Annotated in this window: 47 protein-coding genes (1 of these 47 running past the window's edge); 31 read left to right on the top strand and 16 right to left on the bottom strand. The window is 73.5% G+C overall.

The window, feature by feature from the left end; genetic code table 11:
• Together ACL03H_RS20600 and ACL03H_RS20595 are read right to left on the bottom strand one after the other, a co-directional pair.
• Positions 1–423 carry the 5' portion of a hemolysin family protein gene (locus ACL03H_RS20600; protein WP_412812921.1) on the bottom strand. 621 nt of this gene lie to the left of the window's left edge, so the window shows 423 of its 1,044 coding nt (coding positions 1–423); it begins with the start codon at positions 421–423; the stop codon falls past the left edge of the window.
• Positions 420–1,772, bottom strand: coding sequence for a hemolysin family protein (locus ACL03H_RS20595; RefSeq protein ID WP_412812920.1), 1,353 nt, complete (start codon positions 1,770–1,772; stop codon positions 420–422). Before ACL03H_RS20595 ends, ACL03H_RS20600 begins: the two co-directional genes overlap by 4 nt.
• 491 nt (positions 1,773–2,263) lie before the next feature.
• On the opposite strand from ACL03H_RS20595, the gene ACL03H_RS20590 reads away from it, so the two are divergent.
• A complete protein-coding gene (locus tag ACL03H_RS20590) occupies positions 2,264–3,742 on the top strand; it encodes a peptide MFS transporter (protein WP_412812919.1) in 1,479 nt (492 codons plus the stop codon).
• A gap of 66 nt (positions 3,743–3,808) precedes the next feature.
• On the opposite strand, the gene ACL03H_RS20585 is transcribed toward ACL03H_RS20590, so the two are convergent.
• Entirely contained in the window at positions 3,809–5,947 is a 2,139-nt protein-coding gene (locus ACL03H_RS20585) for an FUSC family protein (RefSeq protein WP_412812918.1), read from the bottom strand.
• Between the two features lie 98 nt (positions 5,948–6,045).
• On the bottom strand, positions 6,046–6,639 hold the full coding sequence (locus tag ACL03H_RS20580; protein WP_412812917.1) for a TetR/AcrR family transcriptional regulator: 594 nt from the start codon (positions 6,637–6,639) through the stop codon (positions 6,046–6,048).
• A gap of 240 nt (positions 6,640–6,879) precedes the next feature.
• Here ACL03H_RS20580 and egtA point away from each other — a divergent pair, with 240 nt between their 5' ends.
• The 5 genes from egtA (at position 6,880) to ACL03H_RS20555 (ending at position 11,819) form a co-directional block, all read left to right on the top strand.
• Positions 6,880–8,118: an ergothioneine biosynthesis glutamate--cysteine ligase EgtA gene (egtA, locus tag ACL03H_RS20575; RefSeq protein WP_412812916.1), complete on the top strand. Its 1,239-nt coding sequence runs from the start codon at positions 6,880–6,882 to the stop codon at positions 8,116–8,118.
• A gap of 154 nt (positions 8,119–8,272) precedes the next feature.
• Positions 8,273–9,571, top strand: coding sequence for an ergothioneine biosynthesis protein EgtB (gene egtB, locus ACL03H_RS20570; RefSeq protein WP_412812935.1), 1,299 nt, complete (start codon positions 8,273–8,275; stop codon positions 9,569–9,571).
• 7 nt (positions 9,572–9,578) lie between these two features.
• Complete coding sequence (gene egtC / locus ACL03H_RS20565; protein ID WP_412812915.1) at positions 9,579–10,334, top strand: ergothioneine biosynthesis protein EgtC; 756 nt, start codon at positions 9,579–9,581, stop codon at positions 10,332–10,334.
• Positions 10,331–11,302 carry an L-histidine N(alpha)-methyltransferase gene (egtD, locus tag ACL03H_RS20560; RefSeq protein WP_412812914.1) on the top strand — a complete coding sequence of 324 codons (972 nt, stop codon included), beginning with the start codon at positions 10,331–10,333 and terminating at the stop codon, positions 11,300–11,302. Before egtC ends, egtD begins: the two co-directional genes overlap by 4 nt.
• 43 nt (positions 11,303–11,345) lie before the next feature.
• Positions 11,346–11,819: a nitroreductase/quinone reductase family protein gene (locus ACL03H_RS20555; RefSeq protein WP_412812913.1), complete on the top strand. Its 474-nt coding sequence runs from the start codon at positions 11,346–11,348 to the stop codon at positions 11,817–11,819.
• On the opposite strand, the gene ACL03H_RS20550 is transcribed toward ACL03H_RS20555, so the two are convergent.
• Positions 11,806–12,534, bottom strand: coding sequence for an SAM-dependent methyltransferase (locus ACL03H_RS20550; RefSeq protein WP_412812912.1), 729 nt, complete (start codon positions 12,532–12,534; stop codon positions 11,806–11,808). The two genes, ACL03H_RS20555 and ACL03H_RS20550, sit on opposite strands and share 14 nt — an antisense overlap.
• A 344-nt stretch (positions 12,535–12,878) precedes the next feature.
• Positions 12,879–13,004: a hypothetical protein gene (locus ACL03H_RS20545; RefSeq protein ID WP_412812911.1), complete on the bottom strand. Its 126-nt coding sequence runs from the start codon at positions 13,002–13,004 to the stop codon at positions 12,879–12,881.
• Between the two features lie 439 nt (positions 13,005–13,443).
• On the opposite strand from ACL03H_RS20545, the gene ACL03H_RS20540 reads away from it, so the two are divergent.
• Positions 13,444–14,871 carry an LCP family protein gene (locus ACL03H_RS20540; protein WP_412812910.1) on the top strand — a complete coding sequence of 476 codons (1,428 nt, stop codon included), beginning with the start codon at positions 13,444–13,446 and terminating at the stop codon, positions 14,869–14,871.
• An 82-nt stretch (positions 14,872–14,953) separates the two neighbouring features.
• Here the strand turns inward: ACL03H_RS20540 and ACL03H_RS20535 are convergent, their stop codons facing one another.
• Complete coding sequence (locus ACL03H_RS20535) at positions 14,954–17,776, bottom strand: aconitate hydratase (RefSeq protein WP_412812909.1); 2,823 nt, start codon at positions 17,774–17,776, stop codon at positions 14,954–14,956.
• Between the two features lie 348 nt (positions 17,777–18,124).
• On the opposite strand from ACL03H_RS20535, the gene ACL03H_RS20530 reads away from it, so the two are divergent.
• Together ACL03H_RS20530 and ACL03H_RS20525 are read left to right on the top strand one after the other, a co-directional pair.
• The gene (locus tag ACL03H_RS20530; protein ID WP_412812908.1) at positions 18,125–19,015 is read left to right on the top strand and encodes an MIP/aquaporin family protein; all 891 of its coding nucleotides are present in this window, start codon (positions 18,125–18,127) and stop codon (positions 19,013–19,015) included.
• A 107-nt stretch (positions 19,016–19,122) separates the two neighbouring features.
• Entirely contained in the window at positions 19,123–20,049 is a 927-nt protein-coding gene (locus ACL03H_RS20525; RefSeq protein ID WP_412812907.1) for an EamA family transporter, read from the top strand.
• A 248-nt stretch (positions 20,050–20,297) separates the two neighbouring features.
• Here ACL03H_RS20525 and ACL03H_RS20520 read toward each other — a convergent pair whose 3' ends face one another.
• Together ACL03H_RS20520 and ACL03H_RS20515 are read right to left on the bottom strand one after the other, a co-directional pair.
• Entirely contained in the window at positions 20,298–24,827 is a 4,530-nt protein-coding gene (locus tag ACL03H_RS20520; protein ID WP_412812906.1) for a cation-translocating P-type ATPase, read from the bottom strand.
• Between the two features lie 130 nt (positions 24,828–24,957).
• Entirely contained in the window at positions 24,958–25,188 is a 231-nt protein-coding gene (locus ACL03H_RS20515; protein ID WP_412812905.1) for a hypothetical protein, read from the bottom strand.
• Here ACL03H_RS20515 and ACL03H_RS20510 point away from each other — a divergent pair.
• The 8 genes from ACL03H_RS20510 to ACL03H_RS20475 all read left to right on the top strand — a co-directional run bounded on the left by ACL03H_RS20510 (position 25,169) and on the right by ACL03H_RS20475 (position 33,236).
• Entirely contained in the window at positions 25,169–25,576 is a 408-nt protein-coding gene (locus ACL03H_RS20510; protein ID WP_412812904.1) for a hypothetical protein, read from the top strand. The two genes, ACL03H_RS20515 and ACL03H_RS20510, sit on opposite strands and share 20 nt — an antisense overlap.
• A 313-nt stretch (positions 25,577–25,889) precedes the next feature.
• Entirely contained in the window at positions 25,890–26,720 is an 831-nt protein-coding gene (locus tag ACL03H_RS20505; protein ID WP_412812903.1) for an SIR2 family NAD-dependent protein deacylase, read from the top strand.
• A 210-nt stretch (positions 26,721–26,930) separates the two neighbouring features.
• On the top strand, positions 26,931–28,235 hold the full coding sequence (locus ACL03H_RS20500; RefSeq protein WP_412812902.1) for an NlpC/P60 family protein: 1,305 nt from the start codon (positions 26,931–26,933) through the stop codon (positions 28,233–28,235).
• Between the two features lie 95 nt (positions 28,236–28,330).
• Complete coding sequence (gene mobA, locus ACL03H_RS20495) at positions 28,331–28,879, top strand: molybdenum cofactor guanylyltransferase (protein WP_412812901.1); 549 nt, start codon at positions 28,331–28,333, stop codon at positions 28,877–28,879.
• 323 nt (positions 28,880–29,202) lie between these two features.
• Complete coding sequence (locus tag ACL03H_RS20490; protein WP_412812900.1) at positions 29,203–30,285, top strand: AAA family ATPase; 1,083 nt, start codon at positions 29,203–29,205, stop codon at positions 30,283–30,285.
• Between the two features lie 53 nt (positions 30,286–30,338).
• On the top strand, positions 30,339–31,298 hold the full coding sequence (locus ACL03H_RS20485; RefSeq protein WP_412812934.1) for a DUF58 domain-containing protein: 960 nt from the start codon (positions 30,339–30,341) through the stop codon (positions 31,296–31,298).
• Between the two features lie 2 nt (positions 31,299–31,300).
• A complete protein-coding gene (locus tag ACL03H_RS20480) occupies positions 31,301–32,281 on the top strand; it encodes a VWA domain-containing protein (protein ID WP_412812933.1) in 981 nt (326 codons plus the stop codon).
• A gap of 232 nt (positions 32,282–32,513) precedes the next feature.
• Positions 32,514–33,236 (top strand): MgtC/SapB family protein, encoded by a 723-nt coding sequence (locus ACL03H_RS20475; RefSeq protein WP_412812899.1) that lies wholly within the window; start codon positions 32,514–32,516, stop codon positions 33,234–33,236.
• Between the two features lie 43 nt (positions 33,237–33,279).
• On the opposite strand, the gene ACL03H_RS20470 is transcribed toward ACL03H_RS20475, so the two are convergent.
• Positions 33,280–36,180 carry an FAD-binding and (Fe-S)-binding domain-containing protein gene (locus tag ACL03H_RS20470; RefSeq protein WP_412812898.1) on the bottom strand — a complete coding sequence of 967 codons (2,901 nt, stop codon included), beginning with the start codon at positions 36,178–36,180 and terminating at the stop codon, positions 33,280–33,282.
• Positions 36,181–36,438: 258 nt separating this feature from the next.
• Between ACL03H_RS20470 and fabG the strand changes: the two genes are divergently transcribed.
• The 3 genes from fabG (at position 36,439) to ACL03H_RS20455 (ending at position 39,091) form a co-directional block, all read left to right on the top strand.
• Positions 36,439–37,143, top strand: coding sequence for a 3-oxoacyl-ACP reductase FabG (gene fabG, locus ACL03H_RS20465; RefSeq protein WP_412812897.1), 705 nt, complete (start codon positions 36,439–36,441; stop codon positions 37,141–37,143).
• Between the two features lie 73 nt (positions 37,144–37,216).
• Positions 37,217–37,984 carry an enoyl-ACP reductase FabI gene (gene fabI / locus ACL03H_RS20460; RefSeq protein WP_412812896.1) on the top strand — a complete coding sequence of 256 codons (768 nt, stop codon included), beginning with the start codon at positions 37,217–37,219 and terminating at the stop codon, positions 37,982–37,984.
• An 81-nt stretch (positions 37,985–38,065) separates the two neighbouring features.
• Positions 38,066–39,091 carry a ferrochelatase gene (locus ACL03H_RS20455; RefSeq protein ID WP_412812895.1) on the top strand — a complete coding sequence of 342 codons (1,026 nt, stop codon included), beginning with the start codon at positions 38,066–38,068 and terminating at the stop codon, positions 39,089–39,091.
• 361 nt (positions 39,092–39,452) lie between these two features.
• Here ACL03H_RS20455 and ACL03H_RS20450 read toward each other — a convergent pair whose 3' ends face one another.
• Entirely contained in the window at positions 39,453–40,226 is a 774-nt protein-coding gene (locus ACL03H_RS20450; protein ID WP_412812894.1) for a hypothetical protein, read from the bottom strand.
• Positions 40,227–40,373: 147 nt separating this feature from the next.
• Here ACL03H_RS20450 and ACL03H_RS20445 point away from each other — a divergent pair, with 147 nt between their 5' ends.
• The 3 genes from ACL03H_RS20445 to ACL03H_RS20435 all read left to right on the top strand — a co-directional run bounded on the left by ACL03H_RS20445 (position 40,374) and on the right by ACL03H_RS20435 (position 42,921).
• On the top strand, positions 40,374–41,180 hold the full coding sequence (locus ACL03H_RS20445; protein WP_412812893.1) for a DUF3097 domain-containing protein: 807 nt from the start codon (positions 40,374–40,376) through the stop codon (positions 41,178–41,180).
• Between the two features lie 85 nt (positions 41,181–41,265).
• Positions 41,266–41,694, top strand: a complete 429-nt coding sequence (locus tag ACL03H_RS20440; protein WP_412812892.1) for an NfeD family protein — start codon at positions 41,266–41,268, stop codon at positions 41,692–41,694.
• Between the two features lie 15 nt (positions 41,695–41,709).
• Positions 41,710–42,921 (top strand): SPFH domain-containing protein, encoded by a 1,212-nt coding sequence (locus ACL03H_RS20435; RefSeq protein ID WP_412812891.1) that lies wholly within the window; start codon positions 41,710–41,712, stop codon positions 42,919–42,921.
• 155 nt (positions 42,922–43,076) lie between these two features.
• Here ACL03H_RS20435 and ACL03H_RS20430 read toward each other — a convergent pair whose 3' ends face one another.
• Complete coding sequence (locus ACL03H_RS20430) at positions 43,077–43,787, bottom strand: GntR family transcriptional regulator (RefSeq protein ID WP_412812890.1); 711 nt, start codon at positions 43,785–43,787, stop codon at positions 43,077–43,079.
• 35 nt (positions 43,788–43,822) lie between these two features.
• Between ACL03H_RS20430 and ACL03H_RS20425 the strand changes: the two genes are divergently transcribed.
• Both ACL03H_RS20425 and ACL03H_RS20420 read left to right on the top strand, forming a co-directional pair.
• Positions 43,823–45,130: an MFS transporter gene (locus ACL03H_RS20425; protein WP_412812889.1), complete on the top strand. Its 1,308-nt coding sequence runs from the start codon at positions 43,823–43,825 to the stop codon at positions 45,128–45,130.
• Between the two features lie 70 nt (positions 45,131–45,200).
• Complete coding sequence (locus tag ACL03H_RS20420; RefSeq protein ID WP_412812888.1) at positions 45,201–46,634, top strand: aldehyde dehydrogenase family protein; 1,434 nt, start codon at positions 45,201–45,203, stop codon at positions 46,632–46,634.
• Positions 46,635–46,724: 90 nt separating this feature from the next.
• On the opposite strand, the gene ACL03H_RS20415 is transcribed toward ACL03H_RS20420, so the two are convergent.
• Both ACL03H_RS20415 and ACL03H_RS20410 read right to left on the bottom strand, forming a co-directional pair.
• Positions 46,725–48,140 carry an amidase gene (locus ACL03H_RS20415; protein WP_412812887.1) on the bottom strand — a complete coding sequence of 472 codons (1,416 nt, stop codon included), beginning with the start codon at positions 48,138–48,140 and terminating at the stop codon, positions 46,725–46,727.
• Positions 48,137–49,120, bottom strand: coding sequence for a D-2-hydroxyacid dehydrogenase (locus ACL03H_RS20410; protein ID WP_412812886.1), 984 nt, complete (start codon positions 49,118–49,120; stop codon positions 48,137–48,139). Before ACL03H_RS20410 ends, ACL03H_RS20415 begins: the two co-directional genes overlap by 4 nt.
• 296 nt (positions 49,121–49,416) lie before the next feature.
• Here ACL03H_RS20410 and ACL03H_RS20405 point away from each other — a divergent pair, with 296 nt between their 5' ends.
• From ACL03H_RS20405 to ACL03H_RS20390, 4 genes are all read left to right on the top strand, one after another.
• Positions 49,417–49,911 carry a DUF3830 family protein gene (locus ACL03H_RS20405; RefSeq protein WP_412812885.1) on the top strand — a complete coding sequence of 165 codons (495 nt, stop codon included), beginning with the start codon at positions 49,417–49,419 and terminating at the stop codon, positions 49,909–49,911.
• Positions 49,912–49,920: 9 nt separating this feature from the next.
• Complete coding sequence (locus tag ACL03H_RS20400; protein ID WP_459561780.1) at positions 49,921–50,682, top strand: maleate cis-trans isomerase family protein; 762 nt, start codon at positions 49,921–49,923, stop codon at positions 50,680–50,682.
• 187 nt (positions 50,683–50,869) lie between these two features.
• Positions 50,870–51,625, top strand: a complete 756-nt coding sequence (locus ACL03H_RS20395; protein WP_412812884.1) for a maleate cis-trans isomerase family protein — start codon at positions 50,870–50,872, stop codon at positions 51,623–51,625.
• A gap of 12 nt (positions 51,626–51,637) precedes the next feature.
• On the top strand, positions 51,638–52,354 hold the full coding sequence (locus ACL03H_RS20390; protein WP_412812883.1) for a GntR family transcriptional regulator: 717 nt from the start codon (positions 51,638–51,640) through the stop codon (positions 52,352–52,354).
• A gap of 3 nt (positions 52,355–52,357) precedes the next feature.
• Here ACL03H_RS20390 and ACL03H_RS20385 read toward each other — a convergent pair whose 3' ends face one another.
• Together ACL03H_RS20385 and ACL03H_RS20380 are read right to left on the bottom strand one after the other, a co-directional pair.
• Entirely contained in the window at positions 52,358–53,077 is a 720-nt protein-coding gene (locus tag ACL03H_RS20385; protein ID WP_412812882.1) for a DUF3632 domain-containing protein, read from the bottom strand.
• Between the two features lie 84 nt (positions 53,078–53,161).
• Positions 53,162–54,655 carry an NAD-dependent succinate-semialdehyde dehydrogenase gene (locus ACL03H_RS20380; protein ID WP_412812881.1) on the bottom strand — a complete coding sequence of 498 codons (1,494 nt, stop codon included), beginning with the start codon at positions 54,653–54,655 and terminating at the stop codon, positions 53,162–53,164.
• A 113-nt stretch (positions 54,656–54,768) separates the two neighbouring features.
• Here ACL03H_RS20380 and ACL03H_RS20375 point away from each other — a divergent pair, with 113 nt between their 5' ends.
• Complete coding sequence (locus ACL03H_RS20375; protein WP_412812880.1) at positions 54,769–56,025, top strand: aspartate aminotransferase family protein; 1,257 nt, start codon at positions 54,769–54,771, stop codon at positions 56,023–56,025.
• 232 nt (positions 56,026–56,257) lie between these two features.
• On the top strand, positions 56,258–57,361 hold the full coding sequence (locus ACL03H_RS20370) for an LCP family protein (protein ID WP_412812879.1): 1,104 nt from the start codon (positions 56,258–56,260) through the stop codon (positions 57,359–57,361).
• Positions 57,362–57,455: the final 94 nt, after the last annotated feature.

Below are 57,455 nucleotides of genomic sequence, written 5' to 3'. Positions count from 1 at the left end.
GGGCACCAGCCACACCGCCAGGCGCTCCGGATCGGCCAGCGCCAGGTTCTTCGGCACCATCTCGCCGACCAGCACGTGCAGCACCACCACGATCGCCAGGGCGATGGTGAAGCCGAGCGCGTGCACCACGGGAGCGGGCACCGAGAACGGCTGGATGAGCAGCTCCAGCCGGTGCGCCACGGCGGGTTCGCCGAGGCGGCCCAGGCCCAGCGAGCACAGCGTGATGCCGAGCTGGGCGCTGGTGAGCATCAGCGAGCCCTCCTGGCTCGCCTTGATCACGGTGCGGGCCCGGGTCACCCCGTGGTCCAGCAGCGCCTCCAGCCGGTCGCGGCGGGAGGACAGCAGCGAGAACTCCGCGCCCACGAAGAAGGCGTTGAGCAGCAGCAGCAGAACTCCGAGCAGGATCGCCACGGTGTCGCTCATCGGGTCCCCCCAGAGGTGCCGGTGGAATCGGCCTGAGCCGGGCGGTGCATCCGGCTCAGCCGCAGTTCGGCGATGCGGTGCCGGTCCATGCTGCTGACGGTGAGACGCCACTCGTCGACGTCGACCTGGTCACCGCGGGTGGGGATCCGGCCGAGCCGGGCCATCACCAGGCCCGCCACGGTCTCGTACTCGCCTTCGGGCATCTCGAAGCCGGTGGCCTCCTCGATCTCATCGGCCCGCAGCAGACCGGAGACGATCCAGGTGCCCTTGGCCAGCGGGCGCACGGCGGCGGTCTCGCGCCGGTCGTGCTCGTCGCGGACGTCGCCGATGATCTCCTCGACCACGTCTTCGAGGCTGACGATGCCCGCGGTGCCGCCGTACTCGTCGACGACCACGGCCAGCTGCAGGCCCGAGCCGCGCAGCCGGTTCAGCAGCGAGTCGCCGTCCAGCGTTTCCGGCACGGTCGGCACCGGGCGGGCCAGCGAGCCCACCCTGGTGCTCTCGCGCTGATCGCCCGCGACGCCGAAGGCCTGCTTGACGTGCACGACGCCGTGCACGTTGTCCAAGTCGCCGTCGTGCACCGGGAAGCGGGAGTGCCCGGTGCTGCGGGCCAGGTCCAGCAGGTCACGCACCGAGGCGTCCGAGGGCAGCGAGTCCACCTTCACGCGCGGCGTCATCAGCTCGTCGGCGGAGCGGTCCCCGAAGCGCAGCGAGCGGTCCATCAGCGCGGCGGTGGCCTCGTCGAGCGTGCCGTGCTCGGCGCTGGAGCGGACGATCGAGCCGAGCTCGTCGGGGGAGCGGGCCGAGCGCAGCTCCTCCTGCGGCTCGATGCCGAAGCGGCGCACCACCCAGTTCGCGCTGTTGTTCATGCCGTCGATCAGCCAGCGGAAGATCCGCGAGAACCGCGAGTGGTATCCGGAGACCGCGCGGGCGGTCGGCAGCGGCCGGGCGATGGCGAGGTTCTTCGGCACCATCTCGCCGAAGACCATCGAGAGCGTGGTGGCCAGCAAGATCGCCAGCGTGAGGGAGATCGGCGCGGCCGCGCCGTTGGGGATGCCCGTGGCCAGCAGGGCCGGGCGCAGCAGCTCGCCGATCAGCGGCTCGGCCACGTAGCCGGTGATCAACGTGGTGAGGGTGATGGCGACCTGGGCGCCGGAGAGCTGGAACGACAGCGTGCGGTGCGCCCGCTGCACGGACTTAGCGCGCCGGTCACCGACCTTGTTGACGTGCGCGTCGACCGTGCTGCGTTCCAGCGAGGTGAGCGAGAACTCCGCTGCCACGGCGAGCGCGGTGCCCAGGGTGAGCAGGGCCACGAACAGCAGCCCGAGGACGGAGAGCGCGATGGCCATCAGCGATCACCTCGCCGCGGGCCGGGTGCCTTGAACGGGAAGCCGGGTCGTGAGCCCGGCTCAGTACTTCCTTCGGGGGACTGCTGTGCCGTGGGCACCGAACGTGTCACTCCTCGTGGAAAAACGGAAATATGCGACCGGAGTATATCCCGAATGGAGCACCCGGACCGCAGACCGTGATCTCCTCGACGTGCCGTCACCGCCGTCCCGGAGGGGGTCGGCGGATGGGGGCGAGGCGCTGGTCCCGATGAGCGGCCGACCATTCCGGTCTCGCCCGCCCGGTGCGGAGATCGTGCGCGCTCCCAGCCGGTAGCGGGGAGTGGTGCGCACGTCGCGGTGGGAATGCGGGGATGGCCCGGGGGATCGAGGTCGAATCGTGATTTTTCACCGTATTTCCGGGTTGTGGTTCACACCATTGGGGAGAGGCGTAGCCTCTGCGCAGTTCCGGACGCGGCCATCCCGCCGCCACCAGCACCAGAGAGGTCGTGATCGTGAGCAACCCCACGGTTGCGGACGCGCCCCAGCGGGGTTTCTTCGGACACCCGCGGGCATTGTCCACGCTGTTCTTCACCGAGATGTGGGAGCGATTCTCCTACTACGCGATGCGCGGCATCCTGGCGCTCTACCTCTACACCGCGGTGGTCGATGGCGGTCTCGGGCTACCGGAGACCACCGCCACCTCGCTGGTCTCCGCCTACGGCGCCTCGGTCTACCTCACCGGCGTCGCGGGCGGCTGGCTGGCCGACCGGCTCTTCGGGGCCCGGCGGGCGGTGTTCTGGGGCGGCGTCCTGATCATGTTCGGGCACATCGCGATGGCGGTGCCCGGCGGCCTGGCCACCACCGGGATCGGCCTCGTCCTGATCATCGCCGGTACCGGTCTGCTCAAGCCGAACGTGTCCAAGATGGTCGGCGACCTCTACACCGAGCAGGACCAGCGGCGTGACTCCGGCTTCTCGATCTTCTACATGGGCATCAACCTCGGCGGGTTCGCCGGGCCGCTGATCGCCGGGCTGCTGCAGTCGGAGATCGGCTTCCACTGGGGCTTCGGCGCCGCCGCGGTCGGCATGGCGCTCGGCCTGGTGCAGTACGTGCTCGGCAAGGGCAACCTCTCCAGCCTCAGCGAGGTGCCGGCCAACCCGCTGCCCGCTGAGCACAAGAGCGGTGTGCTGGGTCGCGCGGGCGGTATCGCCGCGGTGTTCGTCATCGGCGTCATCGCCCTGCTGGGCACCGGCGTGATCGGTCTCGGCGGCCTGGTCAACCTGGTCAGCGTGATCTCCGCGGTGCTGCCGATCGTCTACTTCGCCGTGATGCTCAGCAGCAAGCAGATCACCCGGGTGGAGCGCGACCGCCTGGTCGCCTACATCCCGCTGTTCCTGGCCACCGCGCTGTTCTTCCTGCTGTTCGAGCAGCAGGCGAGCACGCTGGTGATCGTCACCGACATGCAGACCAGCAACCAGATCTTCGGCTGGGAGTTCCCGGTGAGCTGGTTCCAGTCGGTGAACTCCTTCACGATCATCGTGCTCGCGCCGGTGTTCGCCGCGCTGTGGCTGAAGCTCGGAGACCGGCAGCCGAGCACGGCGATGAAGTTCGTCGGCGGGCTCGTGATCGTGGGCCTCGGCTTCCTGTGGGTGGTGCTGTCCGGCTTCGTCACCAACTCCGAGGGCAAGCAGTTCGCGCTGATGGTGGCGTTGGTCTTCGTCATCCTCACGATCGGTGAGCTGATGCTCTCTCCGGTGGGGCTGTCGGTCACCACCAAGCTGGCGCCAGCGGTGTTCGCCTCGCAGACCATGGGCCTGTACTTCCTCGCCCCGGCGATGGGCCAGGGCATCGGAGCCCAGGTGGTCAAGCTCTACGACCAGGACAACCAGACGCTGTACTTCGGCGTCATCGGCCTGGCGACCATCGTCTGCGGCGGGCTGCTCGCGCTGTCCAGCTCGAAGATCAAGAAGTTGATGCACGGCGTGCCGTGATCGGACGCCCAGCGTGAGCTGAGCTCGACGCGGCGGGCGGGTCCCTCGCGGGATCCGCCCGCCGCGTCACGTCGCGGCCTGCCGGTCCGGCACGCCGAGCTCCTCGGCGACGTCCGCCAGCAGCGAGCGCAGCCGGGTGAGCGCGCCCAGCGCCCGGTGCAGCGAGGTCGGGTCCTGCGGCAGCGATTCGGCGAGGTCGTGCAGGTCCTCGGCCCACCGCTGCGCGGAGTCCAGCGCGGGTCGGTAGCCCTGGGTGGCCTCGGCGGTCATCGACGCCGCGGTCTCGGCCAGCGCCCACAGCAGCTCGGCCAGCCGATCCCTGGTGTCCGCGTCGATCATCTCCACCGCGGGCGGGACGACCCGGGCCAGGTTGCGCGCCGCGTACGCGCAGCCGGTGAACACCGTCAGCGCCCGCTCCAGCGCGCTGCGCCGGGAGGGCGGCCGGTAGGTCACCAGCGGCCGGGCGCTGGAGAGCATCCGGTGCAGCGCCTCGTCCACCTCCCGCACGCCCTCGCGCAGCCCGTCGCCGGGGTCGCCCCGGCTCACCGCCGTACCGGCGGAGCGCAGCAGGTCGCGCAGCCGCAGCAGGAAGTCCTCGGTGTTGTCCCGCAGCACCCGCCGGGTGCGCGTGGGCAGCACCAGCGTCGCGGCCAGCACCCCGGCGACCGCGCCGACGGCCGTCTCGGCCAGCCGCAGGCCCAGCACCGCGACGTCGAACGTTCCGAGCACCCCGTAGAGACCCCCGAGCATCGTGGTGATGAAGAAGGTCATTCCCGCGTAGGACACCCCGGCCAGGTAGAACGCCGCGAACACGCAGCACAGGATCAGCACCAGCTCGGCCGTCGCGTCGCCGGTGATGCGGGAGGCCACCAGCACCCCGGCCACCACGCCCAGCACGGTCCCGGCGGTGCGCTGCCACGCGCGCACCAGCAGCTCGCCCCTGCTGTTGGCGCTGATGAACACCACGAACGCCGTGATCACCGCCCAGTACCAGCGGTTCGGGGAGATCAGCTGGCCGAGCACGATCGCGAGCGCCGCCGCGCAGGTGACCTGGACGGCGGCCCGCACCTCCGGCCGGCGCAGCCCGGTGTTCTGGTCGGCGCGGTCGGGGGCGTCCCCGTCGGTGGCGTCGTCGCCCTCCTGCTCCCGCTCCGGATCCGGGCTCGGCCCGACCCGGCCGAGGTGCTGGTTCGCCTCGGTGAGTTCGGCCAGCGCCGCGCCGAGCCTGCGGATCGCCATCGCCAGCTCCGCCGACCCGTCCCGCCGCGGCGCGCCGTCCTCGGGGCGCAACCCGTCGCGCTCGATGCGGTCGGCCAGGCCGCGCGCCGCGGCCCGGACCTCCGAGGCATCGCTGCGCACCACCGCGAGCAGCCCGGCCACGGCCTGCGGGACCGAGGTGCCACCGCGCGGGTGGTCGAGCACCCGCATCAGCGGGCCGAGCAGGTTCTCGGCGGTGAGCTCGACGTCCAGGATCCGCCGGCGCAGCACCTCCCGGCCCGCCTCGTCCAGGCCGGGAAGCTCGGCGACCGCGTTCTCCAGCATCCGGGCGGTCTCGTTCAGCCGCACCGAGCGGTGCCGCAGCCGTGCGCGGTGCCGGGGCGCGCCGGGGTGCTCGGCGACGTCGCGGACGTCGTGCAACAGCCACTGCACCTGGGCGCGCAGGCTGCGGCGACCCCGGTCGAACACGCGGCGCGGGTCGTCGCGCAGCACCACGAATCGCAGCAGGTAGGCGCTCAGCGATCCGCACACCACCGCCAGCAGCAGGTCGGGGAGCTGGGGGAGCCGCGGGCTCAGGAACATCGCGAAGAAGTACCCCATGAACGCGACCATGCCGAAGGCGAAGTAGCGGGAGCCGAACCGCCGGATGTAGGTCGCGACGAACACGACCGGGAGGAACAGCGCCACGTGCAGCACCGGCAGGCCCGCGGTCGCGGTGGCCAGGGCGAGGGCGGCCGCGGCGGGCAGCGGCATCAGCAGCGTCGTGCGGCGGCGCGCCCGCTCGGTGTCGTCGTTGATCGTGGTGGAGGAGTTGATCGCCACCACGGCGGCGATGATCCCGCTGCTCACCGGCCTCCCGAGCAGTGCGAGCAATCCGAGGGCGACTCCGAGCGCCAGCGCCGTCGCCAGCGTCACCCGGGTCGCGTTGCGCAGCCGCCGCAACGCCGGGTCGGAGGCGAGGAAGCGGTTCCACCACTCGCTGACCATGGAGTGCGCCCGCTCCTCTCCGGCGTCGGCTTCGGCCGCCGCCGCGACCCTACGCCGCGCGGCGCCCCTCCGACCCGCTCGGCGCGCCGCGCGGGCGGTCAGCTGCCCCGGTGGCGGCGGACGCTCTCCTCGACGACGTCGAGCACGGGGCCGAGGTCGTCGGCGGGCAGGCCCATCGCCAGGTGCGAGACGAGACCCTCCAGCACGAGCTCCAGGTAGGCGGTGAGCACGTCCACGTCGACGTCGTCGCGCAGGTTGCCGCTCTCGCGCTGCCACTGCAACCGGGCTCGGGTGGCGGTGGTGAGCTGCTCGGAGCGCTGCGCCCAGCGGGCCCGGAACTCGGCGTCGGTGCGCAGCCGCCGGGAGACCTCCAGCCGGGTGCCCAGCCACTCGGCTTCGGGCCGCCTGCCGCCGCCGGGGGTGCGGTCGGCCAGCAGATCGCGCATCACCTGCACCAGCCCCTGCTCGGCGACGACGTCAGCCATCCGGGCGGCATCGTCCTCGGCCAAGGCGAGGAACAGCGACTCCTTGTCCTTGAAGTGGTGGAATATCGCACCGCGGGAGAGGCCGGTCGCCTCCTCCAGCCTGCGGACCGTCGCTCCCTCGTAGCCGTGGCGCGCGAAGCAGCTGCGCGCGCCGTCGAGGATCTGGCGGCGCCTGGCCTGGAGGTGGTCCTGACTGACCCGGGGCATGGGGTTGATCGTCCCAGCCGTGCCGCCGATCGTGCAATCCGTACGTACGTATTGTTGGCAACCACCCACCGGTTGGGGAATCATCCCGCAGCAGCACCGGAGTTTTCCGCAGACCCGCGCGCCGGTTCCGCCGCTCGAGCGCAGTTCGTCCTTTCCCGGGCACTTCCCGTCCACGACACGGCTCTTCGGTCGAGGGGATCCCACGGCGGTCCGGGGGCGCGGGCCCTCATCCAGGTGGTGATGAGCGTGACCGCGTCGCTCCACTCCGCCCCGGCACACCCGCCGGCGGAGGTCCCCAGCTCCCGCATCCGCACCCGCGCGGAGGCCGAGGCGTACGTCGCCTCGGTCTGCTTCAAGCACGGCCCTCCCCGCGCCGTCGGCGTCGAACTGGAATGGACCGTGCACCACTCCGACGACCCCCGCCGGCCGCTCGACGCCGAGACGCTGATCGCCGCGCTCGGCCCGCACGCCCCCAGCTCCCTGGTCCCGGACAGCCCGCAGCGCCCGCTGCCCCGCGGCTCCGCGCTCACCGTCGAACCCGGTGGCCAGGTCGAGGTCTCCAGCCTTCCCGCCCCCTCGCTGCGAACGCTGCTCGACGCGGTCGCCGCCGACGCGGCCCACGTCCGGCGCAGGCTCGCCACCGCGGGGTTGCGCCTGGGCGAGCGCGGCACCGATCCCTGGCGCTCCCCGCGCCGCCTGCTGCACGTCCCGCGCTACGCGGCGATGGAATCCGCCTTCGACCGCATCGGCATCGGCGGTCGGCTCATGATGTGCAGCACCGCGGGCGTGCAGGTGTGCCTGGACGCGGGGGAGCCGCACCGGATCGCCGCGCGCTGGGCGGCGCTGCACGCGCTCGGACCCGTGTTCATCGCGGCGTTCGCGAACTCCCCGGAGCTCTTCGGCGCGCCGACGGGCTGGGCCTCGGCCCGCACCCGCTCGCTGCTGCGCACCGACCTCCCCCGGATGCGGCCCGCCCCCGCCACCGCCGATCCGGCGGGGGACTGGGCGCGGCGGGTGCTCGACACCGCGCTGCTGTGCCTGCGCCGGGACGGCGCCGACTGGCGGGCGCCCGGCGGCCTCACCTTCGCCGAGTGGATCGGTGGCGCGCTGCCGGTGCCGCCGACCTACGACGACCTGGACTACCACCTGACCACGCTGTTCCCACCGGTGCGACCGCGCGGGTACTTCGAGATCAGGTACCTGGACGCGCAGGGCGGGGACGGGTGGGTGCTGCCCGCCGCCGCGCTCGTCGCGCTGTTCCACCGGGAGTCCGCGGTGGACGCGGTGCTGGAGCTGGCCGCCCCCGCCGCGGGCCGCTGGGTCCCCGCCGCCCGGCTCGGCCTCGCCGATCCCGTGCTGGCCCGGGTCGCCCGGGCCGTGCTGGAGCTGGCCTGCCGCTGCCTCGACGAGCTCGGCGAAGCCCCGGACGTGGTCACCGCGCTGGCCGACTGGCACGCCCGCCGGTCCTGCGCGGGCTGAGCGGCCCGTTCGAGCACCGCGCGCCGGGCCCGCGAACGCACTCCGGCGCGTCCCACCCACTCGGAGGTGACCCGTGAGCAGGTCCGACACCGATCCCACCAGCACGACGCCCCCGGCGAGCCGCGGTGAGCTCGCCGAACTCGGCGAGGAGCGGCTGCGCTCCCACGTGGCCGAGGAGCTGATCCGCACCCGGCGGCGCAGCGCCGGTCTCACCACGTGCGTCGACGACGACGACCTCGCCCGCCAGCACTCCCCGCTGATGTCCCCGCTGGTCTGGGACCTCGCGCACATCGGGAGCCAGGAGGAGCTGTGGCTGGTCCGCGACGTCGGCGGAGCGGAGGCGATCCGACCCGACATCGACGACCTCTACGACGCCTTCCAGCACCCGCGCCGCGACCGGCCGCGGCTGCCGCTGCTCGGCCCGGCGGAGACCCGCGGCTACGTCGGCACCGTGCGGCGGAAGGTGCTCGACCTGCTCGACCGGGTCCCGCTGCGCGGCAGGCCGCTGGTCGACCGCGCGTTCGCCTTCGGCATGATCGTGCAGCACGAGCAGCAGCACGACGAGACGATGCTGGCCACCCACCAGCTGCGCGCGGGCGATCCCGTGCTCGCGGCCGACCCGCCGCCAGCCGCCCCCGCCGACCCGCTGCCCGCCGAGGTCCTGGTGCCGGGCGGTGCGTTCACGATGGGCACCGACACCGAGCCGTGGGCGCTGGACAACGAGCGGCCCGCGCACCGGGTGGAGGTCGCGGACTTCTACCTCGACACCACTCCGGTCACCAACGGCGCCTACCGGCACTTCGTCGAGGACGGCGGCTACGACGCGCCGCGCTGGTGGAGCGAGGCGGGCTGGGCGCACCGGCAGGAGGCGGGGTTGCGCGCGCCCCGGTTCTGGCTGCGCGACGGGGGCGGCTGGTCGCGCCGCCGCTTCGGGCACCTCGAACCGCTGCGCGACGCGGAGCCCGTGGTGCACGTGAGCTTCCACGAAGCCGAGGCCTACGCCCGCTGGGCGGGTCGGCGGCTGCCCACCGAGCAGGAGTGGGAGAAGGCCGCCCGGCACGACCCGCGCACCGGGCGCTCCCGGCGCTACCCCTGGGGCGACGAGGATCCCGGACCCGAGCACGCCAACCTCGGCCAGCGACACCTGCGCCCTGCCTCGGCCGGGGCCTACCCGCTGGGCGCCGCGCCCTGCGGGGCTCGCCAGCTCATCGGCGACGTGTGGGAGTGGACCTCCTCGGACTTCCTGCCGCACCCCGGGTTCGCGGCATTCCCGTACCGGGAGTACTCGGAGGTGTTCTTCGGACCGTCCCACAAGGTCCTGCGGGGCGGCTCGTTCGGCACCGACGCGGCGGCCTGCCGGGGCACCTTCCGCAACTGGGACCTGCCGGTGCGGCGGCAGATCTTCGCCGGGTTCCGCTGCGCGCGCACTCCGCGCCCGGGCGAGCTCGGCTGAGCCCGGCATGTGCAGGCACCTGGGTTACCTCGGACCGCCGCTGCCGCTGGCGGATCTGCTGCTGGACCCGCCGCACTCGCTGCTGGAGCAGACCTGGGCGCCGCGCGACATGCGCGGCGGCGGGACGGTGAACGTGGACGGGTTCGGCGTCGGCTGGTACGAGGACGACGCCGAACCCGCCCGCTACCGGGGATCGGTTCCGATGTGGACGGACACCGCCTTCGACGGTCTCGCCCGCAGGCAGCGCGCGGGAGCGGTGCTGGCGGCCGTGCGCTCGGCGACGACGGGGATGCCGGTGGTGGCGACCGCCTGCGCACCGTTCGCCGCCGAGCGCTGGTTGTTCAGCCACAACGGGGTGGTGGCGGGCTGGCCGGAATCGCTGGCGAAGGCCGCCGCGGAACTGGACGTGGTCGACCTGATGACGCTGGACGCGCCCACCGACTCCGCCGTCCTCTGGGCGCTGCTGCGGCACCGGTTGCGGCGCGGCGCCGATCCGGCCGAGGCGGTGGCCGAGGTGGTCGGCCAGGTGGTGCGCACCCGCCCCGAGTCCCGGATGAACCTGCTGCTCACCGATGGGAGATCGCTGATCGCCACCACCTGGGGGCACGCGCTGTCGGTGCGGCGCACCGCGGAGTCGGTGGCGGTGTCCTCCGAACCGTTCGGCGAGGACGAGAGCTGGACCCCGGTACCCGACCGCCACCTGGTGCTCGCCGACCGCCGCGAGGTGCGCCTCGCGCCGCTGCCCGAAGGGGAACGACCGTGACCGAACCCGAGCTGATCGTGCACTTCACCGCCGCCGACGCGGCGCGGGACCTGCGCGCGGACGTCCGCGCGGGCCTGACCGGCCGACCGAAGTGGCTGACCCCGAAGTGGCTCTACGACGCCAGGGGGAGCGAGCTGTTCGAGCGGATCACCGGCCTGCCCGAGTACTACCAGACGCGCGCCGAGCAGCGCATCCTGCGCGATCGGGCGATCGAGATCGCCGAGCTGACCGGGGCGGGGGCGCTGGTGGAGCTCGGCTCGGGATCCTCGGAGAAGACCCGCCTGCTGCTCGACGCGCTGCGCAAGACCGGGACGCTGCGGGAGTTCGTGCCGCTGGACGTCTCGGAGTCCGCGCTGCGGTCGGCGGTGGCGGCCATCGCCGCGGACTACCCGGAGCTGCGGGTGCGCGGCGTCGTCGGCGACTTCACCGCCGAGCTCGCCGCCGTCCCCGCCGGGCGGGGACGGCTGGTGGCCTTCCTCGGCGGCACCATCGGGAACTTCGCCCCCGCCGAGCGCTCCCGGTTCCTGACCGCCGTGCGGGCCGCGCTGCGGCCGGGGGAGGGGCTGCTGCTGGGCACCGACCTGGTCAAGGATCCCGCACGGCTGGTCCGCGCCTACGACGACGCGGCGGGGGTGACCGCGGAGTTCGACCGCAACGTGCTGCGGGTGCTGAACCGGGAGCTCGGCGCGGACTTCGAGCCCGAGGCGTTCGAGCACGTCGCGCGGTGGGACCAGGAGCAGGAGTGGATCGAGATGCGGCTGCGGGCGAGCCGCCCGATGCGGGTGCGGGTGGCGGGGCTCGACCTCATCGCGGACTTCGACGCGGGCGAGGAGATCCGCACCGAGATCTCGGCGAAGTTCCGCCGCTCCCGCGTCGAGGCCGAGCTCGCCGCGGCCGGCTTCGCGCTCACGCGCTGGTGGCTCGACGACGGCGAGGACTTCGCCCTCTCACTGGCCACCGCGGTCTGAGCGCACGAGCACGGCTCGGGCCGGGTGTGGCAGGGTGGCCGGCGTGAGCGTGCTGATCAAGGTGGCGCAGCGGCTGGGCAGGCAGCGGTGGTTCGCCGCGGTGGGCAAGCGGGTGGTGCCCGTCGACCTCGCGGTGCAGCGCCGCACGGGGGGCCGGATCAGCCTCGCGCGGCTGGCCGGGCTGAACTCGATGGTGCTCACCACCACCGGGCGCCGCAGCGGCCTGCCGCGCTCGGTCCCGCTGCTGTACGTGCACGACGGCGCGGACTTCGTGGTGATCGGCTCGAACTGGGGCCAGGCCGCGCATCCGGGCTGGTCGGCGAACCTGCTCGCGCACCCGGAGGCGGAGGCCGACCTGGTGTCGCGCCGCGTCCCGGTGCGGGCCCGGCTGGTCACCGGAGCGGAGCGCGAGCGGCTCTGGCGGGACGTGATCACTCCGGTCTGGCCCGCCTACGACGACTACGCCGCCCGGGCGGGAGGTCGGCGGCTGCGCGTGTTCGTCCTCAGCCCGAGGTGACCTGCGGCCGGAGCTCGCCGATGATGATGGACCACCCGAGCGAACCGCGTTCCCGGGTGAGGTAGTCGTTGCGGAACCGGCGCGAGTCGGCCAGCACCACGTCCCGCTGCGGGTGCTCGGGGTTGCGCTGCGCCCAGTCGTGGGCGTTCTTCCACTGCCGCGACTCGTAGCGGTCCCAGTCGTCGACCGAGGCGGACACGATCCCGGTGACCTCGACGTCGAACTCCTCGGCGATGTGCACCAGCTCGATCAGCGACGGCAGTTCCTCGGTGGAGGAACCGTCGACCGAGTGCACGTCGCCGACCGCGATCCGACCGCGCTCGCCCAGCGCGCCGGTCATCCACTCCAGCGCCGCCCGGTAGCCGCCGAGCGCGAAGGTCGCGCCCAGGCAGGTCGCCACCTCGCAGGAACCGGCTTCGGGGGAGAAGTCCAGCGCGGGTCCCGTCACGAGCCGGATCCGATCGGTGAGCCCGCCCTGCTCCGCGCGGTCCCGGGCGGCCGCGGCGAACTCGGGGTTGAGCTCCAGGCCGACCACTTCGGCGCCCATCGCCGCCAGCTCCGCGGCCCACCACCCGCGTCCGGCACCGACGTCGAGCACCCGGTCCCCGGCGCCGACCTCCAGGTGCTCGGCGACCTCGCGGAGCTTCGCGGGGCTGCTCGGGTTCTGGACGTCGTGGGTGGCCTCGACGATGGAGAAGTAGTCGATGTCGCTCATCGGCGGACAGGGTAGCGGACCCCCGCCGGCCGCCCGCGCGGCCGATCCTCCCGCGCAGCGCGGCAGAACCGCTGAGATGGATCTTTGGCGGGCACCGGGACCGGAGCAGAGTGGCGGCCGACGGCGTTCCGGGCCGGAGGGAGAACCGATGATCCGCGCGTGCCGCGCCCGCCGAGCCGGGCGGTGCCGCGCCCAGGACGAGCGCCCGGACCGCCCTCCGCCGGAGCCCCGCCGCGACGAGTGCCCCGCCGGTGGCGATCACGTCCTCATCCCGTCCCAGGGAGGGGGCCTCGTCTGCGTCAAGTGCGACCGGCCGCGCTGATCCCCCTGTCGGCAGGAGCGGATCAGGCCCGGCCAGGTGCGGGCAGGCCCGCGAGGCAGCGGAGGCAGGGCATCCCCCGCGGGGTGCGGGAGACCTCGGCGGCGTCGGCGGGGATGAGCTCGCCGCGGGCCGTGGTCCACGGCGTCACGTCCTCGACCGGTCGCCCGGCCTCGGCCAGGTGGGCCTGCCCGCGGGACTCGGCGATCGCACCGGCGGCGAAGCGGACGCCACGACCTCGCCCGCGGCGGCGGGCAGGTGTTCTGTGCCGGGTCTCCCCGCGGAGCGCTCGGGCACGGCCGGTTCACCTCCGGTGGTGTGACGCGGCCGCACCCGCGAGGTGACCCGGGGTGAGCGATGCCGCTACCCGGCCAGGGTAACCAGTGGGCCGGAATGCCGGACGGATCCGGCCGAGCAGCTCTCCTCCGCAGCGGACGGTCACGTGGTGACGGCACCACCTCGGGATCGCGGGGAATTCGGTGGAACCAAGCAGGCGCCCCGGTCCCGGGAGCGGACTCCGACGCCCGGCTGAACGGCGCGGCCGTGGATAGCCTGACCAGCGGCGTCCGTCGGAATCCGGGGGTGGATCGGTGAGTCGAGGATCGCGCGAGTTCATCGCGCCGGACCTGCCCCGCCGCTCGCGGGCCGCCGTCGTGGGCCGGGTCTGCGTCGCCCTGCTGTCGGCGGTGGTGCTGGCCGCGACCGGCTACGGCTGGGCGAACTACGGCGACCTGCCGTGGGAGCTGAGCACGAGCTCGGCCACCGACGGGGCCACCGCGGACGGCGCCACCGACATCCTGCTGGTCGGGCTGGACAGCCGCACCGACGCGCAGGGGCGCCCGCTGCCGGATCGGGTGCTGCGCGAGCTGGGCGCGGGGCAGAACCCGGCGAGCCTCACCGATACGCTGATCTTGGTGCACGTGCCCGAGAACGGCTCCCGCGCCACGGCCTTCTCCATCCCCCGGGACACCTACACCACCATCCCCGGGCACGGCGAGCACAAGATCAATTCTGCGTACGGGCGGGGCAAGGCCGCCGCCGCGGCGAGCCTGGGCGCGCTCGACGGGCCGGAGCGGGAGCGCCGTGCCGCCGACGCGGGCCGCGCCCTGGTCACCGAGTCGGTGGAGCGGCTCACCGGCTCCCAGATCGATCACTACGCGGAGGTGAACCTGTTCGGCTTCGCCCAGCTCACCGATGCGGTCGGCGGGGTCCCGGTGTGCTTGCGCCGCCCGGCGCACGATCCGCTCTCCGGCGCGGACTTCGCGGCGGGCCACCAGCGCCTCCAGGGCGCGGAGGCGTTGAAGTTCGTGCGGCAGCGCCACGGCCTGCCGCGCGGCGACTTGGACCGGATGGTGCGCCAGCAGGCCTTCCTGGCGGGCCTGGTGCGCACCGCCACCTCCGGTGGCCTGCTGTCCCAGCCGGGCGAGCTGCGCGAGCTGATCGAGGCGGCGCGGGCCTCGGTGGTGCTGGACCGGGAGTGGGACGTGCTCACCTTCGCGCAGCGGATGCGGGGCATCGCCGCGGGCGACGTGGAGTTCTCGACGATCCCGATCCGGGACGCCGCCTACGACACCCGGGACGGCCAGGCGGTGCGGGTGGATCCGATCGAGGTCGCCCGCGCGGTGCAGGGCGCGGCCCACGGCCGCCCCGCCCCGGTGGCGGCGGAGGGTTGGGAGGAGACGGGCGTGCCGGAGGAACCTGACCTGTCGGGGGACGCGGGTGAGCGCACCGCCGCATCAGCGACCGGGGAGTCCGCCGACTCGTCCGCCACGTGGTCGTCCACCAGTGCCGAGCAGGGGAGCGCGGAACCGTCCGCGACCCGCACCACCGCGGCCGACACCACCGGCACCTCGTCCAGCTCTTGGTCGACGAGCGTCGCGACCTCGGAGCAGAGCCGGAGCCGCGTCACGGCCACCGGCACCACCCCCGATTCCGGAAGTGCGGAGTCCGAGAGCGCGGCCGAGGCCCCCGTCGCTCCGGAGCCGATGGCCGCCAACGGCGTGCACTGCATCAACTGACCGGCCTCGGACGTGCGACGGCCCCGGCGCGCTCGTGACGTGCCGGGGCCGTCGATCAGCTACCCGCCGGATCGGCAGGTGATCAGGAGCGGATCATCTTGCGCAGCACGTACTGCAGGATGCCGCCGTTGCGGTAGTAGTCCGCCTCGCCGGGGGTGTCGATGCGCACCGCGGCGTCGAACTCGACGGTGGACCCGTCGCCCTTGCTCGCCACGACCTTGACCGTCCGCGGGGTATCGCCGTCGTTGAGCGCGGTGATGCCCGTCAGGTCGAAGGTCTCGGTTCCGTCCAAGCCGAGCGACGTCGCCGAGGAACCCTCCGGGAACTGAAGCGGGATGACGCCCATGCCGATCAGGTTCGAGCGGTGGATGCGCTCGAAGGACTCGGCGATGACCGCCCGCACGCCCAGCAGGCTGGTGCCCTTCGCGGCCCAGTCGCGGGAGGACCCGGAGCCGTACTCCTTGCCGCCCAGCACGACCAGCGGGGTCCCCTGCGCGGCGTAGTTCTGCGCGGCGTCGTAGATGAACGCCTGCGGAGCGCCGTCCTGGGTGAAGTCCCGCGTGTAGCCGCCCTGCACGTCGTCGAGCAGCAGGTTCAGCAGCCGGATGTTGGCGAAGGTTCCGCGGATCATGACCTCGTGGTTGCCGCGGCGCGACCCGTAGGAGTTGAAGTCCTTGCGGTCGATGCCGTGCTCGCTGAGGTAGTGGCCCGCCGGGGAGTCCGGCTTGATCGCACCGGCCGGGGAGATGTGGTCGGTGGTGACCGAGTCGCCCAGCAGCGCCAGCACGCGGGCACCGGAGATGTCGGTGACCGGGTTCGGCTCCATGCCCATCCCCTCGAAGTACGGGGGCTTGCGCACGTAGGTGGACTCGGCGTCCCAGTCGAAGGTCTCACCCTCCGGCGTGGGCAGCGCGCGCCAGCGCTCGTCGCCCTTGAAGACGTCCGCGTAGTCCTTGGTGAACATCTCCTGGGTGATCGCCGAGTCGATGGTCTCCTGGACCTCCCGCGGCGTCGGCCAGATCTCGCGCAGGAACACCGGCTTGCCGTCGGTGTCGTGGCCCAGCGGCTCGGCCTCGAAGTCGAAGTCCATCGTGCCGGCCAGCGCGTAGGCGATCACCAGCGGCGGCGAGGCCAGGTAGTTCATCTTGACGTCGGGGTTGATCCGGCCCTCGAAGTTCCGGTTGCCCGACAGCACCGAGGTGACCGACAGGTCGTTCTGCTGCACCGCGGCGGAGATCTCCTCCGGCAGCGGGCCCGAGTTGCCGATGCAGGTGGTGCAGCCGTAGCCGACCAGGTGGAAGCCCAGCTTCTCCAGGTACGGCCAGAGCCCCGCCTTCTCGTAGTAGTCGGTGACGACCTGCGAACCCGGGGCCATCGAGGTCTTCACCCAGGGCTTGCGGGTGAGGCCCTTGTCCACGGCGTTGCGGGCCAGCAGCGCGGCGCCCAGCATCACCGAGGGGTTCGAGGTGTTGGTGCACGAGGTGATCGAGGCGATCACCACGGCGCCGTGGTCGAGCTCGAACTCGCCCAGCTCGTCCGAGGACACCGTGATCGGGTTCGTCGAGCGGCCGGAGGCGCCGTCGGCGGCCGAGACCGGACGCGGCTTGTCCCCCTCGCCGTGGTGGGTCACCGAGACCGGGTCGCTGGCCGGGAAGGACTCCTCGCCGGCCTCGTCGAGCGCCGCGTCATCGGCGTTGCGCACCTGGACGTAGTCGGTGAGCGACTTGCGGAACGACGACTTGGCCCGGGAGACCTCGATGCGGTCCTGCGGACGCTTCGGCCCGGCGATCGAGGGCACCACGGTGGAGAGGTCGAGCTCCAGGTACTCCGAGTACTCCGGCTCGCGGTCGGCGTCGTGCCAGAGGCCCTGCTCCTTGGCGTAGGCCTCGACCAGCGCGACCTGCTCGGTCGGCCGGCCGGTGAGCTTGAGGTAGCGGATCGTCTCGTCGTCGATCGGGAAGATCGCGGCGGTGGAGCCGAACTCGGGGCTCATGTTGCCGATGGTGGCGCGGTTGGCCAGCGGCACCGAGGCCACGCCGGAACCGTAGAACTCGACGAACTTGCCGACCACGCCGTGCCCGCGCAGCATCTCGGTGATCGTCAGGACCACGTCGGTGGCGGTGGCACCGGCGGGGATCTCGCCGGTCAGCTTGAAGCCGACGACGCGCGGGATCAGCATCGACACCGGCTGGCCCAGCATCGCGGCCTCCGCCTCGATGCCGCCGACGCCCCAGCCCAGCACGCCCAGGCCGTTGACCATGGTGGTGTGCGAGTCGGTGCCGACGCAGGAGTCGGGGTAGGCCTGCCCGTTGCGGGACATCACGGTGCGGGCCAGGTGCTCGATGTTGACCTGGTGCACGATGCCGGTGCCCGGGGGGACGACCTTGAACTCGTCGAAGGCGCCCTGGCCCCAGCGCAGGAACTGGTAGCGCTCCTTGTTGCGGCCGTACTCGAACTCGACGTTGCGCTCGAAGGCGTCCGGCCTGCCGAACACGTCGATGATCACCGAGTGGTCGATGACCAGCTCGGCCGGGGCCAGCGGGTTCACCTTGGAGGTGTCGCCGCCCAGCTCGGCGACCGCCTCGCGCATGGTGGCCAGGTCGACCACGCAGGGGACTCCGGTGAAGTCCTGCATGATGACCCGCGCGGGGGTGAACTGGATCTCCGTCGAGGGCTCCGCCTTGGCGTCCCAGCCGGCCAGGGCGCGCACGTGGTCGGCGGTGATGTTCGCACCGTCCTCGGTGCGCAGCAGGTTCTCCAGGAGGATCTTGAGGCTGTAGGGCAGCCGCGCCGCGCCGTCGACCGCGTCCAGCCGGAACACCTCGTAGGAGGCGTCACCGACCTTCAGCGTGCCGCGGGCACCGAAGCTGTCCTTGCTCGCAGGTGCAGTCACGTTCAACTCCATCTCGCGACGGGCGCAAGTCAATTCGGGAACGACCGGGAGTCTCGCGCACGTCGGCCGAGCGTGCGCGTGGACCAGCCCGATCTCAGGGCCCTAACAGTACGCTTGTCCTGTAAATCGCCTCAAGGCCGGGTTCGCCGGGTCGAGCCCGGTGCGCGCGCGTCCCCGCCGTTTCCCGTGCAAGTCGGCGCTCAGCTCCGCGCGACGGTGCGGGAGATCACCCTCTCCCCGGCGCCCGAACCCGCCCGCCCGGCGCCGCGCGCCCGCCGTGCCGCGGACTTACGCTCGACGCGGCAGACCGCCGGACGGGCCGGACCAGGTGCCGCCCGGCGCTTCAGCGCAGGGGGGACCATGGCCACACGTGAGCGCTCCCGCAAGGGGCCCTGGAACGGGCTCAGCGGCGAGCTGTCGGCGGAATTCCTCGGCACCTTCGTGCTCATCCTGATCGGCTGCGGTTCGGTGGCCGTCGCGCTCGCCGGACTGCCGGGCTCCGGTCGCCAGGAAGGCGCCTTCGGCGCGGCCAACTGGCTCATCGTCGCCTTCGGATGGGGGCTCGCCGTCGTGTTCGGCGTGTACGTCGCGGGCGGCGTCAGCGGCGCGCACATCAACCCGGCGGTCACGCTGGCGTTCGCCGTCCGCCGCGGCTTCCCGTGGCGCAAGGTCGGGCCCTACATCGCCGCGCAGGTGGTCGGCGCGTTCCTCGGGGCGAGCGTCGTGCACGCCTGCTACCGGTGGGCCATCGACGCCTACAACGCGAAGGCCGGGGTCACCCGCGCGCAGTCGCTGGACACGTTCTCGATCTTCGCGACGTTCCCGGCGAAGTACTTCGGCTCCTCCTGGTTCGGTCCGCTGCTGGATCAGGTGGTGGGCACCGCGCTGCTCGTCGCGCTGATCTGCGCCCTGATCGACCTGCGAAACACCGCGCCCGCCTCGAACCTCGGCCCTTACCTGATCGGGATGGTGGTGACCGCCATCGGGCTGAGCTTCGGCACGAACGCGGGGTACGCGATCAACCCGGCTCGCGACTTCGGGCCGCGGCTGTGGACCTACCTGGCCGGCTGGGACCAGATCGCGCTGCCCGGCAGCTACCAGTACTTCAGCTGGTACTTCTGGATCCCGATCGTCGGGCCGCTCGTGGGCGGTGTGCTCGGGGCGGTGGTCTACGACCTGTTCATCGGCCGGGTGCTCGCGACGCGGGAGACCGCGCCCGAACCGGGTCGCGCCGGCGAGCCCGAGACCTGATCCCCGGCGCCCGGGGCGGTGGGCCCGCCGCTCGTTCGCGCTCGGGCGGACGACCCGCTCCCGGCCCCGTCGGCACCTGGATCGGTGGTGCCGGGACCTGTGCTTCGATGATCGGCGTGCGCACGCTGCTCGCCGTTCCCAAGTCCGCCGGTGTGACCGCCGCGATCGTGTCCGCGTTCTGCTTCGGCGGTTCGGGCCCCTTCGCGAAACCCCTGATCAACGCCGGTTTCACGCCGCTGCAGGTGGCCTGGCTGCGGCTGGCGGGCGGAGCGCTGCTGATGCTGCCGTTCGCCGTGCGCCACGCGGGGGCGGTGCGCGCGGCGCCCTGGCTGCTGCTGGGGTACGGCGTGTTCGCCATCGCCGGGGTGCAGATCTTCTACTTCGCGGCCATCGCGTCGATCCCGGTGGCGGTGGCGCTGCTCATCGAGTTCCTGGGGCCGGTGCTGGTGCTCGGCTGGATCCGGTTCGTGCGCCGCAGCCCGGTGACCCGGCGGGCCGCGGCGGGCACGGCGCTGGCGCTGGTCGGGCTCGCCTGCGTGGTGGAGATCGCGGCCGGACTTCGCTTCGACGGCCTCGGGCTGCTGTTCGCGCTGGCGGCCGCCGGATGCCAAGCCGGGTACTTCCTGCTCTCCGACAGCTCGGTCGAGGTCGATCCGCGCGCGCTGGCCTCCTACGGGCTGCTCGTCGGCGCGGCGATCGCGACGGCGGTCGCGCGGCCCTGGGAGCTGGACTGGGCCCTGCTCGCCGAGCCGGTCGAGGTGGCGGGTGCGCCGTTCCCCGCGCTGCTCCTCGTCGGCTGGGTGGTGCTGGTGAGCACCGTGCTGGCCTACCTCACCGGCATCGTCGCGGTGCGGTGGTTGTCCCCGCCGGTGGCGGGCGCCGTGGCGTTCCTGGAGCCGGTGGTGGCCACGGTGCTGGCGTGGCTGCTGCTCGGCGAGCACGTGGGCCCGTGGCAGCTCGCCGGAGGAGCGCTGGTGCTGGCGGGAGCCTTCGTCGCCCAGCGCTCGGCGCCCGCGGCCGAGCGCTGGGTCTGATCCCGGCCGGCCTCAGGCCGCGCTGGTCATGCGCAGGTAGGCGGTCTTCGCGGCGTGCACGATGAGTCCCTCGAGGAGGGCCACGGCCACGCTGGTCAGCAAGGTCGCCAGGAAGTTCATGGTGGAGGCGCTTTCTGCCGGGTAGTTCCTGCTCGGACTTCACCAGGGTCGCCGCGCGGGGTGAGTGCGCGGTGGGAACCGGGTGACGCGCAGGTGAAGCGCTGGCGAACGTCGCGACACCCGGCGGATCAGGTGGGTTCCGGAACGCCGGTGAGCCGTCGTCGGCCGTTCGGCCCGGGAAGCGCCGCCTGCAGCACCACGCCCTCCACGACGTGCTCGTCGGCCGCGGGTTCCTCCTCGGTGTCCGCGTCCCGCTCGGGTCCGGGGGCGGGGAGCGCGCGCTGCTCCGATGCCTCCGCCCCGGCCCAGCGCTCCCAGAGCACCACGGCCGTGGTGGATGCCACGGCCGATCCGAGGGCTATCCACCACTGATGTGGTAGTAGCGGGCTGTTGCCGAAGAACTGGCTGACGCCCGGGACCTGCACCACCACGGCCAGCACTGCCAGCGAGGCCACCCCCGAGCCGAGCACCAGCGGGGTGCGCCCGCGCACCGCGAGGGTCTGGGCGAGTTGCGCGGAGACCAGCGCGACCAGCCCGGTGGTCCGGGCCTGGGCCGGGGTGGACAGCGGACGGGCCAGGGCCCACGCCGCCCCGGCCGCCCCGGCGGTGGCCGCGGCCCGCAGGTACACGGCCCGGGTCAGCGCCGCGCCGAGGGAGGCGTCCGGCCCCTCGGCCAGCAGCCGCTCCGGGGTGGCGTGCGGCGGCGGTCGCACCGCGATGGCGATCGCGGGGAGCACGTCGGTCAACATGTTCACGACCAGCAGCTGACGGGCGTTGAGCCCCGCCGCGCCGCCGCCGAGGAACCCCGAGCCCACCGCGTAACCGATCTCGCCGAGGTTGCCGCCCAGCAGCATCGACAGCGCGTCGTGCACCGAGGCCCACATCCCGCGGCCCTCCACGATGCCGTCCGTGATGGTCTCGATCCGGTCGTCGGTGACCACCAGGTCGGCTGCCTCGCGGGCCGCCGGGGTCGCCCGCGAACCGAGCGCGATGCCGACGTGGGCCAGGGTGATGGCGGGGACGTCGTTGGCGCCGTCGCCGGTCATCGCCACGGTCCGCCCGTCGGCGCGCAGCAGTCGCACGATCCGCGCCTTCTGCGCCGGACTGACCCGGGCGAACACCGAGATCGCCGGCAGCTCAGCGGCCAGCTCCTCGTCGTCGAGCTCGTCGAGCTCCGCACCGTGCATGACCCGCTTGCCGCCGAGCATCCCGAGCTCGGCCGCGATCGCCTCCGCCGTGCTCGGGTGATCACCGGTGATCATGATGACGTCGACCCCCGCGCGCCCGAGCCGGGCCACCGCCGCCGCCGCGGTGGGCAGCACCGGATCGGCGAGTCCGAGCAGGCCGACGAAGTCCAGGTCGTCCACATCGGAGTCATCGAGTTCGGACCCCGCGGCGTCCGGAGCGGACTTCGCCGCGACCGCGAGCAGCCGGTAGCCCAGCAGCGCGAGGCGTTCGATCTCGCGCTCGACCTCGGCTCGCGCCGCCGCGTCGAAGGCGCGGTACCCGTCCGGGCGTCGCCACCGCGCGCAGCGCTCCAGCACCACCTCGGGAGCGCCCTTGACGTGCAGCGCGATCCCGTCGAGCCCGCGCGAGCGGGTGGCGTGGAAGCTGCGCGAGGGCTCGAAGGGCAGGTCGGCCAGCACCTCCCGGCCGTTCGGGTCGATGCCCGCGGTCAGCGCCCCTTCGAGCACGGCCCGGTCGGTCAGGTGCGGCAGCGGCTGGTCGTCCTCGGCCTGCGGGTTCGCCCGCACCGCGACCCGCACGACGTCCCGCCCCGCTTCGTCGAGCTGGTCCGGTGCACTGCTGCGGGTGCCGTCGGAGACCTGGCCGAGGGTGATCCGCCCCTGGGTGAGGGTGCCGGTCTTGTCGAAGCAGAGCGCGTCCACCCGGCCGAGCGCCTCGATGGTGGCGGGGCTGCGCACCAGCACCCCGCGCCGGGCCAGTCGCCGCGCCGCCGCGAGCTCGGCGAGGGTCGCCACGAACGGCAAGCCCTCCGGCACGGCGGCCACGGCCAGCCCGACCGCGCGGCTGACGGTCTGCGCCAGCGGGGTTCCCCGCAGCAGGTCCGCGACGAGCAGCACCCCGCCGGCGCCGACGGACAGCGGCAGGATCTGCCGCGTGAGTTCCGCGAGCCGGGCCTCCACGCCCCCGGCGGCGCCGCTGGAGGGTCCGCTCTCGCGGGTGGTGCGGCCGATCTCGGTGGCGCTGCCGGTGGCCACGACGACAGCTGTGGCGGTCCCGGTGGCCACGCTCGTCCCCTGGTAGAGCATCCCGGTGCGGTCGCCCAGCGCGGCGGCGGTGGTCGCCTCCGGTGTCTTGACCACGAGGTTCGACTCGCCGGTCAGGCTGGATTCGTCGATCTCCAGGTAATCGGCCTCCAGCACCCGGCAGTCCGCGGGCACCCCGTCCCCGGAACGCAGCTCGATCACATCGCCGGGCACCAGCCGGTCGGCGGGCACGGTGATCGTCCGACCGTCGCGGCGGACCTGCGCGGACAGCTGCCCGGCGTCGAGCAGCCGGGCCAGCTCGCGATCGGTGGCGACCCGCTGCACCCCGTCGATGAGGGCGCTGATCCCCAACACCCCGACGATGAGCACCGCGTCCACCACCGAACCCAGCCCGGCGGAGGCCACGGCGCCGAGCACCAGCACCGGGGTGGCGGGGTTGACCAGCCCCTCCAGCGTCGCCCCGGTGACGCCCGGTCGGCGGTCCGCGTCCTGGCCCCCGACGTCGCCCTGCCAGCGGTGGGCGAGCGCGCTGTCGAGGCCGTCCAGGGAGCTGTCCAGCAGGGCCAGCACCGCCTTGCCCGGCAGCGCGTGCCACGGCGTGCGCTGCCGCGGTGCGGGTGGCGGCCGGTTGCCCGCCTGCAGCCCGGCCAGGGTGCCGGTGCCGATCGAGAACAGGCTCGCCGCGTGCACCGGCAGCCCGGCGCGGGCCGGGGCGCCGAGCGAGGGTCCGAGCGCGGAGAACAGCACGCCCAGGCAGGTCCCGCCGAGCGAGAGCGCGGCGGCGTGCCGGCTGGCGGTGCGCGCCTCGGCGGCGGAGCGGAGGACGGCGTGCGCCTCGGTCCGGTCCGGGCACAGCACGTCGGCCCCCCACGGGGTCGGATGCCCGGGGGTGAGCAGGCCGATGCCGACGTCGGCGGCCGCGAGCGCCGCGTGCGCCCGGGTCGACACCAGCGCCACGACGTGCCCGTCCTCCTGCAGCCGACGCACCGAGGTGGTGAGCCGGGTGCCGCCGTGCACCGCGTCGTCGACGGAGAGCCTGCGGTCGAGGCGGCTGCCGATTCCGGCGAGCACGGCCGTCCCGGCGGTGCGGGCGGCCTCCACCAGCTCCTCGGCCAGCGGGTCGAGCTCCTCGACGACGACCACCACCGCGACGGCCTGCTCGTGCCGGCGCAGCAGCAGGAGGGTGGCGCCCCGCTCGCGGTGGGCGCGCAGCGGGATCCGCAGGTGCGCGGGCAGGTCGCCGCTGCGGCCGTCGAGCGGTGCGCACGACCAAGCGCCCCGGCTGCGCCGGTTCTTCGGATGGTGCGGGTCGACGAGTTCGGCCGCGTGCCCGAACAACCGGGTGGGGTCCGCGTCGGCGTCCAGCGGCAGCGCCTCTTCGACGACCTGGCGCCCGGTCAGCAGCGCGGGCGCGTCGAGCACCACGGTGTCCACCCGGTCCAGCCGCCGCAGCGAGCGCGGTTCGAGCACCAGGGTGCCGCGGGTCGACAGGGCGGTGGTGAGCTGCGCGGCGAAGGCCTCCCGCCCGGCCTTCGCCGGTCGCGGGACGGCGGCGAGCATGGTGGCCAGGGCGCGTCGCTGGTCGCGGGTGGCGGCCAGCACCGTCCCGTACCCGCCGAGCGCGAATGTGCCGGAGAGGTTGCAGACCTGCTCGACCGGGCCGTCGGGCAGCGGGTGCGGGCGAGGCGCGGCGGCGAAGGCCTCGGCCTCGTGCGAACCGGGGTGCGCCGCCGCCTCCCAGCGCCGCCAGGCCTGGTGCCGTGCCAGCCGCTCGCGCGCGGTGCAGAACCGGGAGCTCAGGTCGGTGAACACCGCCAGCGGGTTCTGCGAGAGCCCCTGGGTGATCGCCCCGCCGATGCCGAGCGCGGCCTCCGCGCCGGCGCGGCCGAGAGCGCGCTCCGCGCCGGCGCGCAGCCACGGCACCGAGTCGGCCAGCGAGACCGCGGCGGGCACCAGGGGAGAGGTGGGTCGCAGCGGCAGCAGCGAGGCCAGCGCGGAGTACCCCATCCCCAGCGCGCTGAGCGCGAGCGCGCCCGCGTCGCGCACCAGCGCATCGGGATCGCCGGGGTGGGCGGCTCCCGCCGGGGCGCGGCCGAGCTCGCGCAGTCCGTGCTCGTCCTCGACCTCGTCGACGACCCGCGCGAGCTCGCGGCCCCCGGCGCGCTCGGCGTCGTGGTGCACCAGCACGCGGCCCAGCACCGCGTTCACCTCGACCCCGCGCACTCCGTCCACGTCGGACAACCGCGCGCGCAGGTCCTGGGCCGCTCCCGCCGATTCCGGCACGTGCAGGCCGAGGACTTCGAGGTGGGTCCGGTCCCCGCAGGAGCTGGTGCGGCGGGTCAGCGGCGCGACGCAGAGGGTGCGCACCGCCTCGGCCACGGGGGTGGCGGCGTGCGCGGCGCGCGACAGCAAGGTGCCCAGCGGCATGGGGTCCCTCTCCGGGAGCGTGGGCGCCGTTCCCGGCTGAAACCGGCGGCGGTGGACGAGGACGCGCGTTGCCGCCCCGGGACCCGCGGAAGCGCGGGGGTCACCGGGGCGGGCGCGGACGCGCGGCGCGCTACTTGCGGTCGCCGCTGCCGACGACGGCGGTGCCGACGCCGATGGCCAGCGCGACGGGCCATTCGAGCAGGCTCAGGGCGACTCCGGCGGCGAGGCCGCCGTAGAACAGGGCGTGGCCGGGTTCGGGCAACTGCGCGCGCACGGTGTCGGCGGCGGAGGCCAGTTCCTTCTTGCCGGGCAGTTGCACGTCGGGCTTGTGGAACTGGGCGGTGACGAACGGCAGGTGCACCGTGGCCTGCCGCGCGGTGGACGTGCGGGCCGAACTCGTGCCCGTGGCGGCGCCGGAGCGGGAGGTGCCGCCCTGCCGCGAGGTGCTCTGGCGCGCGCTGGTGCTCTGGCGGGACGAGCCGCTCCCGCCGGACCCGCTGCTTCGCCCGGTGGTGCTGCTGCGGCGCGTCGAGCTCTGCGCGGTGGTGCCGCCGCCCCGGGTGGCGGTGCCGCTCTGCCGACCCGAGCCCGACCGCGTGCCCGACCGGGAGGCCCCGGAGCTCCGTCCCCGGGTGCTCGCGCTGGACGCGCGCGTGCCCGAACCGCCGGACGTGCCGGAACTGGTTGCGCTGGTCATGAGTTCCTCCCCGCTGACGACGCACGGAAACCTCCAGCGTAAGCGCCTGTGAACAGGGTATGAATCGAACGAAGCGGAAGAACCCACGAACGAGTCGAACCGCATCGCCGCTGCTCACCCGGGGTGAGATCTCCTTGCGGTGCAAGGCAAAACCGGCGATGCGCGGCGGGCGCGCCAGCGCCCCGCTGGCGGCCACGAGGGAGCGAGCCGCCTTCCGGTCGCCCCGGTTTCCGGGTGCCCGAGCCAGGCGGCCCCGCGCGCGCCACCGAGTTGCGGAGCTGCCGTCACGGGTACCGCCGCGATCGCCCCGACCTGCGCTGATGCCCGCGTTCCCGCTGGCCGGGCAGTCGTGGGACCGTGGTGAGGTGACAGCACGCGGCAGCGACCCCGCATCCGAGCACGCCCGCGCCCGGGAGCTGTTCGCGGCCGCCCGGCGGATCACGGCGCTCACCGGAGCGGGGATCTCCACCGCCTCCGGCATCCCGGACTTCCGCGGGCCGAACGGCGTGTGGACCCGCGACCCCCGCGCGCAGCGGCTCAGCGACATCAACTCCTATCTGGCCGATCCCGAGGTGCGCCGGGAGTCCTGGCGCATCCGCGCGGAGCACCCGGCGTGGACGGCCGAGCCCAACGCGGCGCACCGCACGTTCGCCGATCTCGCCGCGCAGGGCCGGTTGTCGTCGGTGCTGACGCAGAACATCGACGGTCTGCACCAGCGCGGCGGGCTCGACGCGGGGCTGGTGCAGGAGCTGCACGGGTCGGTGTTCGGCGTGGTGTGCCTGGACTGCGGGGCGACCGGCTCGATGCGCGCGGCGCTGGCGCGGGTCGCCGAGGGCGAGGACGACCCGCCGTGCCGCTCCTGCGGCGGCATCCTCAAGTCCTCCACGATCTCCTTCGGCCAGTCGCTGGACCCGGACGTCATCCGGGCCTCGCAGCGGGCGGCGCTGGACTGCGACGTCTTCCTCGCGGCGGGCACCTCGCTCACCGTGCACCCGGCGGCCGGGCTGGTGGAGCTGGCCGTGCGCGCGGGGGCCCGGCTGGTGATCTGCAACGGCGAGCCGACGCCGTACGACGAGCTCGCGGCGGCGGTGCTGCGCGACCCGCTGGCCGAGGTGTTGCCCGAGTTGGCCGCGGTCCCCCGCACCGGCGACGCCGAACCGCTGCGCACCTGGGGCGACCCGAGCACCTGGCAGTAGTCTCCCGAGCTTCCGCCGGGCGCGCTGGATCCATCCAGCGCGCCCTTTTCGTCTTGTTTCCTCCTGCTCGGGCGATCTGTGACTCGTGCGTCCGGAGTGACGAATTGCGGCAATAGTGGTGCACGTGCACAGTGGTGCTCGTCCTGTGCGCCGAACGGCGCAACATCTGCAAGGCCGAATGGACCAATTCGGCGGCTGGAGGTGCGGGTCGTGCGCCGACCTCGACGACTCACCGGCGGTCTGGTCCTCGCCTCCGCGCTGGCCCTCGCGCTCCCGGTCGGCGCGGCGAGCGCCCCGGAGCCGCCGACGCGGCCCGGCGATGGCGAGATCGAAGCACAACGCGACCGGGTCAGCGACCGGGCGGACCGCGTCGGTGAACTCACCCAGCGCCTCGCCGAGGCGGAGTCCCGGCTCGGCGAGCTGGGCGCGCGGGTCGAGCTGGCCATGGAGGACGCCAACAAGGCCCGGGTCGACCTCGACCGCGCCGAGCGCGCTCGCTCCCGCGCCGAGCAGGTCGCCGCCGGGGCGCAGGGGCAGTCCGCCGCCGCGGCCGCCGAGGTGGAGCGGCAGCGGGCCCGCCTGGACGAGTTCGCCGCGGGCAGCTACCGCCAGGGCAGCAAGCTCGGCTCGCTCACCGCCTACGTCGGCGCGCACGGCCCCGAGGACCTGCTGGCGCGGGCCGAGCTCCTCGACACGGTCGGGCGCACCCAGCTCGACGTGCTCGACGACCTGGAGCGCTCCCGGATCGACCGGGTGAACAAGGACTCGCTGGCCCGCGAGGCGTTGCGGGACGCGGCCGCCGCGCGCGCCCAGGCGGCCGAGGCCAGCGACCGGGCCGAGGCCGCGCGGGCCGCGGCGATCACCGCGCGCGCCGAGCAGGCCGGGACCGCCGCCCACCTGGAGGCCGAGCGCGACGACGTGCGCTCCGAGCTCGCCGCGGCCCGCTCCTCGGTGGCCGGGCTGGAGTCGCAGCGCGACCGGTACGAGGAGTGGCTCGCCGCCAGCCAGGCCGCGCAGGCCGGACAGGGACAGGACCCCGGCCCCGGGGTGAGCCAGGGCAGCCCGGCGCCGGAAGACGACGACGAGCCCGCCACCGGTTCGGTGGAGACCGTGGTGGACCGGGCGTTGTCCCAGCTCGGCACGCCCTACGCCTGGGGTGGCGGGAACGCGAGCGGACCGACCCGCGGGATCCGGGACGGGGGAGTGGCCGACTCCTACGGCGACTACCGCAAGATCGGTTTCGATTGCTCCGGGTTGATGATCTACGCCTTCGCCGGGGCGGGCGTGCGGCTCGACCACTACAGCGGCTACCAGTACCAGTCCGGCACCCAGGTCCCGCTGGCCTCGATGCAGCGCGGCGACATGCTGTTCTGGAGCAGCGGTGGCCGGATCCACCACGTCGCTCTCTACCTGGGGTCGGGGAAGATGGTGGAGGCGCCGTACTCGGGCTCGCACGTCCGCGTCACCCCGGTTCGCTACGCCGGTATCGCCCCGTACGCGGTTCGCGTGCTCTGAGCCCGTCCCGCGCTCCGCGCCGCCCGGGTCGGCCCGGTTGTCGGGTGGAGCCGGTGAGCGCGGGGGAGCGGCGGTGAGGTAGGCATCGGCGTGTGATGGAGGACTTCGCGGCTGTGGTGCTCGCCGGTGGCCGGTCCCGGCGGCTCGGGGGAGTGGACAAGCTCGCCCTGCCCACCCGCGGCGGCACCCTGCTGGACCACACCCTCGCCGCTGTTCGCGGCTGCGCGCCGATCGTGGTCGTCGGTCCGCGGCGATCGGTCGCCGCGGACGTCCGCTGGACCCGCGAGGACCCGCCCGGTTCCGGACCGCTGGCCGGGCTGAGCGCGGGATTGGCCGAGGTCCCGTTCGCGCGGGGAGCGGTCGCGGTGCTCGCCGCGGACCACCCCGGGATCGGTCCGGAGACCGTGGCCCGGCTGCGGAGGGCCGTCATCGGACCGGGGGCCGTGCTCGTCGACGACTCCGGCCGGACGCAGTGGCTGCTGGGCGTGTGGCGGATCGAGGAGCTGCGCGCGGCGATGCCGGGGGAGGTGCGCGACCGGCCGGCTCGCGCCCTGTTCGGTGCGCTGGACCCGGTGCGTGTTCCCGCGGTGGGCGCGGAGGCCGCCGACGTCGACACCCCCGAGGACCTGCACCGCCTGGACTGAGCTGCGCGAACACCGACCCGACCCCCGCGTGGCCGAACATGTTTAATTGCTCTATGGTTTCAGTGTTGACTGAAATTAATCCGCGCGGCGGGCTCCGCGACACCAACTCGCGACACCGGCACAACGCCACGACGACGGGGGCTTCACAGGGGTCACACCGCCGGTGCGGTTGACTTCGCACCTGGCCGGGTGCCCGCTCGCGCACCTGGGGCCCAGCCGTGCCAAGATCGCTCGCGCGGCGCGGGCGCCGAGGCCCCGCGGGGAGCGCGGGCGAGCAGGTGCGCGACGAAGTCGACGCGAGGACGCGAACGAGAGGTGTCGAAGTGACCGAGGCCGGCGACGGCGGGGCGGCTCCCGCGGAGCAGGTGCACACCCCGGCCCGGGACGCGCAGCTGCTCGAACGCACCGTGTTCGAGGTCAAGCGGGTCATCGTCGGCCAGGACCGGCTCGTCGAGCGGGTGCTGGTCGGACTGCTGGCCAAGGGCCACGTGCTGCTGGAGGGCGTGCCCGGCGTGGCGAAGACCCTCGCGGTGGAGACCTTCGCCAAGGTGGTCGGTGGCTCCTTCTCCCGCTTGCAGTTCACCCCGGACCTGGTGCCCGCCGACATCCTCGGCACCCGCATCTACCGGCAGGGCAGCGAGCGCTTCGACGTCGAGCTCGGTCCGGTGCTGGCGAACTTCGTGCTCGCCGACGAGATCAACCGCGCCCCGGCCAAGGTGCAGTCGGCGCTGCTGGAGGTCATGGCCGAGCGCCACGTCTCCATCGGCGGGGAGAGCTTCCCGATGCCCAACCCGTTCCTGGTGCTGGCCACCCAGAACCCCATCGAGAACGAGGGCGTGTACCCGCTGCCGGAGGCGCAGCGCGACCGCTTCCTGTTCAAGCTCCAGGTCGAGTACCCCTCCGCCGAGGAGGAGCGGGAGATCGTCTACCGGATGGGCGTGGCCAGCCCGGAGCCGACGCCGGTACTCGACGCCGGGGAGCTGACCAGGCTGCAGGGCGTCGCCTCGCAGGTGTTCGTGCACCACGCGCTCGTCGACTACGTGGTGCGGCTGGTGCTGGCCACCCGGACTCCGAACGAGCACGGGCTCTCGGACATCGCGGGCTGGGTCTCCTACGGCGCCTCGCCGCGCGCGAGCCTGGGCATCGTCGCCGCGTCCCGGGCGCTGGCACTGGTCCGGGGCCGGGACTACGTGCTGCCGCAGGACGTGGTGGACGTGGTGCCGGACGTGCTGCGGCACCGGCTGGTGCTGTCCTACGACGCGCTCGCCGACGGCATCGCCGTGGACCACATCGTCAACCGGGTGCTGCAGACGGTCCCGCTGCCGCAGGTCTCGGCGCGCCCGCAGCAGCTGGCGCAGCCCGGCGGCTACGGGCAGGCCCCGGTCGGCCCGCCGCCGCAGTACTGAGCCGCGGGCGGCGTTGCCCGATCAGACGAGACGAGGAGCGATCAGCCGTGTCGGTGAGTTCCGCCCAGGACGGTGGCGCCGAGCGCCCGTCCTGGGCTCCGCCCCAGCTCTCCGGGCCGGAGGGGCCGCGGCTGCACGCCGCGCTGCGCTCCCTGGAGCTGACCGTGCGCGGCAGGCTGGACGGGCTGTTGCAGGGCAACCACCTCGGCCTGGTCCCCGGTCCCGGCACGGAGCCGGGGGAGGCGCGGGTCTACCAGCCCGGGGACGACGTGCGACGGATGGACTGGGCGGTCACGGCGCGGACGTCGGAGCCGCACATCCGGCAGACCGTCGCGGACCGGGAGCTGGAGACCTGGGTGGCGATGGACCTGTCGCCGAGCCTGGACTTCGGCTCGGCCGCCTGCGACAAGCGGGAGCTGGCGATCGCCGCACTCGCGGCCGTGACCCACTTGACCAGCGGTGGTGGCAACCGGATCGGCGCGGTGGTGGACACCGGCACCGGGCCGGTGCGGTTGCCCGCGCGCGGCGGGCTGGGGCACGCGCGGGCGTTGCTGCGCCGGGTCGCCGAGGTGCCGAGGGCCGAGGTCGGCACCCGGGGTGATCTGGCCGGATTGCTGGAGTCGCTGCGCAGGCCGCCCCGTCGGCGGGGCCTGGCGGTGGTGGTCTCGGACTTCCTGGGCGATCAGGACTGGCGGCGGGCGCTACGCGGGCTCGGCGCCCGCCACTCGCTGCTGGCCGTCGAGGTGCTGGATCCCCGTGACGTGGAACTGCCGGACGTGGGCACGGTGGTGCTCTCCGACCCGGAGACGGGGGAGCAGCGCGAGGTGCGCACGACACCGCTGCTGCGCAAGGAGTTCGCGGCGGCGGCGGCCGCGCATCGCGAGGAGGTCGCGGTGGCGCTGCGGCGGGCGGGGTGCGCGCACCTGGTGCTGCGGACGGATTCGGACTGGATCGCCGACGTGGTGCGGTTCGTGGTGGCCCGCAAGCGGGGATGGTCCGGGGGAGCGGCGTGATGTTGAGCGTGTCGGGGTTCGCCTCGCCGTGGTGGTTCCTGCTGCTGCTGGTGATCGCGGCGCTGGTCGGCGGTTACGCGTGGGCGCAGCGGCGCGCGCGCAAGGAGTCGTTGCGGTTCAGCAACCTGCCGGTGCTGGACCGGGTGGCGCCGAAGCGGCAGGGCTGGCCGAAGCACGTGCCCGCCGCGCTGCTCGCGGTGGCGATGTTGCTCCTGACTGTGGCGCTGGCAGGTCCGACGGCTGAGCAGCGGATCCCCCGGAACCGCGCCACCGTCATGCTCACCGTGGACGTGTCGTTGTCGATGATGGCCAAGGACGTGGAGCCGAGCCGCCTGGAGGCGGCGAAGATCGCGGCGAAGGAGTTCGCCGACAAGCTGACGCCGGGGATCAACCTGGGCCTGGTGTCGTTCGCGGGGACCGCCACGGTGATGGTGATGCCGACGACGGACCGGCCCGCGGTGAAGCAGGCGATCGACAACCTGTCGCTGTCGGAGGCGACGGCGACCGGGGACGGCATCAACGCCTCGATGTCGGCGATCGACTCGTTCGGGAAGATGGTCGGTGGGCCCGGTGGCGCGCCGCCCGCGAGGATCGTGCTGATGGCCGACGGCGGGCAGACCATCCCCCGGGATCTCAACGCCCCGCGCGGGGCCTACACCAAGGCGGACGAGGCCAAGAAGGCCGGGATCCCGATCACGACGATCTCGTTCGGCACGGACTACGGCACGATCGACATCGAGGGCCAGTCGCAGCCGGTGGAGGTCGATGACGGGGCGATGGAGGAGATCGCGGACCTCTCCGGCGGGGAGTTCCACAAGGCGGCGAGCGCGGAGCAGCTGCGGCGGGTCTACGACACGCTGGGCGAGCAGATCGGCTACGAGATCAAGCACACCGACGCCAGCAAGCCCTGGCTGGTGCTGGGCACGCTCACCGCGATCCTCGCCGCGGCGCTGTCGCTGCTGCTGGGGCGCCGACTGCCCTGAGCGGTTCCCCGCCGCGGCACGCCCGCCCCGCCGAGCGATGCCGCCGAGACGGGACGCGGTCGCACTGAACCCGGCGCCGGGTGTTCCGCGCTCGGGCCCGGTCTCGCACGTGGGGGTGGAGCCGGGCGGTGCCCGGTTCGAGCCTGCGGGCCGGTCCGGCCGCCGGTTGGCCGAGCCGGTTGCGGCGATCGCGGGGGAGCGAGGCGCGCGGCGGCCGGGTTAGGTTCGTCGGATGGCGGGTGAGGCGGTCGCGGGGCTGGGCGAGCTGCCGCTGCTGGTGGAGCTGGGCAGCGCGCTGGTGCTGTCGAGCCTGGTGGGCCTGGAGCGGGAGGTCCGGGCGAAGAGCGCGGGGTTGCGCACGCACACCTTGGTGGGGGTGGGGGCGGCGCTGTTCATGCTGGTGTCGAAGTACGGCTTCGGGGACGTGCTGGCGTTCGACCGGGTGTCGCTGGATCCTTCGCGGGTCGCAGCGCAGGTGGTGTCGGGGATCGGGTTCATCGGCGGTGGGTTGATCTTCGTGCGCCGCGACGTGGTGCGCGGGTTGACCACGGCGGCGACGGTGTGGCTGGTGGCGGCGATCGGGATGGCCTGCGGTGGCGGGCTGGTGGTGCTGGCCGCGGCCACGACGCTGGTGCACTTCCTGGTGGCGGTGGGGTATCCGCGGCTGCTGCGGTTGCTGCGCGGGGTGCTGCGGGAGCCGCAGGTGGTGCGGGTCGGTTACCTGGACGGTCGCGGGGTGCTGCGCGAGGTGCTGACGTTGTGCACCGGCCGGGGGTTGAAGGTCCTCGACCTGGTGGTGGAGCGGGAGGACACCGACGAGGAGCAGGAGCGCACGGCGGTGGTGGCGGTGAGCCTGCAGGGCAAGCAGCCGGTGGGCGAGCTGGTGGAGGAGATCAACGGCCTGCCGGGGGTGCTGCACGCGGCGGTGGGCGCCTCGGCGGAGTCCGGGTTGTGAGTCCGCGCCCCGGCCGCTCGGTGGGCCGGGGCGCGGGGCGGGATCAGCGGTCGAGCGCGCGGCGGACGAGGGTCGCGAGGTGCACGGGTTCGGCCCCGGTTCCCTGACGGATCTGCACCCGGCAGCTGAAGCCGTCCGCGACGACCTCGGTTCCGGGTTCGGCGGCGCGCACCGCGGGCAGCAGGGTCTGCTCGGCGCAGGCCATCGACACCGCGTAGTGGCCGCGTTCGAAGCCGAAGTTGCCGGCGAGTCCGCAGCACCCGGCGTCGAGGACGTGGGCGTCGGTGCCGGTGGCGGCGAGGGCGGCGCGGTCGGCGTCGAAGCCCAGCTCGGCGTACTGGTGGCAGTGCCGCTGGACGAGGGCCTTCCCGCCGCCGGTGCGCTGCCAGCGCTCGCGGTCGGGTTCGACGTGTTCGGCGAAGGTCCTGGTGGCTTCGGCGAGGGCGCGGACGTCGGGATCGTGGGGGGCGAGTTCCAGCGCGTCGCCGCGCAGGAACGCGGTGCAGCTCGGTTCGAGCCCGATCACGGGTGTCCCGGAGTCGAGGTGCGGTCGCAGCAGCCGGGCGGTGCGGCGCAGCACGCGGCGGGCGGTGCCGAGCTGCCCGGTGGAGGTCCAGGTCAGTCCGCAGCAGACGGGTTCGCGGGGGAGTTCGACGGTGTGGCCCAGCCGTTCCAGCGCGAGCACGGCGTCGCGGCCGATGTGCGGGTCGAAGTGGTCGGTGAAGGTGTCCGGGAACAGCAGGGCGCGCGGGCCGCCGGTGGCGGTGCGGTCTTCGCGGTGGCGCCACCAGGAGCGCAGGGAGCGTTCGGCGAGGCGCGGGACGTCGCGTTCGGGGGCGATGCCGCCGAGGCGCTTGAGCAGCGGGGCGGCGGGGCCGGTGAGCACGGCGTTGGCGAGCCGGGGCGCGCGCTGGGCGAGGGTGAGCCACAGCGGGAGGAAACCCATCGAGTAGTGCGCGGCGGGCCGGGGGCGGTGGCGGTAGTGGTGGTGCAGGAACTCGGCCTTGTAGGTCGCCATGTCGACACCGACGGGGCAGTCGGTCTTGCAGCCCTTGCAGGACAGGCACAGGTCGAGGGCGTCGCGGACCTCGGTGGAGCGCCAGCCGCCGCGGATCACGGAGCCGTTGAGCATCTCGAACAGCAGGTGGGCGCGGCCGCGGGTGGAGTGCTGCTCGTCCTGGGTGGCGCGGTAGCTGGGGCACATCACGCCGCCGGTGGTGTTCAGGCACTTGCCCATGCCGACGCAGCGCCGGCTGGCGGGGGCGAGGTCGCCGTCGTCGGCGTGCAGCGCGAGTTCGGTGCGGGTGGGGATGGTCGGTGGGGCGACGAGCAGCCGCAGGTCGGCGTCGAGCGGCCGGGGCCGGGCGATCTGGCCCGGGTTGAGCAGCCCGTCGGGGTCGAAGGCGTCCTTGAACCTCGCGAAGGCATCGATGACGGCGGGCGGGTACATCCGGGCGAGCAGCTCGGAGCGGGCCCGCCCGTCGCCGTGCTCACCGGAGACCGAGCCGCCGTGGGCGGCGACGAGGTCGGCGGCGGCCTCCATGAATTCGCGGTAGCGGGCGGCCCCGGAGCCGGTGAGCAGGTCGAAGTCGACGCGCACGTGGATGCAGCCGTCGCCGTAGTGGCCGTAGGTGACGCCCTTGCGGCCGAAGCGGGCCAGCAGCGCGTCGAACTCGCGCAGGTAGGTGCCGAGCCGTTCGGGTGGCACGGCGGCGTCCTCCCAGCCGGACCAGCGTTCGGAGCCGTCGGCCATCCGGGTGGAGTAGCCGGAGCCCTCCTCCCGGATCTTCCACAGCGCCCCGGTCCGGGCCGGATCGGTGTGCACGACGGACTCGGCCTGGGAGCCGATGGCTCGGCGGACGCGCTCGGCGGCGTTCTCGGCGTCGCGCTGGTCGGTGCCGCCGACCTCCACGAGCAGCCAGCTGCGGCCGCCGGGCAGCAGCCGCAGCGCGGGGGAGGAGGGGTTGCGGGCGCGCACGACGTCGACGAGTTCGGCGCTGAGGCCTTCGATGGCGAGCGCGTCGAGCCCGCGCAGCCGGGTGACCTGGTCGGCGGCGGCGTAGCTGTCGTCGAAGCCGAGCACGATCAGCGCGCGGGCGGCGGGCACCTCGACGAGGTCGACGGTGGCGCCGAGCAGGATCGCGCAGCCGCCTTCGCTGCCGGTGAGGGCGCGGCCGAGGTGGAAGCCGTGCTCGGGCAGCAGCTGGTCGAGGTTGTACCCGGAGACGCGGCGGGTCAGGTCGGGGAAGGAGTCGCGCACGAGCTGGGCGGTGTCGGCGCGCAGCGCCCGCAGGTCGCGGTGCAGCGCCCCGGTGCGGTCCTGGCGGGCGCACAGCGCGTCCAGCTCGGTTTCGGTGGTGGCCGCGGCGGTGAGGCGGGTGCCGTCGGAGAGCAGCACGTCCAGGGAGCGGACGTTGTCGACGGTCTTGCCCCAGGCGACCGAGTGGGTGCCGCAGGAGTTGTTGCCGATCATGCCGCCGAGGGTGCAGCGGCTGTGCGTGGAGGGGTCGGGGCCGAAGGCGAGGCCGTGCGGCTTCGCCGCGGCTTGCAGGGTGTCGAGCACGACGCCGGATTCCACGGTGGCGGTGCGGCGTTCGGGGTCGAGGTGGTGGATCCGGTTGAGGTGGCGGGAGAAGTCGAGCACGAGCCCGGGGCCGCAGGCGTTGCCGGCGATGCTGGTGCCCGCGCCGCGGCCGGTGACGGGGACCCGGTGCTCGCGGGCCACGGCGAGGGCGGTGGCGACGTCGTCGGCGTGCCGGGGGAACACGACGCCGAGCGGGACCTGCCGGTAGTTGGAGGCGTCGGTGGAGTAGAGGGCGCGGGTGCCGGGGTCGAACCGGGCTCGGCCCTCGATGCGGCCGCGCAGCGCGGCGGCGAGCTCGTCGGGAGCGGGGAGGCCGGTGCTGTCGTCCGGGGCGGGGCTGCGGTGCGGGGCGGTCGTCATGCGGGTTGCTCCTGGCCAGGATCGGCGCGGTCGGTGGTGGGTGCGGTTCGGATCACGGCTGTCCTGCACCGTAGGGCCTCCGGGCGGCCGGGGCGGGTGTCCACTGTCGGCGCGGCACGACTCTGGTGGTGGATTTCTGTTCAAGGTGGATGGAAGGGCCGTGCGGGTGAACCGATAATGTCGCGGCTGTTCAGGTGAACCGGCTCGGCCGTTGCGGTGCGGGCGTTCACCACTCGGGATTTCGGGAGGAGACCCACAGTGGGACGGTCCGTACTGGTGACCGGAGGCAACCGCGGGATCGGGCTGGCGATCGCCCGCGCGTTCCAGGCCGCGGGCGACGAGGTGGCGGTCACCCACCGCGGATCGGGCGCTCCGGAGGGGCTGCGGGGCGTGCAGTGCGACGTGACCGACGCCGAGCAGGTCTCGGCGGCCTTCGACGAGGTGGAGGCCGCGCAGGGCCGGGTCGAGGTGCTGGTGTCGAACGCCGGGATCACCGACGACGGGCTGCTGCTGCGGATGGGCGAGGAGCAGTTCGGCCGCGTGCTGGACGCGAACCTGGCGGGCTCCTACCGGGTCGCGAAGCGGGCGGCGAGCAGCATGTTGCGCCTCAAGCGCGGCCGCATGATCTTCGTGTCCTCGGTGGTGGGGCTCTCCGGTGGTGCCGGCCAGGCGAACTACGCGGCGAGCAAGGCCGGGCTGGTCGGGCTGGCGCGCTCGATCGCCCGCGAGCTCGGTTCGCGCAAGATCACCGCGAACGTGGTCGCGCCGGGCTTCGTCACCACCGACATGACCGACGCGCTCAGCGACGAGCGCCAGAAGGAGATCTTCGGGCAGATCCCGTTGTCCCGGTTCGCGGAGCCCGACGAGATCGCGCAGGCGGTCGCCTGGCTGGCCTCGGAGGGGGCCGCCTACGTCACCGGGGCGGTCATCCCGGTGGACGGCGGCCTGGGCATGGGGCACTGAGCCGGGACCGGCCCGGCCCGATACGACTCGGCCCGCCCGGTGGCGGGCCTCAGCAACACAGCGGAGGAAGTTCGTGAGCGGATTGCTCGAAGGCAAGCGCATCCTGATCACCGGCGTCATCACCGACGCCTCGATCGCGTTCCACGCGGCCAAGATGGCCCAGGAGCAGGGCGCGGAGGTGGTGCTCACCGGGTTCGGCCGGATGAGCCTGGTGGAGCGCATCGCGGGGCGGTTGCCGAAGCCCGCGCCGGTGCTGGAGCTGGACGTCACCAACGCCGAGCACCGCGACAGCCTGGCCGACCGGGTGCGCGAGCACGTCGACGGCCTGGACGGGGTGCTGCACTCGATCGGGTTCGCCCCGGCGTCCTGCCTGGGCGGGGAGTTCCTGGCCGCGCCGTGGGAGGACGTGGCCACGGCGGTGGAGATCTCGGCGTACTCGCTGAAGTCGTTGACGACCTCGGTGCTGCCGCTGCTGTCGCCGGGCTCGTCGATCGTGGGCATGGACTTCGACGCGCGGGTGGCGTGGCCCGCCTACGACTGGATGGGCGTGGCGAAGGCGGCGCTGGAGTCGACCAGCCGCTACCTGGCGCGCGAGCTGGGACCGCAGGGGATCCGGGTCAACCTGGTCTCGGCGGGCCCGGTGCGCACGATGGCGGCGAAGTCGATCCCCGGTTTCTCCGGTTTGGAGGAGACCTGGGGCGAGCGGGCCCCGCTGGGCTGGGACGTCAACGACCCGACGCCGGTGGCGCAGTCGATCTGCGCGGTGCTGTCGGACTGGCTGCCCAAGACCACCGGTTCGATGATCATGGTGGACGGCGGGTTCTCCGCGCTGGGCGCGTGATCCGCTCGGGGCGTGCGCGGGCGCATCGCGCACGCCCCACCCGCGTGGGCGGCCGTTTCCGGTGCGCGCCATCATGGTCGGGTGACTTTCGATGCGCTGCTGTTCTTGTCGTTCGGTGGACCGGAGGGCCCGGAGGACGTCCGGCCGTTCCTGGAGAACGTCACCCGGGGCAGAGGCGTGCCGCCGGAGCGGCTCGACGAGGTCGCCGAGCACTACCACCACTTCGGCGGGGTGTCGCCGATCAACCGCCTCAACCGCGAGATCATGGCCGGGCTGCGCGACCAGCTGCGCGCCGAGAGCCGGGACCTGCCGGTGTACTGGGGAAATCGGAACTGGTACCCCATGATCGAGGAGACCGTGGCGCGCATGGCCGAGGACGGCGTGCGCCGGGCGCTGGTCTTCCCGACGTCGGCGTGGGGCGGCTACTCGGGGTGCAAGCAGTACCACGAGGACATCGCCCGGGCCCGCGAAGCGGTGGGGGAGCGGGCTCCGGAGCTGGTGAAGCTGCGCCAGTTCTTCGACCACCCGCTGTTCGTGGCGGCCAACGCCGACGCGGTCCGCCGCGCCTGCGCGCAGGTGGGGGATCCGCGGGCGCGGCTGGTGTTCACCGCGCACTCGGTGCCGGTGCGCGCCGATGAGCTGCCGGGCCCGGACGGGCGGCCCGAGTGGTACTCGCGGCAGGTCGCGGAGTGCGCGCGGCTGGTGGCCGAGGAGGCCGGGGTGGAGGCCTACGACGTGGTCTGGCAGTCCCGCTCCGGGCCGCCGCAGGTGCCGTGGCTGGAGCCGGACGTGGTCGATCACGTCGAGCGGCTGCACGCCGAGGGCGTGGGTTCGGTGGTGGTGAGCCCGATCGGGTTCGTCTCCGACCACCTGGAAGTGGTGTGGGACCTGGACAACGAGGCGGCGGAGAAGGCCGCGGAGCTGGGGATGGGCTTCGCCCGCGCCGGGACCGCGGGAGACGATCCGCGGTTCGCGAAGATGATCGTGGAGCTGGTCTCCGAGCACGTCGACGAGGTGCGGCCGCGCAAGCTGTCGCTGCTGCCCGCGGCGGGCTGCAGCACCAACGGCGAGGCGTGCGCCCCGGGCTGCTGCTCGCGGACGGCCTGACCTCGGTCGGGGTGCCCGCGCCGCCCCGAGCTCGGCGCGCTCGACCGCGAGCTGACGCCGAGCGGGGGCGGGGCCGGTGCCACGTGCGGCTCGGGCGCCGCGCGGCGGCCCGGAGCACTCCTTGGGCCGGTACTCCGGGCGCCCGGTGAGCGGCGGTGAGAACCCCTGCCCGTTCCGCCGCGCACCAGCAGGTCGCCCGCTCCACCGGCTGCCAGGGAGGTGCCGGGCAGCGTCGTCGACGAGGACTTGCGGTGGTGGGGGCGCGGCCCGCCGCTAGGTCGGGAGGGCGGACTCCCACCACCTGCCCGCCGGGCGGCTCCTCCGCGGGGAGTTCCGCTGGTCCGGCCCGTACCGGGCGGGGTCAGTGCTGGCTGGCGCCGTCGGCCAGCACCCGCACCATCTCGGCGATGGAGGCGCGGCGGGCGGCGCGGACCGAGTCGAACAGCGGGCGCAGCGCCTCGGTGCGGGCTCGCGTCGCCGAGGCCGACAGCGCCCCGCCGGGGGCGTCATCGGTGGCGACCCACAGGATCGCCTCCACCTCGGCGGCTCGCTGCAGGATCCGCAGCGGCCGCTGCGGCACCTCCTCCGGCCACGGCGGCTTGGGCCGGTCGGCCACCGTGGAGGCGATCTCGTCCCGGACTCCGGGCCGCCGCTTGGCGATGTCGAGATCGATCAGGGTGCTGGCGGCCTCGCGCATCGCCGAGGACATGCCGTGCTCGGCCTCGCCGATGGGCAGGTGCTCGGCCGGGGGCAGCTCGCCCACGGCGAACACCGTCCAGCGCAGGATCCCCTCGGCGACCTGCTCCGGAACCAGGGCCAGGCCGGCCTCCGGCAGCACGGCGGCCTCACCGCGACGCAGCGCCTGCTTGGAGAAGGCGCTCGCGGTGCCGAGACCGCGCACATCACCGGGCACCGGCAGCGCGAGCTCACCGGTGCTCGCCCCGGCCTTGCGCAGCGCCGCGAGCAGCAGCGCCGGACCGGCGGGGGTGTCCTGGGGGCCGGGCAGGTCCAGGCGGGCGGCGAGCTCCTCGTCGGCGGCGCGCACCTCCTGCGACTCGCCCCAGACCTGCAGGGCGTCGAGCACGTCGTCCGCGGCGGTCGCACCGTGCAACCACGCGGACGTCCACACGACCATCGTTGCGCTTGGGCATGGCACGTCGAGAGAGAGTACGTATCCCGCGCCGGACCTTCCCGTCGGGGGAGGGGTGCTGTGGTCCGCGTCGCGATCACCTGGGCGGCGCGCCGCGTCCGGCCGCCGCGCCCCGGTGAGTAGGGTCTGCTCGTGCGTTCGGTGAACTACGGCAACGACGTCCTCGCTTCCGGGCGGAAGCGCCGGGAGATCCCCGAAGTCCCCGCCGAGCCGGGACTGGTGGTGGAGGATCCCGCGAGCGGCTTCTGCGGGGCGGTGCTACGGGTGGAGAAGGGCAACGCGGTCCTGGAGGACCGCCGCGGCGCGCGGCGGCTGTTCCCGATGCGGCCCGCGGCCTTCCTGCTGGAGGGCCGTCCGGTCACGCTCGTGCCTCCGCCGGTCGGCGGGGACTCCGGGCCGCGGCGGTCGGCCTCCGGCTCGGTCCACGTGGACGGCGTGCGCGCCCGCGAGGCCAGGGGCAGCCGGATCTGGGTGGAGGGCCTGCACGACGCCGAGCTCGTCGAACGGGTCTGGGGGCACGACCTGCGGGTGGAGGGCGTGGTGGTGGAGCCGCTGCACGGCGTCGACGACCTGCCCGGTCTGCTCGCCGAGTTCCGGCCGCGCGCCGGGCACCGCGTCGGCGTGCTCGTGGACCACCTGGTCGAGGGAAGCAAGGAATCGCGCCTCGTGGCCGGTGTCGACGATCCGAACGTGCTGATCACCGGCCATCCTTACGTGGACGTGTGGCAGGCGGTGAAACCCGCTTCGCTGGGCATCGAGGCCTGGCCGGTGGTGCCCCGCGGACAGGACTGGAAGGAAGGCGTGTGCGCAGCGCTCGGCTGGGGTGAACCCGCCGAGGGGTGGCGTCGCGTGCTCGGTGCCGTGGAGGGCTTCCGCGACGTCGAGGCCCCCTTGCTCGGCGCGGTCGAACGGTTGATCGATTTCGTCACCGAGCCCTGATCCGCCGCCCCGGCCGGGCACCTGAGACCTGATCTTGTCGGGCGAACGTCCCCACGGAACGCCCGAGCTCTGCGACTATGGAGCCATGGCCCCGTTCGTGTGGTTGGTGCTCGGGCTGCTCCTGGTGGCCGCCGAGGTGCTCTCGGGGGAGTTCGTGCTCGTGATGCTCGGCATCGCGGCGCTGGGGGCGGCCGCGACCGCCGCGGTCGTGGCGCCGTCCTGGGCGCCGGTGGTGGTGTTCGCCCTGCTGGCCGGTGGTCTGGTGCTGGGCGCGCGCCCCGCGCTCAAGCGCCGGTTCGACACCGCGCCCGAGCTCCGGACCAACGTGGACGCCCTGGTCGGCAAGCGCGCGGTGGCGGTCTCCGCCGTGGACCACCGGGGCGGCCGGGTGCGCATCGACGGCGACGTCTGGTCGGCCCGCACGCAGCACGAGGCCGAGATCGTGCTGGACGGTGCGGCGGTGCTGGTCGTGGAGATCTCCGGGGCCACCGCAGTCGTGACCGCGCAACCGTGAACGCTGGAGGATGAAGTGGCTGGACTGATCGTGCTGGCGGCCGTGGTGCTGCTGGTGATCATCGTGGTGGCCAAGTCGGTGCTGGTGGTGCCGCAAGCCCAGGCCTCGGTGATCGAACGGCTGGGGCGGTTCCGCACCGTCGCCGCGCCGGGCCTGAACTTCCTGGTGCCGTTCCTGGACCGGGTGCGGGCGAAGATCGACCTGCGCGAGCAGGTGGTCTCCTTCCCCCCGCAGCCGGTGATCACCCAGGACAACCTGACGGTCTCCATCGACACGGTGGTGTACTTCCAGGTCACCGATTCCCGCTCGGCGGTCTACGAGATCTCGAACTACATCGTCGGCGTGGAGCAGCTGACCACCACGACGCTGCGCAACGTGGTGGGCGGGATGAGCCTGGAGGAGACCCTGACCTCCCGGGACCAGATCAACACCCAGCTGCGGGGGGTGCTGGACCAGGAGACCGGCCGCTGGGGCATCCGCGTCGCGCGGGTCGAGCTCAAGGCCATCGACCCGCCGCCGTCCATCAAGGACTCGATGGAGAAACAGATGCGCGCCGACCGCGAGAAGCGCGCGATGATCCTCAACGCCGAGGGTGCCCGGGAGTCGGCCATCAAGACCGCCGAGGGCCAGAAGCAGTCCCAGATCCTCGCGGCCGAGGGCGCCAAGCAGGCGTCGATCCTCGACGCCGAGGGGGAGCGGCAGTCCAGCATCCTGCGCGCGCAGGGCGAGCGCGCCAGCCGCTACCTGCAGGCGCAGGGGCAGGCGAAGGCGATCGAGAAGGTCTTCGCGGCGGTCAAGCGCGGCAAGCCCACCCCGGAGCTCCTGGCGTACCAGTACCTGCAGACGCTGCCGCAGATGGCGCAGGGCGACGCGAACAAGGTGTGGGTGGTGCCCAGCGACTTCAACAAGTCCCTGGAGGGCTTCGCCCGGATGCTGGGGGCGCCGGGGGAGGACGGCACCTTCCGCTACGAACCGCCGAAGGAGGAGCCGCCCTCGGGGCGCCCCGAGGACGAGGAGGAGTCGGTGGCCGGCTGGTTCGACACCTCGTCGAGCCCGGAGGTCGCCGAGGCGGTGCGCGCCGCCGAGGAGGTCGCGCGCAAGGAGGTGCCCAGCGCCTCGCCCGGTCTCCCGGGCGGGCCCGCGCTGTCGGGCCCGGCGAGCCGGGAGGCGCTGGGGGAGACCGGTGCCCTGGGGCAGCCGCCGGCGGGCGGTACGCCCCCGGCCTGATCGGACGCGCCGGGTGAGCCCCCGGCGGTGAGTGGGCGGCGTGCGCGCCGCCCATTTTCACGCCGTGACTGTTCTGCTGCCACGATTGCTTCAGTGCGGAATGAAATTAACGATCTCACGATCGAAGGACAAACCCGCGAACGAGAGGTGAGGGCTCAGCGGTCGGGGGTGAACACGGGGCCGCCCGCGATGCCCAGGGTGCGCAGCACGCCGAGCAGGTGCTCGCGCAGCACGGCCTTGGCGGTCTCGGCTTCGCCGTCGCGCAGGGCGCGGGCGAGCTGGACGTGCTGGTGGGTGATGTGCGGTCGCCGGTCCTGGGTGCGGGCCTCGGCGGTGATGCGCAGCTGGCGGTCGCGCAGGGCGGCGTAGAGGTCGTCGACGATCGGGTTGGCGGCCGCGGCGACCAGGCGGGCGTGGAAGTCCCGGTCGGTCTCGTGCATCTGGGTCGCGGAGAGCTCGTCGTCCCCGCAGGCGGGGTGCTCCACGAGCTCGCGGCCCACCGCGACCATCGCCGCACCGCCCTGCGCGGCGAGCTTGTCGATGGCGAAGCTCTCCAGGGCCAGGCGGGCCTCCAGCACGCCCCGGGTCTCGGCGGGGGTGATGGGCACGACGAGGGCGCCGCGCTTGGGGTAGAGGCGCAGGAAGCCCTCGGACTGCAACCGCAGGAAGGCCTCCCGCACGGGGGTGCGGGACATGGTCAGCGCGGTGGCGACCTCGCCTTCCGACAGCAGCTGCCCGTCGGGGTAGGTGCCGTCGAGCAGGCCGGCCTTCACGTGCCGGTAGGCGCGGTCGGCGGCTGGTGGTTCGCTCCCGGCGGCCTCGCGGGCCGGGGCGGGGACGTGCTGGTGCGGTGTTGCGCTCGACACGAGCCCATCGTACTGATCCACCTCTTGTATCTATGGTGAGTACGAGTCGTGTGGAAGGCGGGTTCGAGGTGTCGGTGCAGGTCGTGGGGAACGAGCGGGCCGCGCGGGGCGTGACGCGCGGCGCGTGGCTGGTGTGGGGAGTGGGCGCGGCGTGCTACTTCGTCGCGCTGTTCCACCGCGCCAGCCTCGGGGTCGCGGCGCCGGACGCGCTGGTGCGGTTCTCCGCCGGTCCGGGGGTGCTGGCGTTGTTCTCGGCGTTGCAGTTCGGGGTGTACCTGGTGCTGCAGGTGCCTTCGGGGCTGCTGGCCGACCGGCTCGGTCCGCGCCGGGTCATCACCGGTGGGGTGGTGGCGCTGGCGGTGGGGTCGGCGGTGTTCGCGGTGAGCGGGTCGGTGCTGGGCGGGATGACCGGCCGGGTGCTGATCGGCATCGGGGACGCGTTCATGTTCACCAACGTGCTGCGGTTGGCGGCGGTGTGGTTCCCGGTCGGCCGCTACGGGCGGGTCGCGGCGTGGACGGGCCTGATCGGCGGTCTGGGGCAGGTGCTCTCGACGGTGCCGTTGACCTCGGCGCTGCGCGGGTGGGGTTGGGCGCCGACGTTCCTGGGCGCGGCCGGGGTGACGGCGGTGCTGGCTCTGGTGGCGGCCGGGGTGATTCGGGATCGTCCGGCCGGGGCGATCACCGAGGTTCCCGGGGGTGAGCGGGAGCCGATCGGCAGGACGTTGCGTGTGGTGGTGGCCCAGCGGGGGACGCGGCGGTCGTTCTGGGTGCACTTCGTGCTGTTGTCGCAGTTCCTGGCGTTGACGACGCTGTGGGGCGCGCCGTGGCTGACCGGGGCGCAGGGCGTGGGCGCGGGCGAGGTGGGGCAGCTGCTGCTGGTGGCCGTGGCCGGGTTCATCGCGGGGTCGTTGGTGGCGAGTCAGTGGATCGCGGGCCGGCCGCGGCGGCGGGAGCGCTGCACGCTGGGGATGTCGGTGCTGGTCGTGCTGGTGTGGGCGTTGCTGGTGGGGTGGCCGGGTGTGCTGCCGGGGCCGCTGCTGGTGGTGGTGCCCGCGTTGCTGGGGCTGGCCGGGGGCGCGGCGATGCTGGCGTTCGACGGGGCTCGGGAGGCGAATGCGGTGCACCGTTCCGGTGCGGCCTCGGGCGTGGTGAACATGGGTGGTTTTCTCGCGGCGGTGCTGGTGCAGGTGCTGGTGGGTGCGGTGCTGGAGGTGGTGTCGTCGTTGCCCGCGGCGGAGGCCTACCGGTGGGCGTTCGTTCCGGTGGTGGTGCTGCTGGCGGTGGGGACGGCGGGGCAGTGGTGGTGTCGGCAGCGGGTGGAGCCGGTGCCGCGCCGCGGGTGAGCGGTGGCGGGTCGGGGTGCTGCCGCGCGGTTAGGGTCGCGTGATCGGTGCGTCGTCGCAGGAGGTTCTGGTGTCCGCTGGAGTGGAGCTGAGCAACGTCGTCGGCGGGGTCCCGGCGGGGGTGGTGTCAGGGGAGGTGCTGCCGCTGGTGGATCCGAGCACGGGGGAGGAGTACGGGTCGGCTCCGTTGACGCGGTGGACGGATGTCGACGAGGTGATGGGGGTGGCCGCGGCGGCGTTCGGGGCGTGGTCGGCGGCGACGCCGGGGCAGCGGCAGCGGGCGCTGTTGCGGTGGGCCGAGGTGATCGAGGGGGCGGCTGAGCGGTTGGTGACGGCGGAGTGCCGGAACACGGGCAAGCCGCGGTGGGTGGTGCGGGAGCGGGAGTTGCCGAGGGCGGTGGATCTGCTGCGGTTCTGCGCGTCGGCGGGGCGGTTGCCGGAGGCGGCCGCGGCGGGGGAGTACGAGGCGGGGTTCACGTCGTCGGCGCGGTGGGAGCCGATCGGGGTGTGCGCGCAGGTGGTGTCGTGGACGCATCCGCTGCTGCTGGCGGTGGCGCGGGTGGCGCCGGCGTTGGCGGCGGGCAACGTGGTGGTGCTGAAGCCGGCGGAGACGACGCCGGTGAGCGCGGTGCTGTTGGGGGAGTTGGCGGCGGAGGTGTTGCCGCCGGGTGTGGTGAACGTGGTGTGCGGTGATCGGGATTCGGGGCGGGCGATGGTGGCGCACGAGGTGCCGGGGATGTTCTCGATCACGGGGACGGTGCGGTCGGGGATGGAGGTGGCGGCGTCGGCCGCGGCGGATCTGAAGCGGGCGCACCTGCAGTTGGGGGGCAAGGCGCCTGCGGTGGTGTTCGACGACGCGGACGTGGGGCGGGCGGCGCGGGTGATCGCGGAGGCGGCGTTCGGGGATGCGGGGCAGAGCTGCACGGCGGCGAGCCGGGTGCTGGCGGGGCCCGGGGTGTACGAGGAGTTGGTGGGGGCGTTGGCGGAGCGGGCGGTGGCGTTGCGGCCGGGGCCGCCGGCGGAGGTGGGGGCTGCGTTCGGGCCGTTGAACAGCGCTGGGCAGTTGGAGCTGGTGGAGGGGTATCTGGAGCGGTTGCCGGAGCGCGCGCGGGTGGTGGCTGGTGGTCGTCGGCGGGGTGGCCGGGGGTTCTTCCACGAGGCGACGGTGGTGGTGGACGTGGAGCAGTCGGATGAGCTGGTGCAGCACGAGGTGTTGGGGCCGGTGGTGACGGTGCAGCGGTTCTCCTCGGAGGCCGAGGCGGTGGAGTTGGCCAACGGGGTGCGCTACGGGTTGGTGGCGAGCGCGTGGACGCGGGATCACGCGCGGGCGTTGCGGATGTCGCGGGCGTTGCAGGCGGGGACGGTGTGGGTGAACGCGCATCGGCCGTTGGTGGCGGAGATGCCGCACAGCGGGTTCAAGCATTCGGCGTCGGCGCGGGATTTCGGCCGGTTCGGGGTGGAGGAGTACGGCCGGATCAAGCACGTGATGTCGGCGGTGGAGTGAGGTCGGTGGGGCCTGCGGTCCGGGTGCCCCGCCACCCCGGCCGCATCGCGGCGGGGTGGCGGGGCCGGGGTGTTCGCTCCGGCTGGTGGTTCACCCGCGGGGGCGCTGCCAGGGGTGGGCTTGCTCGTAGGCGCGGGCGGCGCGCAGGACGCGGGCGTCGGAGTGGCGGGGGCCGATGATCTGCAGGCCGATGGGGAGTCCGTCGCTGGTGAAGCCGCAGGGGGCGCTGGCGGCGGGTTGCTGGGTCATGTTGAAGGGGTAGGTGAACGGGGTCCAGCCGGTCCAGCGGGGGCTGGGGGAGTCCGGGGGTGTTTCGGTTCCGGCGGTGAAGGGGGCGATGCCGACGGTGGGGGTGAGCAGCAGGTCGTAGGTCTCGTGGAAGGCGCCCGTGCGCTGTCCGAGGGTCATGCGGGTGTTGGTGGCTTCGAGGTAGTCCTGGGCGCTGTAGGTGAGTCCTTCGTCGATGATGTCGCGGAGGCCGGGGTCGAGCAGGTCGCGTTGGGCGGGGGTGAGGTGTTCGACGGATTTGGCGGCGCCGGCGAACCAGAGGACGTGGAAGTCGGCGACGGGGTCGGTGATGCCGGGGTCGGCGTTCTCGACGGTGGCGCCGAGGTCGGTGAAGACCTGGGCGGCGCGGGTGACGGCTTCGGCGATCTCGGGGTCGACGGTGGCGAATCCGAGGTCGGTGCTCACGGCGATGCGCAGTCCGGCGACGCCGTCGTCGAGGCCGTCGAGGTAGGAGCGGGTGGGGGGTTCGAGGGCGGACCAGTCGCGGCTGTCGGGGCCGGTGAGCACGTCGAGCATGAGCGCGGTCTCGGTGACGGTGGTGGTCATGGGGCCGGCGTGGGCGAGGGTGCCGAAGGGGCTCGCGGGGTAGTGGGGGATGCGTCCGTAGGTGGGTTTGATGGTGAAGATGCCGCAGAAGGCGGCGGGGATGCGGACGGATCCGCCGCCGTCGGTGCCGATGGCGAGGGGGGCCATGCCGGAGGCGACGGCTGCCGCGGCGCCTCCGCTGGAGCCGCCGGCGGTGCGGTCGGGGTTCCAGGGGTTGCGGGTGATGCCGGTGAGGGTGTTGTCGGTGACGCCTTTCCAGGCGAGTTCGGGGGTGGTGGTCTTGCCGATGAACACGGCGTTGTGTTCGCGCAGCCGGGCGACGGCGGGGGCGTCGGCGGTCCAGGGCTGGTGGGGGTCGACGGTGCGGGAGCCGCGCAGGGTGGGCCAGTCGCGGGTGAGGAAGATGTCCTTGATGGAGGTGGGGACGCCGTCGAGGCGGCCTTGGGGGGTGCCGCGGTTCCAGCGGGTTTCGGAGGCGCGGGCTTGGTCGAGTGCGCGGTCGGCGTCGACGAGGCAGTAGGCGTTGACGGTGCCGTCGGCTTCTTCGATGCGGCGGAGGGTGGCTTCGGTGGCTTCGACGGGGGAGAGCTCACCGCTGGCGAAGCGTTCGAGCATGTCGGTGGCGGTGAGGTCGGCCGCGGTGGTGGGGGCGGTGTCGGGGGTCGAGGTCATCGGGTCTGCTCCGTTCCGCTGACGTAGCCGCGTTGTTTGTCGACGACGTTGTGCAGGTCGTCGCCGTGGGTGTAGAGGCGCAGGTTGGTGAGGAACAGTTCCACCAGTTCCGCGGTCCAGCCGATGGTGTCGCCGGACATGTGCGGGGAGATGAGGACGTTGGGCATCTCCCAGAGCGGGCTGGTGGTGGGCAGGGGTTCGGTGTCGAAGACGTCGAGGGCGGCGCCGGCGAGGCGGCCTGCCGCGAGTGCTTCGACGAGGTCGGGTTGGACGACGAGTTCGCCGCGTCCGACGTTGATGAGGCGGGCGGTGGGGCGGCAGGTGGTGAGGGCGTGGGCGTCGATGAGGCCGTGGGTCTGGTCGGTGAGGGGTGCGGCGAGCACGATGTAGTCGTGGTCGCCGAGGACGGTGGTGATCTGGTCGGAGGGGTGCACGGTGCCGAAGTCGGGGTCGTGGGTGCGGGCGGTGCGGCCGATGCCTTCGACGTGGAGTCCGGCGGTGGTGAGCTGGGTGGCGATGGCGCGGCCGATGGGGCCGGTGCCGACGATGAGGGCGCGTTTGCCTGCGATGCGTTCGGTTTCGCGGTGTTGCCACTGCTTGCGGTCTTGGAGGCGGACGCTGGTGTGCAGGTCCTTGGCGAAGGTGAGGATGGTGCCGAGGACGTATTCGGCGATGGGGGCGTCGAAGATGCCCCGGGAGTTGGTGATGGTGACGGGGGAGTCGATGACCTGGGGGGTGAGCAGGTGGTCGACTCCGGCGCTGGCGGCGTGGATCCAGCGCAGCGCGTCGGTGCGGGGCCAGGCGTCGGCGAGGGCGGCGGAGCGGAAGTCCCAGACGAACAGGACGTCGGCGCCCGGCAGGGCTGCGGCGAGGTCGTGTTCGGTGGCTGGTCGGACTTCGGCGAGCTGCTCGATGCGGTGCATGGCGGGGGGTGGGGTGTCCCCGTGGAGGACGACGACGGTGGGGGTGTGCTCGGTCATGGCCTGCCTTCGCGTGGGGCGGTGGTGGGGCGCGTCGTCGCGGGCGGGCCCGGAAGATCGTGGGGCCGCCGGGGATTGACACGCTAGGAAGCGCTCGTAGGATTGTCAACAATCCGCAGGTGCGTCGCGGTGGGGCCGGTTCTGCCCGGCCCGCGCGGCGGGTCTTCGGCCCCGTGTCGGCCCGGTTCGGGCCCTCGTGACGCGCACGGGGCACGGCGTGGCCGGAGCTGGCCGCGAGCCGAGACCGCGGAGATCCCTCCACATCTGCCAGTCCCCCTCATGGAACGGATGTCGCGATGCCCAGGTACCTGTCGATCGCGCTGGAGAAGCGCGGCGTGTCCTGCGTGGCCGAGCTGCTGGACGAGGACGCCCCGCGCACCTGCGAGGCCGTGTGGCAGGCGTTGCCGCAGGCCGGGCCGGTGCACCACGCGAAGTACGCGCGCAACGAGATCTACACCATGGTGCCGCGGTTCGCCGAGCGGGAACCGGGGCAGGAGAACCCGACCGTCACCCCCATTCCGGGTGATCTCGTGTACTTCTCCTTCGACAGCGGGATGCTGGACCGGGAGTTCAAGGAGGAGAAGGACATCCACGAGCTGCCGGGGGTGATCGATTTGGCGGTCTTCTACGGGCGCAACAACCTGCTGCTCAACGGGGACGTCGGCTGGGTCCCGGGCAACGTGTACGGCTCGATCGTGGAGAACCTGGGCGCGTTCGCGGAGGCCTGCAACGACGTGTGGCGCTCCGGCAGCGTCGGGGAGCGGCTGCTCTACGCGCGTCACGCCGGGTGAGGCGGGATCGTGGCGCCGCAGGAGTTCCTGGAGGCGTTGGCCGGGCCCGCGGCGCAGCGCGGGGTGGGCGTGGTCGCTCCGTTCGACCTGGCGATGGACCGGGAGCTGTGGCGCTGGGCGCCGCCGGAGGTGACGTTGTACCTGACGCGCACGGCGTTCGTGCCGGTGCCGATGACGGTGGAGATGGCGTCGTTGATCTCCGATGAGGCGGCGGTGCACAGCGCGACCCGCGATTTGCTGTCCCCGGAGCCGGAGGTGGTGGCTTACGCGTGCGCGTCGGGCAGTTTCGTCGACGGCGCGGCGGGGGAGCGCAACCTGGTGACGGTGATGCGGGAGGCGGGTGCGCCGGCGGCGGTGACGACGTCGGGTGCGCTGGTGGAGGCGTTGGGCGTGCTCGGGGTGCGGCGGGTGGCGATCGCGACGCCGTACGTGGAGAACGTGACCGATCGGCTGGTGGGGTTCCTCGGTGAGCACGACGTCGAGGTGGTGACCAGCGTGGGGTTGGGCCTGCTGGGCCGGATCTGGAAGGTGACCTACCGGCAGGTGGTGGACATCGTGCGGTCGGCGGATCGTCCGGACGCGGAGGCGATGTTCATCAGCTGCACGAACTTGCCGACCTACGACATCATCGGCCCGCTGGAGCAGGAGCTGGGCAAGCCGGTGCTCACGGCGAACCAGGTGACGATGTGGTCGGCGCTGCGGGCGATGGGGCTGGCCGCGGTGGCTCCGCAGCAGCGGCTGGTGCGGGCCTGGGGTGCCCCTGCGGCGTGAGCCGGGGGTGCCGGTGGCGCTGCGCCGGTCGTGTCATCGCCATTACGAAAGCATTTCCACGACTCGGGCGGCACCGAACCGTGCGGTAACATTGTCGACAATCAACCGCGGGTCCGGTGTCGTTCGCCCGGTGATCTTCGCCCTGGTCAGGGCGGTGACCGGGAACGGACCAAGGAGGGAGCTGCCGGTGTCGGTCACCGCAGGGATTCTCTACCCGGGATACAGCGCCGAGGACGACTACCCGGTCCTGGAGCGCCTGCTCGGGGACGTGTCGTTGCCGCTGGTGCACACGGAGATGCGCGAGGACGCCCATCGGGTCGACGCGCTGCTGGACGTGGGTTCCGAGCAGGTCCTCGCCGAAGGCGCTCGGCGGTTGCTGGAGCACCAGGTGAGCGCGGTGATCTGGGCGTGCACCAGCGGGAGCTTCGTCTTCGGCTGGGACGGTGCCCGCGATCAGGTCGAGAAGTTGCAGGCCGTGACCGGGTTGCCCACGTCGAGCACGTCGTTCGCGTTCGTGCACGCCGCGGCCCGGTTGGAGGTGCGGCGGGTCGCGGTGGCCGCGACGTATCCGGCGGAGGTGGCCGACCGGTTCGGGGAGTTCCTCGCCCGCGGCGGGGTGCAGGTGGCCCGGCTGTCCAGCCGGGGCATCGTCACGGCCGCCGAGGTGGGCACGCTGACCCGGGAGCAGGTGTTGGAGTTCGCCGCGGCCAACGACGATCCGGCCGCGGAGGCGCTGCTGATGCCGGACACCGCGCTGCACACCGCGGCGTTGCTGGAGGAGCTGGAGCAGCGGGTGGGCAAGCCGGTGCTGACCGCGAACCAGGTCAGCGCGTGGGAGGTGCTGCGGCTGGCCGGGGACAGCGGGCTCCGCGAGGGTGCGGGGACGTTGTTCCGGGTGGCCGGACCGGCGGGAGGCGGGCTCCCGGGAGCCGCCCCGCAGTGAAGCGATGAGGAGATGGTGTCGGTGCTCGGAGTCGACGAGCAGAACCAGCACGGCGAGTTAGAGCCGGTGCAGCGGAAGTCGACGGCGGCGATCGTGGCGGACCAGCTGCGTTCGGCGATCATGTACGGCTCGCTGCCGCCGGGCAGCCAGATGGGTGAGGCGGAGCTGGCCTCGCGGCTCGGGGTGAGCCGGGGCCCGTTGCGGGAGGCGATGCAGCGGCTGGTGCAGGAGGGCCTGCTGCACAGCGAACCGCACCGGGGCCTGTTCGTGACGACGCTGGACGCCGACGACGTCACCGACATCTACCTGGCGCGGCTGGCGGTGGAGCGGGCGGCGTGCGAGCGCATCCTGCGCCATCACCGGGTGGAGGCGGTCGCGGAGCTGACCGCGGCTCAGGCCCGCATCGTGTCGGCCGCGGGTCTCGGGGACGCCATCGAGCTCTCCGACGCCGACCAGGAGTTCCACGAGACCCTGGTGCGGGTGTCGGGCAGCCCGCGGTTGCAGCGGATGGCGCAGACGTTGCTGGTGGAGAAGCGGATGTGCCTGACCGCGCTGCAGGACAAGTACACCGCGGATCCGCAGACCCTCGTCGACGAGCACGCCGGGCTGGTCGACGCGATCGAGGCCGGGGACGAGGAGCTGCTGCTGGCGCGGCTGGAGGCGCACATGAACGATGCGCTGGAGCGGCTCAACGCGTTCGCGCCGATGCTCTCGGACGGTGCGCGCTGAGGTTCACGCCTCGGGCAGCAGCGCCAGGGCGGTGCGGGCGTCGGGGGTGCCGAGTTCGGCGAGCCGGGTGCGCCAGAACTGCCATCGCCGCGGGCTGAAGCCGTGGCCGGGTACGCCGCGGTCGCGGGCCAGCGGCCCGAGCCGGTCGACGCCGCGGTCGTGGTCGGTGAAGGTGCGGTGCGCGCGGGCGCGGGCGGCCAGGGCGGCGCTGCCGTGACGGGCCCAGCTCACCACGGCCGCCAGGTCCGGTGGTGGTGCGGTGTGTTCGAGGTGTTCGCGCAGCGTCCACAGGGCGTGCAGGGAGAAGTCGATGCGGGCCGCGGTCAGGCGGGCGGCGAAGGCGTGCAGGTGCGGCTGGCCGGGGTCGTCGTGGTGGGGGGCGAGGTCCCAGGTCTCGCGCAGCTGGGCGCCGAAGCAGGGCAGGTCGGTGAACACCTCCAGTCCCCACACGGTGCGGCCCCGGGGCGGGGGGTCGAGGTCGCGCAGCGCGCTCAGCAGCGCCACCAGCCGCGGGTGGTGGTCCGGGCTGGTGCGGGCGGTGGCCAGCACCGGTTCCCACGCCGCCCACAGGATCTCGGCGACCGCGTCCTCGCCGGGGTTGTCGGCGCAGGCGCGGCGCACCGGTTCGGCGAAGCGCCGCGCGCCGTCCTGGGCGGTCCGCGCGCCGCGGAGGTGGTCGGCGAGGAGGTCCTGGTAGTGGCGCCGCGCCTGCTGGTGATCCACGGCCGCGACGCTATCGGGCGGGGGTGGACGCCGCGGTGCCCCGCGCGGGGGCGGGGCACCGGTGCTCGGGCGGGAGGGCGCGGGTCACAGGCCGCCGATGGCGATGTACTTGGTCTCGAGGAATTCGTCGATGCCGACCTTGCCGCCTTCGCGGCCCAGGCCGGAGGCCTTCACCCCGCCGAACGGGGCGGCCGGGTTGCTCACGACGCCCTGGTTGAGGCCGATCATGCCGCTGTCCAGGGATTCCGAGACGCGCAGTGCCCGGTGCAGGTCCTGGGTGTAGACGTAGGCGACGAGGCCGTACTCGGTGTCGTTGGCCGCGTCGATCGCGTCCTGCTCGTCGGTGAAGGTGGAGATGGGCGCGACCGGGCCGAAGATCTCCTCGCGGGTCATGCGGGCTTGCGCGGGCACGTCGGCGAGCACGGTCGGCGGGTAGAAGTAGCCGTCCCCGTCGGGTCGGTCGCCGCCGACGACGACCTTCGCGCCCAGGTCGACGGCGTCGGTGACGAGGTCGGCGACCTTGCCGCACTGGGTGGCGTCGATGAGGGGGCCGACCTCGACGCCGTCGTCGACGCCGCGGCCGAGGCGCAGTCCGCCCATCCGCTCGGCGAGCTTGCGGGAGAACTCCTCGGCGACGTCGGTGTGCACGTAGAAGCGGTTGGCGGCGGTGCAGGCCTCGCCGATGTTGCGCATCTTGGCTTGCATGGCGCCGTCGACGGCGGCGTCGAGGTCGGCGTCGGCGAACACGAGGAACGGGGCGTTGCCGCCGAGTTCCATGGACACGTTGAGGACCTGTTCGGCGGACTGCTCGATGAGCTTGCGGCCCACGGCGGTGGAGCCGGTGAAGGAGAGCTTGCGGGCGCGTCCGTCGCGGATCATCGGTTCCATCACCGCTCCGGCGCCGGCGGCGGTGACGACGTTGAGGACTCCGTCGGGCAGCCCGGCTTCCTGCAGGATCTCGGCGAGGGCGAGCATCGACAGCGGCGTCTGGTGGGCGGGTTTGATCACCGAGGTGCATCCGGCGGCGATCGCGGGCCCGATCTTGCGGGTGCCCATCGCCATCGGGAAGTTCCACGGGGTGATCAGCAGGGCGGGGCCGACGGGCTGGCGGGTGACCAGGAACCGGCCGCTGCCGCTGGGGGCCACGGCGTAGTCGCCGCCGATGCGCACGGCCTCCTCGGCGAACCAGCGGAAGAACTCGGCGGCGTAGGTGATCTCGCCGCGGGCTTCGGGCAGCGGTTTGCCCATTTCGAGGGTCATCAGCAGCGCGAGGTCCTCGTGGCGCTGCTGGATGAGCTCGTAGGCGCGGCGCAGGATCTCGCCGCGTTCGCGCGGGGGGTGCTTGGCCCAGGCGGCCTGGGCGTCGTGGGCGGCGGTGAGGGCGGCCAGCGCGTCGTCGGGGGTGGCGTCGGCGACCGAGCACAGCGCACGCCCGGTGGAGGGGTCTTCGACCTCGAAGGTGCGTTCGCCGCTGGCGGCGCGCCACTTGCCGCCGATGAGCAGCTGCTTGGGGGCGGCGTCGACGACGCGGACCTCGGGGGACTCGGTGCCTGCGGGGGAGCTGCTCGTGGTGCTCATCGGTTCAGCGGGCCTTCCGTGTCGGCGGGTGGACAGGACGCAGCCGTGATGGTTGCATGTCACACGCGATTGTCAACAATCCTACATTCGGGATCGACAGCTTGGAGTCGAACATGGCTGAGCTCTCGCCGGTGTTGAAGCAGGCGACACCCGTGCTGGCCGCCCGCGGTCAGGGCGTCTACCTCTACGACGAGGACGAACGCCGCTACCTCGACTTCACCGCCGGCATCGGGGTCACCAGCACCGGACACTGCCACCCGAGGGTGGTCGAAGCCGCGCAGCGCCAGGTGGGAACCCTGATCCACGGCCAGTACACGACAGTCATGCACCGGCCGCTACTGCAGCTGACCGAGCGACTCGGCGACGTGCTGCCCGCCGGGCTGGACCGCATGTTCTACGTCAACTCCGGCAGCGAGGCCGTGGAGGCCTCGGTGCGGCTGGCGCGGCAGGCCACGGGCAAGCAGACGATCGTCGCCTTCCACGGTGGTTTCCACGGCCGCACCATGGGCGCCGGGGCGCTGACCAGCTCCGGGGTGAAGATCCGCGCCGGGATCGGGCCGATGATGCCGGGCGTGGCGTTCGCCCCGTTCCCCGAGACCTACCGGCACGGCTGGAGCGAGGCCGAGGCGGTGCGCTTCGCGCTCGCCGAGCTCGACCAGCTGCTGCTGACCGTCACCTCCCCGAAGGACACCGCCGCGTTCATCGTCGAACCCGTCCTCGGCGAGGGCGGGTACATCCCGGCGCCCGCGGCGTTCCTGGAAGGGCTGCGGGAACGCGCCGACCGGCACGGGATCCTGCTCATCACCGACGAGGTGCAGACCGGGGTGGGACGGACCGGGAAGTTCTGGGGGCACCAGCACTCCGCCATCACACCCGACATCCTGATCACCGCCAAGGGGCTCGCGAGCGGTTTCCCGATCTCGGGCATCGCGGCCTCCGCCGAGGTGATGGGCAAGGCCTGGCCCGGGTCGCAGGGCGGGACCTACGGCGGCAACGCGGTGGCCGCCGCGGCGGCCCTGGCCACCCTCGACGTGGTGCGCGACGAGAACCTCGTGCACAACGCCGCCGAGCAGGGCGCCCGCCTGCAGGAAGGGCTGCGCAAGGTCGCCGCCGAACACCCGGTGATCGGGGAGGTCCGCGGCCGCGGCCTCATGGTCGGCAACGAGTTCACCACCCCGGAGGGCGTCCCGGACACCGCCACCGCGACCCGCGCCCACGCGGCCGCCGCCGAACGCGGGCTGCTGCTGCTGACCTGCGGTCCGGCGGGCAACGTGGTGCGGATGATCCCACCGCTGATCGTCGACGCCGAGCAGGTCGACGCGGCGGTGGGGCTGTGGTCGGAGGCCGTCGCGGCCGCCGTCGCGGGCTGAGGACCCCGCCAGCGCGACACCACTCGGGGGCGGGACCACGGCTGGGCAGCCGGGACCGCCCCCGAGGCGTGCGCGGGGCTTCCACCGCCCGCTGCGGGCCCGGCGCGCCGGACGGGTGGTTTCCACACCGTTGCGGGAGCGGTGTCCCGGACGCGCGGCGCCTTCTGGGATGCTGCACGGCGAAGGTCGGCGCGCGAGCGTGCCGAAAGCCGAGTCCGCGGGTGTGAAGGTCATGAGTGATTGGTCGGCGAATCCGCCGAGGGGTCGGCGGCCGCAGCAGGGCGGCTACGACTACTACGCGCGCCGCGGGGGCGGTGGTGGCGCCCCGCCGCAGCCCCCGCCGACCAGGAGGGCCGGGCCGCCGCCCCGGCAGCCGCGGCGCAGGCGGATGGGCTGGGGCAAGCGCATCGGCATCGTGCTGGTGGTGCTGCTGCTGGTCGTGGTCGGGTTCGGGATCTACGTCGACAGCGTGCTGCAGCGCACCGCCGCCCTCGGCTACGAGGGCCGCATCGACGACACGCCCGGCACCAACTGGCTGCTGGTCGGGTCCGACAGCCGCGAAGGGCTCGACGAGTCCCAGCGCGAGGAGCTCTCCGCCGGGGACGCCGCCGGGCGCCGCACCGACACGATGATGCTCGTGCACATCCCCACCGGTGGCGGCAAACCCGCCCTGATCAGCTTGCCCCGCGACTCCTACGTGCCGATCCCCGGCCACGGGCGCGACAAGCTCAACGCCGCGTTCGCCATCGGCGGCCCGCAGCTGCTGGCCGAGACCGTCGAGACGGTCACCGACGTGCACATCGACCACTACGCCGAGATCGGGCTCGGCGGCTTCGCCGAACTCGTCGACGGCGTCGGCGGCGTGGACCTGTGCCTGGACGATCCGATGGACGACGACATGGCCAACGTGCACCTGCCGGCGGGCTGCCAGGAGCTCGACGGGCCGCAGGCGCTCGGGTTCGTGCGCGCCCGCTACTCCCTCGCCGGCGGTGACCTGGAGCGCGCGGAGAACCAGCGCAAGGTCCTCGGCGCGCTGATGGACAGGGCGATGAGCCCGCTGACGCTGCTCAACCCGTTCCGGCTGGTGCCGCTGGCCAACGCGGCGGGCACCACGTTCCTGCTCAACGACTCCGACCACGTCTGGCACCTGTTCTGGCTGGCCAAGGCCCTCGGGGACGTCAGCGGCGGCAACGGCATCACCACCAGCGTGCCCTTCGGCGGCTTCGGCGAGACCTCCAGCGGAAGCGTGGTGCTCTGGGACAAGGAGAACGCGGTGCGCATGTTCGGCGCGATCGCCGCGAGCGAACCCATCCCGGACGACCTCGTCGAACCCTGATCGCCGGGAACGCGCACGACGGAGCAGGGGTGGGGGGGGGGAACAACCCCCCCCCCCCCCCCCCCCCCCCCCCCACCCACCACCCCCCCCCCCC

Source organism: Saccharopolyspora antibiotica (genome assembly GCF_047200635.1).
Taxonomy (GTDB): Bacteria; Actinomycetota; Actinomycetes; order Mycobacteriales; family Pseudonocardiaceae; genus Saccharopolyspora_C.
Note: the sequence above shows the minus strand (reverse complement) of the source record. Positions and strands in the feature narration are given on the sequence as shown.

What these genes read in the sequence shown, in the direction of transcription:
- ACL03H_RS20450 (WP_412812894.1), bottom strand. Translation starts at nt 40,226, where the DNA reads ATGGTCGTGTGGACGTCCGCGTGGTTGCACGGTGCGACCGCCGCGGAC.
- ACL03H_RS20440 (WP_412812892.1), top strand. Translation starts at nt 41,266, where the DNA reads ATGGCCCCGTTCGTGTGGTTGGTGCTCGGGCTGCTCCTGGTGGCCGCC.
- egtC (WP_412812915.1), top strand. Translation starts at nt 9,579, where the DNA reads ATGTGCAGGCACCTGGGTTACCTCGGACCGCCGCTGCCGCTGGCGGAT.
- ACL03H_RS20585 (WP_412812918.1), bottom strand. Translation starts at nt 5,947, where the DNA reads ATGGTCAGCGAGTGGTGGAACCGCTTCCTCGCCTCCGACCCGGCGTTG.
- ACL03H_RS20415 (WP_412812887.1), bottom strand. Translation starts at nt 48,140, where the DNA reads ATGACCTCGACCCCCGACACCGCCCCCACCACCGCGGCCGACCTCACC.
- ACL03H_RS20475 (WP_412812899.1), top strand. Translation starts at nt 32,514, where the DNA reads ATGGCGGGTGAGGCGGTCGCGGGGCTGGGCGAGCTGCCGCTGCTGGTG.
- ACL03H_RS20530 (WP_412812908.1), top strand. Translation starts at nt 18,125, where the DNA reads ATGGCCACACGTGAGCGCTCCCGCAAGGGGCCCTGGAACGGGCTCAGC.
- ACL03H_RS20380 (WP_412812881.1), bottom strand. Translation starts at nt 54,655, where the DNA reads ATGAGCACCACGAGCAGCTCCCCCGCAGGCACCGAGTCCCCCGAGGTC.
- mobA (WP_412812901.1), top strand. Translation starts at nt 28,331, where the DNA reads ATGGAGGACTTCGCGGCTGTGGTGCTCGCCGGTGGCCGGTCCCGGCGG.
- ACL03H_RS20470 (WP_412812898.1), bottom strand. Translation starts at nt 36,180, where the DNA reads ATGACGACCGCCCCGCACCGCAGCCCCGCCCCGGACGACAGCACCGGC.
- ACL03H_RS20520 (WP_412812906.1), bottom strand. Translation starts at nt 24,827, where the DNA reads ATGCCGCTGGGCACCTTGCTGTCGCGCGCCGCGCACGCCGCCACCCCC.
- ACL03H_RS20595 (WP_412812920.1), bottom strand. Translation starts at nt 1,772, where the DNA reads ATGGCCATCGCGCTCTCCGTCCTCGGGCTGCTGTTCGTGGCCCTGCTC.
- ACL03H_RS20410 (WP_412812886.1), bottom strand. Translation starts at nt 49,120, where the DNA reads ATGACCGAGCACACCCCCACCGTCGTCGTCCTCCACGGGGACACCCCA.
- ACL03H_RS20525 (WP_412812907.1), top strand. Translation starts at nt 19,123, where the DNA reads ATGATCGGCGTGCGCACGCTGCTCGCCGTTCCCAAGTCCGCCGGTGTG.
- ACL03H_RS20370 (WP_412812879.1), top strand. Translation starts at nt 56,258, where the DNA reads ATGAGTGATTGGTCGGCGAATCCGCCGAGGGGTCGGCGGCCGCAGCAG.
- ACL03H_RS20405 (WP_412812885.1), top strand. Translation starts at nt 49,417, where the DNA reads ATGCCCAGGTACCTGTCGATCGCGCTGGAGAAGCGCGGCGTGTCCTGC.
- ACL03H_RS20375 (WP_412812880.1), top strand. Translation starts at nt 54,769, where the DNA reads ATGGCTGAGCTCTCGCCGGTGTTGAAGCAGGCGACACCCGTGCTGGCC.
- ACL03H_RS20535 (WP_412812909.1), bottom strand. Translation starts at nt 17,776, where the DNA reads ATGGAGTTGAACGTGACTGCACCTGCGAGCAAGGACAGCTTCGGTGCC.
- ACL03H_RS20580 (WP_412812917.1), bottom strand. Translation starts at nt 6,639, where the DNA reads ATGCCCCGGGTCAGTCAGGACCACCTCCAGGCCAGGCGCCGCCAGATC.
- ACL03H_RS20550 (WP_412812912.1), bottom strand. Translation starts at nt 12,534, where the DNA reads ATGAGCGACATCGACTACTTCTCCATCGTCGAGGCCACCCACGACGTC.
- ACL03H_RS20390 (WP_412812883.1), top strand. Translation starts at nt 51,638, where the DNA reads ATGGTGTCGGTGCTCGGAGTCGACGAGCAGAACCAGCACGGCGAGTTA.
- egtA (WP_412812916.1), top strand. Translation starts at nt 6,880, where the DNA reads ATGAGCGTGACCGCGTCGCTCCACTCCGCCCCGGCACACCCGCCGGCG.